Annotated in this window: 53 protein-coding genes (2 of these 53 running past the window's edge); 22 read left to right on the forward strand and 31 right to left on the reverse strand. The window is 32.4% G+C overall.

Annotation, left to right across the window (positions count from 1 at the left end; all coding sequences use genetic code 11):
* The 3 genes in view from ABD730_RS05165 to ABD730_RS05175 are tightly spaced (at most 19 nt apart) and all read right to left on the reverse strand, a layout consistent with a single transcriptional unit that may run on beyond the window.
* Nucleotides 1-353: the start of a GNAT family N-acyltransferase gene (locus tag ABD730_RS05165; RefSeq protein ID WP_215928122.1), read on the reverse strand. 1,477 nt of this gene lie to the left of the window's left edge; the window shows 353 of its 1,830 coding nt (coding positions 1-353); the start codon lies at nucleotides 351-353; the stop codon falls past the left edge of the window.
* Nucleotides 354-372: 19 nt separating this feature from the next.
* On the reverse strand, nucleotides 373-1,623 hold the full coding sequence (locus tag ABD730_RS05170; protein WP_334468211.1) for an aspartate kinase: 1,251 nt from the start codon (nucleotides 1,621-1,623) through the stop codon (nucleotides 373-375).
* The gene (locus ABD730_RS05175) at nucleotides 1,623-2,099 is read right to left on the reverse strand and encodes a GNAT family N-acetyltransferase (protein ID WP_425583500.1); all 477 of its coding nucleotides are present in this window, start codon (nucleotides 2,097-2,099) and stop codon (nucleotides 1,623-1,625) included. Before ABD730_RS05175 ends, ABD730_RS05170 begins: the two co-directional genes overlap by 1 nt.
* Before the next feature lie 127 nt (nucleotides 2,100-2,226).
* Between ABD730_RS05175 and fbp the strand changes: the two genes are divergently transcribed.
* Nucleotides 2,227-3,231, forward strand: a complete 1,005-nt coding sequence (gene fbp, locus ABD730_RS05180) for a class 1 fructose-bisphosphatase (protein ID WP_215928137.1) — start codon at nucleotides 2,227-2,229, stop codon at nucleotides 3,229-3,231.
* 75 nt (nucleotides 3,232-3,306) lie between these two features.
* On the opposite strand, the gene ABD730_RS05185 is transcribed toward fbp, so the two are convergent.
* Nucleotides 3,307-3,738: a tellurite resistance TerB family protein gene (locus ABD730_RS05185; RefSeq protein ID WP_215928138.1), complete on the reverse strand. Its 432-nt coding sequence runs from the start codon at nucleotides 3,736-3,738 to the stop codon at nucleotides 3,307-3,309.
* A 116-nt stretch (nucleotides 3,739-3,854) separates the two neighbouring features.
* Here ABD730_RS05185 and mfd point away from each other — a divergent pair, with 116 nt between their 5' ends.
* From mfd to ABD730_RS05205, 4 genes are all read left to right on the forward strand, one after another.
* Nucleotides 3,855-7,187: a transcription-repair coupling factor gene (mfd, locus tag ABD730_RS05190; protein WP_344713039.1), complete on the forward strand. Its 3,333-nt coding sequence runs from the start codon at nucleotides 3,855-3,857 to the stop codon at nucleotides 7,185-7,187.
* Nucleotides 7,184-8,050: a DMT family transporter gene (locus ABD730_RS05195; RefSeq protein WP_334468218.1), complete on the forward strand. Its 867-nt coding sequence runs from the start codon at nucleotides 7,184-7,186 to the stop codon at nucleotides 8,048-8,050. The genes mfd and ABD730_RS05195 overlap by 4 nt, the downstream gene beginning before the upstream one ends.
* Nucleotides 8,051-8,114: 64 nt before the next feature.
* The gene (locus tag ABD730_RS05200; RefSeq protein ID WP_334468220.1) at nucleotides 8,115-8,828 is read left to right on the forward strand and encodes a class I SAM-dependent methyltransferase; all 714 of its coding nucleotides are present in this window, start codon (nucleotides 8,115-8,117) and stop codon (nucleotides 8,826-8,828) included.
* A 35-nt stretch (nucleotides 8,829-8,863) separates the two neighbouring features.
* Nucleotides 8,864-10,165 carry a TlpA family protein disulfide reductase gene (locus tag ABD730_RS05205; protein ID WP_344713042.1) on the forward strand — a complete coding sequence of 434 codons (1,302 nt, stop codon included), beginning with the start codon at nucleotides 8,864-8,866 and terminating at the stop codon, nucleotides 10,163-10,165.
* A gap of 232 nt (nucleotides 10,166-10,397) precedes the next feature.
* Here the strand turns inward: ABD730_RS05205 and ABD730_RS05210 are convergent, their stop codons facing one another.
* Nucleotides 10,398-11,345, reverse strand: a complete 948-nt coding sequence (locus tag ABD730_RS05210; protein ID WP_344713043.1) for a nicotinic acid mononucleotide adenyltransferase — start codon at nucleotides 11,343-11,345, stop codon at nucleotides 10,398-10,400.
* A 212-nt stretch (nucleotides 11,346-11,557) separates the two neighbouring features.
* Here ABD730_RS05210 and ABD730_RS05215 point away from each other — a divergent pair, with 212 nt between their 5' ends.
* The gene (locus ABD730_RS05215; RefSeq protein ID WP_344713044.1) at nucleotides 11,558-12,559 is read left to right on the forward strand and encodes an NAD(P)H-dependent glycerol-3-phosphate dehydrogenase; all 1,002 of its coding nucleotides are present in this window, start codon (nucleotides 11,558-11,560) and stop codon (nucleotides 12,557-12,559) included.
* A gap of 247 nt (nucleotides 12,560-12,806) precedes the next feature.
* On the opposite strand, the gene ABD730_RS05220 is transcribed toward ABD730_RS05215, so the two are convergent.
* The 9 genes from ABD730_RS05220 to ABD730_RS05260 form a co-directional block, all read right to left on the reverse strand.
* The gene (locus ABD730_RS05220) at nucleotides 12,807-13,202 is read right to left on the reverse strand and encodes a hypothetical protein (RefSeq protein WP_334468229.1); all 396 of its coding nucleotides are present in this window, start codon (nucleotides 13,200-13,202) and stop codon (nucleotides 12,807-12,809) included.
* A 17-nt stretch (nucleotides 13,203-13,219) separates the two neighbouring features.
* On the reverse strand, nucleotides 13,220-13,813 hold the full coding sequence (locus ABD730_RS05225) for a TetR/AcrR family transcriptional regulator (RefSeq protein WP_334468231.1): 594 nt from the start codon (nucleotides 13,811-13,813) through the stop codon (nucleotides 13,220-13,222).
* A 13-nt stretch (nucleotides 13,814-13,826) separates the two neighbouring features.
* Nucleotides 13,827-15,245 (reverse strand): efflux transporter outer membrane subunit, encoded by a 1,419-nt coding sequence (locus tag ABD730_RS05230; protein ID WP_334468233.1) that lies wholly within the window; start codon nucleotides 15,243-15,245, stop codon nucleotides 13,827-13,829.
* A gap of 4 nt (nucleotides 15,246-15,249) precedes the next feature.
* Nucleotides 15,250-18,387, reverse strand: a complete 3,138-nt coding sequence (locus tag ABD730_RS05235) for an efflux RND transporter permease subunit (protein WP_334468235.1) — start codon at nucleotides 18,385-18,387, stop codon at nucleotides 15,250-15,252.
* Nucleotides 18,388-18,409: 22 nt separating this feature from the next.
* The gene (locus ABD730_RS05240; protein WP_334468237.1) at nucleotides 18,410-19,540 is read right to left on the reverse strand and encodes an efflux RND transporter periplasmic adaptor subunit; all 1,131 of its coding nucleotides are present in this window, start codon (nucleotides 19,538-19,540) and stop codon (nucleotides 18,410-18,412) included.
* Nucleotides 19,541-19,553: 13 nt separating this feature from the next.
* Nucleotides 19,554-20,057 (reverse strand): GbsR/MarR family transcriptional regulator, encoded by a 504-nt coding sequence (locus ABD730_RS05245; protein ID WP_334468239.1) that lies wholly within the window; start codon nucleotides 20,055-20,057, stop codon nucleotides 19,554-19,556.
* A 169-nt stretch (nucleotides 20,058-20,226) separates the two neighbouring features.
* Entirely contained in the window at nucleotides 20,227-21,246 is a 1,020-nt protein-coding gene (pheS, locus tag ABD730_RS05250) for a phenylalanine--tRNA ligase subunit alpha (protein ID WP_334468241.1), read from the reverse strand.
* 112 nt (nucleotides 21,247-21,358) lie between these two features.
* Nucleotides 21,359-21,793: a lipocalin-like domain-containing protein gene (locus ABD730_RS05255; RefSeq protein WP_334468243.1), complete on the reverse strand. Its 435-nt coding sequence runs from the start codon at nucleotides 21,791-21,793 to the stop codon at nucleotides 21,359-21,361.
* A 67-nt stretch (nucleotides 21,794-21,860) separates the two neighbouring features.
* Nucleotides 21,861-22,217 carry a hypothetical protein gene (locus tag ABD730_RS05260; RefSeq protein WP_344713048.1) on the reverse strand — a complete coding sequence of 119 codons (357 nt, stop codon included), beginning with the start codon at nucleotides 22,215-22,217 and terminating at the stop codon, nucleotides 21,861-21,863.
* 186 nt (nucleotides 22,218-22,403) lie between these two features.
* Between ABD730_RS05260 and ABD730_RS05265 the strand changes: the two genes are divergently transcribed.
* A complete protein-coding gene (locus ABD730_RS05265) occupies nucleotides 22,404-22,916 on the forward strand; it encodes a CvpA family protein (protein WP_344713050.1) in 513 nt (170 codons plus the stop codon).
* Nucleotides 22,917-22,946: 30 nt separating this feature from the next.
* On the opposite strand, the gene ABD730_RS05270 is transcribed toward ABD730_RS05265, so the two are convergent.
* The 14 genes from ABD730_RS05270 to ABD730_RS05335 form a co-directional block, all read right to left on the reverse strand.
* Entirely contained in the window at nucleotides 22,947-23,573 is a 627-nt protein-coding gene (locus tag ABD730_RS05270; protein ID WP_334468249.1) for a carbonic anhydrase, read from the reverse strand.
* An 11-nt stretch (nucleotides 23,574-23,584) separates the two neighbouring features.
* Nucleotides 23,585-25,447 carry a SulP family inorganic anion transporter gene (locus tag ABD730_RS05275; RefSeq protein WP_344713052.1) on the reverse strand — a complete coding sequence of 621 codons (1,863 nt, stop codon included), beginning with the start codon at nucleotides 25,445-25,447 and terminating at the stop codon, nucleotides 23,585-23,587.
* Between the two features lie 68 nt (nucleotides 25,448-25,515).
* The gene (locus ABD730_RS05280) at nucleotides 25,516-26,184 is read right to left on the reverse strand and encodes a DUF2490 domain-containing protein (protein WP_425583501.1); all 669 of its coding nucleotides are present in this window, start codon (nucleotides 26,182-26,184) and stop codon (nucleotides 25,516-25,518) included.
* 12 nt (nucleotides 26,185-26,196) lie between these two features.
* Complete coding sequence (locus ABD730_RS05285) at nucleotides 26,197-26,850, reverse strand: carbonic anhydrase family protein (protein ID WP_334468401.1); 654 nt, start codon at nucleotides 26,848-26,850, stop codon at nucleotides 26,197-26,199.
* A 10-nt stretch (nucleotides 26,851-26,860) separates the two neighbouring features.
* Nucleotides 26,861-27,661 carry a universal stress protein gene (locus tag ABD730_RS05290; RefSeq protein ID WP_344713054.1) on the reverse strand — a complete coding sequence of 267 codons (801 nt, stop codon included), beginning with the start codon at nucleotides 27,659-27,661 and terminating at the stop codon, nucleotides 26,861-26,863.
* 5 nt (nucleotides 27,662-27,666) lie between these two features.
* The gene (locus tag ABD730_RS05295; protein ID WP_344713056.1) at nucleotides 27,667-29,259 is read right to left on the reverse strand and encodes a SulP family inorganic anion transporter; all 1,593 of its coding nucleotides are present in this window, start codon (nucleotides 29,257-29,259) and stop codon (nucleotides 27,667-27,669) included.
* A gap of 87 nt (nucleotides 29,260-29,346) precedes the next feature.
* A complete protein-coding gene (locus ABD730_RS05300) occupies nucleotides 29,347-29,640 on the reverse strand; it encodes a hypothetical protein (RefSeq protein WP_334468257.1) in 294 nt (97 codons plus the stop codon).
* Nucleotides 29,641-29,688: 48 nt separating this feature from the next.
* Entirely contained in the window at nucleotides 29,689-30,447 is a 759-nt protein-coding gene (locus ABD730_RS05305) for a tetratricopeptide repeat protein (protein WP_215928175.1), read from the reverse strand.
* 1 nt (nucleotide 30,448) lies between these two features.
* Nucleotides 30,449-32,218, reverse strand: a complete 1,770-nt coding sequence (locus tag ABD730_RS05310; protein ID WP_334468261.1) for a BatD family protein — start codon at nucleotides 32,216-32,218, stop codon at nucleotides 30,449-30,451.
* Nucleotides 32,219-32,290: 72 nt separating this feature from the next.
* Nucleotides 32,291-33,115, reverse strand: a complete 825-nt coding sequence (locus tag ABD730_RS05315; RefSeq protein ID WP_334468263.1) for an aerotolerance regulator BatC — start codon at nucleotides 33,113-33,115, stop codon at nucleotides 32,291-32,293.
* Between the two features lie 83 nt (nucleotides 33,116-33,198).
* Nucleotides 33,199-34,239: a VWA domain-containing protein gene (locus ABD730_RS05320; RefSeq protein WP_344713060.1), complete on the reverse strand. Its 1,041-nt coding sequence runs from the start codon at nucleotides 34,237-34,239 to the stop codon at nucleotides 33,199-33,201.
* On the reverse strand, nucleotides 34,232-35,236 hold the full coding sequence (locus tag ABD730_RS05325) for a vWA domain-containing protein (RefSeq protein WP_344713159.1): 1,005 nt from the start codon (nucleotides 35,234-35,236) through the stop codon (nucleotides 34,232-34,234). The genes ABD730_RS05320 and ABD730_RS05325 overlap by 8 nt, the downstream gene beginning before the upstream one ends.
* A gap of 2 nt (nucleotides 35,237-35,238) precedes the next feature.
* A complete protein-coding gene (locus ABD730_RS05330) occupies nucleotides 35,239-36,888 on the reverse strand; it encodes a hypothetical protein (RefSeq protein WP_425583502.1) in 1,650 nt (549 codons plus the stop codon).
* A gap of 92 nt (nucleotides 36,889-36,980) precedes the next feature.
* Complete coding sequence (locus tag ABD730_RS05335) at nucleotides 36,981-37,727, reverse strand: DUF4382 domain-containing protein (protein ID WP_344713064.1); 747 nt, start codon at nucleotides 37,725-37,727, stop codon at nucleotides 36,981-36,983.
* 104 nt (nucleotides 37,728-37,831) lie between these two features.
* Here ABD730_RS05335 and ABD730_RS05340 point away from each other — a divergent pair, with 104 nt between their 5' ends.
* The 4 genes from ABD730_RS05340 to ABD730_RS05355 all read left to right on the forward strand — a co-directional run bounded on the left by ABD730_RS05340 (nucleotide 37,832) and on the right by ABD730_RS05355 (nucleotide 41,328).
* Complete coding sequence (locus ABD730_RS05340; protein ID WP_344713066.1) at nucleotides 37,832-38,695, forward strand: aldo/keto reductase; 864 nt, start codon at nucleotides 37,832-37,834, stop codon at nucleotides 38,693-38,695.
* Between the two features lie 89 nt (nucleotides 38,696-38,784).
* Nucleotides 38,785-39,537 carry an SDR family NAD(P)-dependent oxidoreductase gene (locus ABD730_RS05345; RefSeq protein WP_334468274.1) on the forward strand — a complete coding sequence of 251 codons (753 nt, stop codon included), beginning with the start codon at nucleotides 38,785-38,787 and terminating at the stop codon, nucleotides 39,535-39,537.
* Nucleotides 39,534-40,160 (forward strand): HD domain-containing protein, encoded by a 627-nt coding sequence (locus ABD730_RS05350; RefSeq protein ID WP_334468276.1) that lies wholly within the window; start codon nucleotides 39,534-39,536, stop codon nucleotides 40,158-40,160. Before ABD730_RS05345 ends, ABD730_RS05350 begins: the two co-directional genes overlap by 4 nt.
* Nucleotides 40,161-40,194: 34 nt before the next feature.
* On the forward strand, nucleotides 40,195-41,328 hold the full coding sequence (locus ABD730_RS05355) for an ATP-binding protein (protein WP_215928200.1): 1,134 nt from the start codon (nucleotides 40,195-40,197) through the stop codon (nucleotides 41,326-41,328).
* Nucleotides 41,329-41,543: 215 nt separating this feature from the next.
* Here ABD730_RS05355 and ABD730_RS05360 read toward each other — a convergent pair whose 3' ends face one another.
* From ABD730_RS05360 to amaB, 3 genes are all read right to left on the reverse strand, one after another.
* Entirely contained in the window at nucleotides 41,544-42,731 is a 1,188-nt protein-coding gene (locus tag ABD730_RS05360; protein WP_344713069.1) for a DUF1501 domain-containing protein, read from the reverse strand.
* A 2-nt stretch (nucleotides 42,732-42,733) separates the two neighbouring features.
* The gene (locus tag ABD730_RS05365; protein WP_344713071.1) at nucleotides 42,734-44,095 is read right to left on the reverse strand and encodes a DUF1800 domain-containing protein; all 1,362 of its coding nucleotides are present in this window, start codon (nucleotides 44,093-44,095) and stop codon (nucleotides 42,734-42,736) included.
* A gap of 115 nt (nucleotides 44,096-44,210) precedes the next feature.
* Nucleotides 44,211-45,764: an L-piperidine-6-carboxylate dehydrogenase gene (gene amaB / locus ABD730_RS05370; RefSeq protein ID WP_334468281.1), complete on the reverse strand. Its 1,554-nt coding sequence runs from the start codon at nucleotides 45,762-45,764 to the stop codon at nucleotides 44,211-44,213.
* A 416-nt stretch (nucleotides 45,765-46,180) separates the two neighbouring features.
* Here amaB and ABD730_RS05375 point away from each other — a divergent pair, with 416 nt between their 5' ends.
* From ABD730_RS05375 to ABD730_RS05425, 11 genes are all read left to right on the forward strand, one after another.
* Nucleotides 46,181-46,951, forward strand: a complete 771-nt coding sequence (locus ABD730_RS05375; protein WP_344713073.1) for a DUF6090 family protein — start codon at nucleotides 46,181-46,183, stop codon at nucleotides 46,949-46,951.
* Nucleotides 46,952-46,970: 19 nt separating this feature from the next.
* The gene (locus ABD730_RS05380; RefSeq protein ID WP_334468286.1) at nucleotides 46,971-47,306 is read left to right on the forward strand and encodes a hypothetical protein; all 336 of its coding nucleotides are present in this window, start codon (nucleotides 46,971-46,973) and stop codon (nucleotides 47,304-47,306) included.
* A complete protein-coding gene (locus tag ABD730_RS05385) occupies nucleotides 47,306-48,043 on the forward strand; it encodes a DUF6090 family protein (protein ID WP_334468288.1) in 738 nt (245 codons plus the stop codon). Before ABD730_RS05380 ends, ABD730_RS05385 begins: the two co-directional genes overlap by 1 nt.
* The gene (locus ABD730_RS05390; RefSeq protein ID WP_344713076.1) at nucleotides 48,040-49,080 is read left to right on the forward strand and encodes a DUF6090 family protein; all 1,041 of its coding nucleotides are present in this window, start codon (nucleotides 48,040-48,042) and stop codon (nucleotides 49,078-49,080) included. The genes ABD730_RS05385 and ABD730_RS05390 overlap by 4 nt, the downstream gene beginning before the upstream one ends.
* A gap of 29 nt (nucleotides 49,081-49,109) precedes the next feature.
* Nucleotides 49,110-49,856, forward strand: coding sequence for a DUF6090 family protein (locus ABD730_RS05395; RefSeq protein WP_344713078.1), 747 nt, complete (start codon nucleotides 49,110-49,112; stop codon nucleotides 49,854-49,856).
* On the forward strand, nucleotides 49,849-50,565 hold the full coding sequence (locus ABD730_RS05400; RefSeq protein WP_282031160.1) for a DUF6090 family protein: 717 nt from the start codon (nucleotides 49,849-49,851) through the stop codon (nucleotides 50,563-50,565). The genes ABD730_RS05395 and ABD730_RS05400 overlap by 8 nt, the downstream gene beginning before the upstream one ends.
* Before the next feature lie 28 nt (nucleotides 50,566-50,593).
* Nucleotides 50,594-51,337, forward strand: coding sequence for a DUF6090 family protein (locus ABD730_RS05405; protein WP_418636499.1), 744 nt, complete (start codon nucleotides 50,594-50,596; stop codon nucleotides 51,335-51,337).
* Nucleotides 51,338-51,339: 2 nt separating this feature from the next.
* On the forward strand, nucleotides 51,340-52,047 hold the full coding sequence (locus ABD730_RS05410) for a hypothetical protein (RefSeq protein ID WP_334468296.1): 708 nt from the start codon (nucleotides 51,340-51,342) through the stop codon (nucleotides 52,045-52,047).
* 272 nt (nucleotides 52,048-52,319) lie between these two features.
* Complete coding sequence (locus ABD730_RS05415) at nucleotides 52,320-53,030, forward strand: DUF6090 family protein (RefSeq protein WP_334468298.1); 711 nt, start codon at nucleotides 52,320-52,322, stop codon at nucleotides 53,028-53,030.
* A gap of 29 nt (nucleotides 53,031-53,059) precedes the next feature.
* The gene (locus ABD730_RS05420) at nucleotides 53,060-53,821 is read left to right on the forward strand and encodes a DUF6090 family protein (RefSeq protein ID WP_334468300.1); all 762 of its coding nucleotides are present in this window, start codon (nucleotides 53,060-53,062) and stop codon (nucleotides 53,819-53,821) included.
* Between the two features lie 409 nt (nucleotides 53,822-54,230).
* Nucleotides 54,231-57,671, forward strand: partial view of an alpha-2-macroglobulin family protein gene (locus ABD730_RS05425; RefSeq protein WP_344713085.1) — the 5' portion only. It continues 2,133 nt past the right edge of the window; only the first 3,441 of its 5,574 coding nucleotides appear in the window; its start codon is at nucleotides 54,231-54,233; the stop codon falls past the right edge of the window.

Genomic DNA, 57,671 nt, shown 5'->3' on the forward strand with positions numbered 1-57,671 from the left:
GCAATAATTTTAAAATCGCTTCGCTGTTCTATCATTAATTTTAACAGTAAAATACCATCAATACCACCTAATGGGTGATTAGAAATTGTAATGTAAGGCCCTTCTTTAGGCAGACGCTTCATATCTTCTTCAGGTATTTCAAACTTAATCTGAAATTCATCCAAGATAGCATCAAGAAATTCTACATTACTAAGGTGTTTATTACGGTTATAGATTTTATTTAGAGTAGAAATATTAAGCACTTTCATTAATACCCATCCCAAAAAAGTACCTAAGAATCCATACTTATCAGCATGGATTGCTTTAGCGACTTCCTTAGCGGTTACTAAACCAGTATCAGACGATTTCCCCATAAAACAAATGTAGTAAAGTTTATTTAGTTACAATTTGTACTGTTCCTTGCGTTAATTGCTTCAATAATACCTCTTTATCTTTTTCAAGCTCTTTTATAGCAGCATCATTATAATGCCTAATGGTATATAGACTTACATTTTCGTGACATGTTACATTGAATTTTGCTTTTAAATGCTGAAGCAATTTTTCTAAATTATCGTATAAATTATCTATACAAACAGAAAAACTAATTGCTGAATTCTGAATGACATCAACTTTCATTTTATACAAATGTAATAAACTAAAAATCTCACTAATATTCTCTTCCATAATATATGAAAAATCTAAAGACGATAAAGAAATTAAAGTCTGATTTTTTTTCACAATAAAACACGGAATCTCAGGAACTAGAGCTTCTCCTTTACTAACACATGTACCACTTCCCTCTGGGTTTAAAAAAGATTTTACATATAAAGGGATTTCTTTTCGTTGTAAAGGTTGAAGCGTTTTTGGATGAATTACAGAGGCTCCATAAAATGCTAATTCAATAGCTTCTCTGTATGAAATTTGATGCAATAATTGTGCATTTTCAAAGTAGCGTGGATCTGCATTTAATACACCTGGCACATCTTTCCAAATTGTTACACTATTTGCATTTAAACAATAAGCAAAAATTGCGGCTGTATAATCACTTCCTTCTCTACCTAAAGTTGTTGTAAAGTTATTAGAATCACTCCCTAGAAATCCTTGCGTAATATTTAAAACATTTACATCTAAATTAGATAAAATATTAGCTTGGGTTCTTTCCCAATTTACGTTAGAGTGCCTGTAATAATTATCTGTTTTAATAAACTCTCTTACATCTACCCAATTATTCTTTAAACCAATATCATTGAGGTAATGGCTAATAATTGTCGTTGAAATTAATTCACCAAAACCAATAGTTTGATCATAAACATAATTGTAATCTGGTGATTTATTACTTTTAAAAAATGTATTTAATTCGTCAAAAAGTGCTTTTATATCTGAAAACACTTGGTGATTTTCATTTTTAAACAAATTGACCATAATGTCGTTATGACATTTAACAACCTCATGTATTGCACTTTGCAGTTCAGCTTTATTTTCAAAATAATTTTTGATAACCAATTCCATTCTATTGGTTGTCTTACCCATTGCAGAGATTACAACTAAAGTGTTATTATAACCTGTAGTTTGCAATACTTGTGCTAAATTTTTTACACCGTTTGCATCTTTTACCGATGCTCCTCCAAATTTATAAACGCGCATTATAGTTGGTTTAAATAATTAGTAATTCCATTTTCGTCCAAATGCACCACATCCCAATCTCGCATTACATTTGCTCCTTTACTTTCATAGAATTTTATGGCAGGCTCGTTCCAATCTAAAACGTCCCAACAAATTCGTTTTACACCTAAATCTTTTCCATACTTTACTACAGTATCTAAAAGTTGAGAGCCTAATCCTTTACCTCTACTTTTTTCGCTAATAATAAGGTCTTCTAAATGCAAAACTTCCCCTTTCCATGTAGAATATCTAGGGTAAACTAAAGCAATACCTTCTATAATATGGTCTACTTCTAAAACAAAACAAGTAAATTTTGGCTGAGTACCAAAACCATCTTTTTCTAAATCAGAAACACTAACTTCTACAGCTTCTGGTTCTTTTTCAAAGGTTGCTAATTCTTGAATGAGTTCTAAGACTCTTGGCATATCTTCCTTTATGGCTAATCTTATCTGGGTCATTATATGTCTTAAATGAAAACTCAAATATAAACCAACTCTGTTGACATAACAATTAATTTACAACACGAAAACGTTATAGTTTGTTAAAAAATGCGATATTTGCTTGCTACTAATCAATAATTTACTCATGTCTAAAAGAAATCAAACCTTAGGAGAATTTATAATTGAAAATCAAACGTCTTTTAAATACACTTCTGGGGAACTTTCCCGACTTCTTAACTCTATACGCTTAGCCGCTAAAGTTGTAAACCACGAAGTAAACAAAGCAGGTTTGGTAGATATAATTGGTGCTGCTGGAGACACTAACATTCAAGGTGAAGATCAGCAAAAACTAGATGTATATGCCAATGAAAAATTCATACAAACCTTAACCAAAAGAAATATTGTTTGTGGTATTGCTAGTGAGGAAGAAGATGATTTTATTACGATTAATAGTCAAGATGAAAACCACCAAAATAAATATGTTGTATTAATAGATCCTCTCGATGGCTCTTCTAATATAGATGTTAATGTGTCTGTTGGTACTATTTTTTCAGTTTACAGACGTGTAACTCCATTAGGCACACCTGTTTCTTTAGAAGATTTTCTTCAAAAAGGGAGCGCGCAAGTCGCTGCAGGCTATGTGGTTTATGGAACCTCTACAATGTTAGTTTATACAACTGGTGATGGCGTTAATGGTTTTACATTAAATCCGGCAATTGGTTCGTATTATTTATCACATCCAAACATGCAATTTCCTGAAGATGGAAATATTTACTCTGTAAATGAAGGAAACTATTTAGATTTCCCTTTAGGCATCAAAAAATATATTAAATATTGTCAGGAAGATGAAGGCGAAAGACCTTACACAAGTAGATATATTGGCTCTTTGGTTTCAGATTTTCATAGAAACATGATCAAAGGAGGTATTTATATGTACCCAAAAAGTTCTAAAAACCCTAAAGGAAAATTACGCTTGCTTTATGAATGTAATCCTATGGCATTTATCGCAGAGCAAGCCAATGGAAAAGCTAGCGATGGCTACACACGTATTATGGACATAGAGCCAACAGAGCTTCATGAACGCGTACCTTTTATTTGTGGCAGCAAAAACATGGTAGAAAAAGCAGAAGAGTTTATGCGTAATAATTAAGTCTAGAAAAAAGCAATAAAAAAAAGCAACCTAAATTAGGTTGCTTTTTTTTTTATAATATAAGATCTAAAACGACTATTTATTCATGTTTTTCATTTCTTCAACAAACGCATCCAAATCTAATTTGTCGTGTGCAAGAGCTAAAGCTTTATCTGCAATATATTTTGCATTTTGAGAATGAAACCCTAAGCCAACACATAATTTTTCTAACAACCAATGCTGATTCGGTCCTTCGATATCATCAACCCAAACCATACGCGCCAAATCATATAAACGCTCTAAACGCATATCATAAGATGTTGGTGGATTTATAGAATGTGTATCGTAATCTTTTAAAATTAATTTATAATCGGCTTCTGAGATATCTAATCGTGTTGCTAAACGATCCAAAAAAGCTCTTTCTTTATCAGTGATTACACCATCACTCATTGCAACTCTTACAATAGCTGCAAAATGGTCTTCATTACGTTTTTTAAATCCGCTATCGAATAAATCTGAAAATGACATATATATACTTTATTTATTATCTAATTAATAATTCTGAACAAATATAATTCTATTCAAAGAATTATCATTAGTGAACACTTCAAAAATTTTATATTTGCATCTTCAAACAAAGAAACTTGAGTAAAGTATCTATTGCCCAAACATTCGCACAGACTTTGCAAATGCAAAATCTGCAGACTGCTATTGCCCAAAGCGAAACAAAAACACATTTAAAAGGTCTTGTTGGCTCTTCATTTTCAATTACGGTTTCTGAAGCCTTTAAAACAGCCGACAAACCCTTTTTACTAATCTTTGACGACAAAGAAGAAGCCGCCTATTACCTCAACGATTTAGAACAGCTCATAAACACTAAAGATGTGTTGTTTTATCCAGGAAGTTATAGGAGACCTTATCAAATTGAGGAAACCAATAATGCCAACGTACTCTTACGAGCCGAGGTTTTAAACCGAATTAATTCGCGTAAAAAACCGTGCATTATTGTGACCTATCCTGATGCCCTTTTTGAAAAGGTCGTCACCAAAAAGGAACTTGAAAAGAACACTTTAAAAATTTCTGTTGGCAACGATTTAAGCATCGAATTTGTTAACGAAGTCTTATTTGAATACAAATTTAAACGTGTTGATTTTGTTACCGAACCTGGAGATTTCTCAGTAAGAGGTGGTATTGTTGATGTGTTTTCATTTTCACATGATGAACCTTACCGAATTGAATTTTTTGGTGACGAAGTAGATAGCATTAGAACCTTTGATGTAGAAACACAACTCTCTACAGAGCGCATTAAAAAAGTGAGCATCATTCCTAATGTGGCTAATAAAATGATTGCAGAACAACGCGAAAGTTTTCTTAAGTACATTTCTAATAAAACTGTTATTTTTTCTAAAAATGCAGCTTTAGCGTTTTCACGAATTGATGATTTTTATGAAAAAGCAGAAGACGCTTTCAAAAACTTATCTAGCGAAATTAAGCAGGCTTCACCTGAAGAATTGTTTTGTAATTCAGACTTATTAAAACGTCAGTTTTTAGAATATCCTTTAGTCGAATTTGGAAATGAAGCCTATTTTGCTCAGCAACTTATAGCATTTTACACTAAGCCACAGCCTGCATTTAATAAACAATTCAATCTGTTAATTGAAGATTTAAATGAAAATCACGCTAAGGGCATCACCAATTATATCGCTTGTGTAAGCGAACAGCAAGCGAAACGTTTTCATGATATTTTTGATGACGCAGAACAAACCGTGCATTACAAAACAGTAGTGCTTTCACTTTATCAAGGTTTTATAGATACCGAACACAATCTAGCAATTTATACCGACCACCAAATTTTTGATCGTTATCATAAATTCCATCTTAAAAATGGTTATTCCAAAAAGCAAGCCATCACTTTAAAGGAATTAACAAATCTTGAAATTGGAGATTATGTTACGCACATTGATCATGGTATTGGTAAATTTGGAGGTCTACAAAAAATAGATGTTGAAGGTAAAAAGCAAGAAGCCATAAAATTAGTCTATGGCGAGCGCGATATTTTATACCTAAGTATACATTCACTTCACAAAATCACTAAATTTAACGGTAAAGATGGCAAACCACCAACCGTTTATAAATTAGGAAGTAAAGCGTGGAAAACCTTAAAGCAAAAAACAAAATCAAGAGTTAAGGAAATTGCCTTTAACCTTATTAAGCTTTATGCCAAACGAAAACTAAAAAAAGGCTTTCAGTACGCACCAGATAGCCATATGCAATTGGAGCTCGAAGCTTCATTTGTGTATGAAGATACTCCGGACCAAATCACGTCTACAGCAGATATAAAAGCTGATATGGAAAGTGAACGACCAATGGATCGCCTAATTTGTGGTGATGTTGGTTTTGGTAAAACGGAAGTTGCTATAAGAGCCGCTTTTAAAGCCGTAGATAATGGCAAACAAGTTGCTGTTTTAGTACCAACGACGATATTGGCATATCAACATTCACGTACTTTTAAAGAACGTTTAAAAGATTTTCCGGTAACTGTTGATTATGTTAATCGTTTTAAAACAGCTAAAGAAAAACGCGAAACTTTAGAAGGTTTAGAAAAAGGAAACATTGATATTATTATTGGTACGCATCAATTGGCTAGCAAAAACGTAAAATTTAAAGATTTAGGCTTACTAATTGTTGATGAAGAGCAAAAATTTGGAGTTGCCGTTAAAGAAAAACTGAGAACCATTAAGGAGAATGTTGATGTGTTAACATTAACAGCCACGCCTATTCCTAGAACGCTTCAATTTAGTTTGATGGCTGCTAGAGATTTATCCGTTATTAATACAGCACCACCAAACCGTTATCCTATTGAGAGTCATGTGATTCGTTTTGGTGAAGAAACCATTAGAGATGCGGTGAGTTATGAGATTCAGCGTGGAGGTCAAGTATTTTTTATTCATAATAGAATTGAAAATATAAAAGAAGTCGCTGGTATGATTCAGCGATTAGTGCCTGATGCCAAAATTGGTATTGGCCATGGGCAACTCGATGGTAAAAAATTAGAAAATCTCATGCTCGCCTTTATGAATGGTGAGTTTGATGTCTTGGTGAGTACCACGATTATAGAAAGTGGCTTAGATGTCCCAAATGCAAATACCATTTTTGTTAATAACGCTAACAATTTTGGTTTAAGCGATTTGCACCAAATGCGAGGTCGTGTTGGTCGTAGTAACAAAAAAGCCTTTTGTTATTTTATTACGCCAGAATATTCGGCAATGACAGCCGATGCTAGAAAACGAATTTCAGCTTTAGAACAATTCACAGAATTGGGCAGCGGATTTAACATTGCGATGAAGGATTTAGAAATTCGTGGTGCAGGTGATTTACTAGGAGGAGAACAAAGTGGATTTATTAATGATATTGGTTTTGATACCTATCAGAAAATTTTAAATGAAGCCATAGACGAATTAAAAGAAACGGAGTTTTCAGATTTATATAAAGACGACGGTAAGCCTAAACAATATGTTAAGGACATTACTATTGATACTGATTTCGAATTATTATTTCCAGACGATTACATCAACAATATTACTGAACGTTTAAATCTCTACACCAAACTCAACGCGATTAAAACCGAAGAAGAACTCGCTAAATTTGAAACTGAAATTATTGACCGATTTGGAGAACTACCAACACAGGTTTCAGATTTATTAGATAGTGTACGACTTAAATGGATTGCCACAAAAATGGGCATTGAAAAACTGATTATGAAGCAAGGCAAAATGATTGGTTATTTTATTCAAGATCAACAAAGTGGCTTTTATCAGAGTGAAGCATTTACTAAAGTCTTACAATTTGTACAGATGAATGCAAGTAAATGTAAAATGAAAGAAAAACAAACCCGAAAAGGATTACGCTTAATATTAACTTTCGAAAAAATTAAAAACACAAAACAAGCACTTGCTGCCTTATCCGATATTAAATGAATGAAAAAAGTCATTTAAATCATCTTTTACTGCTCATTTTTGCAACAGTTTGCCTTAGCACTTCTGGTCCTTTGGGTAAATTTATAGACATGCCAACTCCTGTAATTATTTGGTGGCGCTCTATTTTAGCTGTAATTATACTTTTCTTGTTTTGTGTTTATAAAGGCATTAATTTAAAAATAAGCAACAAAAAAGATCGTCTCACCTTTTTTATCGCTGCTTTATTAATGGGTGGCCATTGGATTTTCTATTTCTATGCTCTAAAGCGCTCTAATGTAGCTATTGGCATGATTTCGTTATTTACGTTTCCTGTTATTATAGCCTTATTAGAACCTTTTTTTTCAAAAACAAAATTAGATCCTATACACATTGTACTAGGATTAATGGTACTAGTTGGCATATCTATTTTAGCCCCAGAATTCAATTTAGAAAGCAGTCAATTACAAGGCATTATGTTTGGTTTGCTTTCTGCTATATGTTATGCTTTAAGAATTTTAATGCTAAAGGAGCATATTGCTACCTATAATGGTACCATGCTTATGTTTTATCAAGTTGTAATTTTAACCATTGTATTGGCACCTGTTTTATTTTTTATGGACACCTCTAATATTACAACACAATACCCTTACGTTTTGTTATTAGCTATAGTAACTACAGCTATTGGACATACCATGTTTGTTCAAAGTTTAAAATACTTTAAAGCTAGTACAGCGAGTATTATTGGTAGCACACAACCTATATTTGGAATTATAATTGCATTTTTTTTCTTGAATGAAATACCATCGTTTAATACATTTATTGGTGGCAGTTTGATATTAGCAACCGTAATTATTGAAAGTATTAGATCTAAAAAGATTAAATAGAGTTATAATGGCTTAATTATTGAGGGTATTCAGTGGTTAGCATTTTTGTAAATAAGGCTTAAGCATGAAAGAAATTTACGAACCAAAATTCGTCGAAAATCTGTTTGATAAAATGTCGGGGTCGTATGCTTATATGAATTACATCACTTCATTTGGATTTAGCGAACGTTGGCGAAAACAATGTGTTGAAGAACTACATATTGAAGACAAAAAAGTGATTGTGGATTTAATGACTGGTATGGGCGAATGCTGGAAGCACGTACTCAATAAGAACACTATAAATTCACAGCTTATTGCTTTAGATTTTTCATCTGAAATGATAAAACAAGCAGAGAAAAACAAACTAAAATTTCCACATTCTAAAATTACAATTTTAAAAGAGGATGTTTTTCATAATTCAATAGAAAACGAATCTGCAGATTATATTATTTCAGGGTTTGGACTAAAAACGTTTAATGCAGAACAACTAAATGCTTTAGCAAATGAAATTGACAGGCTATTAAAACCAAATGGAACGTTTTCCTTAATTGATGTGTCTGTTCCAAAAAATAATATTTTGAAGTTTTTTTATCTGTTTTACTTAAAAAATGTCATTCCGCTTTTAGGAAGGCTTTTTTTAGGCAGTCCTGAAACTTATAAAATGTTAGGTATTTATACGGAAGCTTTTGGCAATTCAAACAATGCTTTTCAAATTTTTAAAAGAGATAATTTTGAAGTCGAATATATCAATTATTTTTACGGTTGCGCAAGTGGCATAAAAGGCAAAAAAATAAAATAACAATTAGCAAACAGTTTTACAAAACATACAATATCATGAAAAAATTATTAATCCTATTTTTGGTTTTACCTTTAATATGTCAAGCTCAAAGTGTAAAAGGCACATTTTCACCCGCCGAAGATTTTAGCTATGCCTTTTTATACCAAGCCACGCCAGAAAGTGCTAATTACGTCGACAGAGGACAGCTTGACCGTACAGGTAATTTTGAAATCCAATTAGACTCTACCGCAAAACCTGGTATTTATAAAATTGTATATGCGATTCCGCCAGAAGAAAACAATTTCGATTTTATCTACGATGGAAAAGAAAATATCTCCTTTAATTTTAGTCAAGAAAATGGTGTAAGCTTTACAGAATCGGAAGAAAACAAACTTTGGAACTCTTATCTTAAAAGCATTGATATGGTTAACCAAACCATAAGCAATTACTTCGCTAAAGAAAACTCAGATAAAAAAGGTTTTAAAGCTATTTTTAAAACCTTAAAAGATACACAAACAGGCTATGAAGAATTGGCTCAAGGTAAATTAGTGTCTAGTTTTATTATCGCAAACAGACCTTATATTCCTACGGAATATGAAGACATCTCCACCTATTCAAAAAACTTAAAGCAACACTATTTAAGTCAGATTGATTTTAGCAATTACCTACTACAAAGCTCATCATTTTTAATAGATCGTGTTACGGCCTATGTGTTTAATATGGTAGAAAACCCAAGCAACGCCACTTATAAGGCGCATATTGACGATGTAGCAGCAGCTATAAACACCAATGACTTAATTATTAAAACAAGTTTATTGGAAATGATTTGGAAGCATTTTGTAGATCAAAAAAATCATGAAGTTGCTAACTATATTACTACCAATTATTTGTTAGAACTAGCTAAGGCTACAGAAAATAATGTTTTACTAGACATGGTTATTTCTTTTAAAAACACCTCTATTGGATCTAAAGCTCCTAATTTTGATATTACCTCTAACGGAAAAAACACCAACTTACATCAATTAAAAGGTGCAGAACATTATTTGCTTATTTTTTGGAGTAGCACTTGCAGTCATTGTTTAAGCGAACTACCAAAGGTAAAAGAAATGGTTGCCAACAAACCCAACTTAAAAGTTGTTGCCTTTGGATTGGAAGACGATAAAAAGAGCTGGAATAATGAAATTAAAAACTACCCCGATTTTATTCATCAAATTGGTTTAGGTAAATGGGATAATCCTGTTGTAAAAACCTATGGAGTTTCGGCAACACCAATATATTTTTTATTGGATTCTTCTAAAATTATTACAGAGAAACCTTATGAACTTAAAGATCTAGAAAATTTACTAAAGCAATTATAAAAACATTAAAAAGTAGACTATAATCATATTAGCACTTATTTATAGGATAATTCAATCTTGATTAATTTAAAACTAATTTAAAAAGAAAACGCTCAGAAAAACAAGTGTTTTATCTGAGCGTTTTGAAACTAAATAACCAACCAAATTTAGTTTCATTTCTATGGTTTTATCTTTTTTTGAGGTCACTTAGACCACCTAAATTTAAATTCTATCATATAATTTAAGTGTCTATTTATATGCTTCTTGTGTTTTCTCTAGTATTCTCTACTTTCTTTGTTTTTTGCGTACGTTTTTTAAGTTCTTCAGACTGTTTAGCCCCTTTACCATCTTCTACGTTTGCATTTCTGTAATATTGTATATATCCTCTTCCTGTAAATTCATAAACAGTACCAGAACTCGAATGGTATAACGCAATCTTACTATCATTAATAACGCTGAGTTCAAAGAATTCTTTGTCAAAGAAATCATAATCTAATGTTAATGTTTTTAAGTACATATTTCCTGACACATTACCTACACCATAACTCCCTATAAAATCCCAATAAATGTTATTAATATTGTAAGCGTTTACGTCTTGAGAACTTCTAAATGTATCGTCATTTCCACCAGATAAAAACTGAAGGTAATTCTCATTATCAAAATCATTTAAAACTCCATAATTACTTGTGTATGTTTTTTCCCAAGCTGTATATTCTTGTAAGAAATAATGAATGTTGTCATAAAACACATAGTCATAATCAAAGTTAGCACGCTGGTAACCGTTTAAGAAATACGACGTATCATTAAATGGGTTGTATAATTCAATCGTATTATAATCTACTTGATAAACGTCAAAACTATCATAGCCATCAATAATATGGTAAACGTCTAAAACCCTATCGTAGGCATCATAACTTCCTATTTCAACACCATAGCCATTTCCTTGGCTTCCTATACCAACTAAATTATTGTTTGCATACATACGACCATTATTAAACGACACTGTAAATGCAATTTGCAAAAATGGTGTTTCGCCATAACCTTGTGTTGCATTAATATCTACATACCACAAATCATAAGAACTTAATAATTGATTTAGTGAAACTGGTGGCTCATCTATATAATGCGTTTCCTCTACATAACACGATGTAAATAATGTTGCAACAAATGCAAATCCGAAAAGTAGTTTTATAGTCTTCATAGTCTAACGGTTTTAAGGTTATTAATTGTAGCGTTTCAAAACACGTGCCAAAAAAATATTATGACGCTATTTAAAACCATACAAAAAGCATATTTGTTCTGGTTATTTTCACATCTTCAAGGTCTTAAAACAAGGAAGCGTTAACATGGTTTTAGCTCGAATAATTCTATAAATTTTCCGTAACTTTGGTATACTAAACTGATTTAACCTCTATGAGTGATACAACAAAATATGCTGTTTTTGGTGCCGGAAGTTGGGCAACTGCTATTGTAAAAATGCTTTGCGAAAATTTAGATGAAATAGGTTGGTATATGCGAAGTGTTTACGCTAAAGAGCACATTTTAAAAGAACAACACAATCCTAGTTATTTGAGTTCGGTTGAGTTTAAAACTGAGCAATTAAAACTAAGCAACGATATTAACGAAATAGCAGAATGGGCAGATGTGCTTGTTTTTGTTATTCCATCCGCTTTTATTCATGCCGAATTAGAGAAATTAACCGTTGATATTAGCAAAAAAACTATCGTTTCTGCTGTAAAAGGTATTATGCCAGAAACAGGAAAGCTTGTTGGTGAACAATTTCATGATGCTTATAATATTCCGTTTGAAAATATTGCTGTTATTGCTGGTCCTTGTCATGCAGAGGAAGTAGCATTAGAGCGTTTATCGTACTTAACAATTGCTTGTGACGACTCTAAAAAAGCACAAGCTATTGCCGATAATTTATCAAGCGATTATATTAAAACAAAAATTAGTGATGATATCATTGGAATTGAATATGCAGTAATGTTAAAAAACATCTACGCTATTGCTGCCGGAATTGCACATGGACTAGGTTATGGCGATAATTTCCAGAGTGTACTAATGAGTAATTCTATTCGCGAAATGAAACGCTTCATTAAAAAGATGCACAAGATGAAACGCAACATTAATAATTCGGCTTATTTAGGCGATTTATTAGTAACGGGATATTCTATTTTTTCTCGAAACCGTATGTTTGGCAATATGATTGGTAAAGGTTACACTGTAAAATCTGCTCAAATGGAAATGAACATGGTTGCAGAAGGTTATTACGCCACAAAAAGTGCATTTGATTTAAATAAAAAGAATAAGAAAAAAACACAACTTCCTATTATAAATGCCGTTTACGATATTTTATATGAAGGAAAAGATGCTAAGAAGGTGTTTCAGAAATTGACTGATAAGCTGGATTAAACAATTCCAGCGAAAGCAGGAATCTCATCAACTATAAATCAATTAATTTAAAATTTTAACAGAATCTCGAAGTTTTCCGTCATTTCAAAGCTAACTTTTTTATTAGCTATGGCTATCTGATTTTTTTTATTCGTTCATTTTTACCTTGATGCAAAACGAACCAAAAAATCGTTGCTTCCAACTTTGTCGGAATTTGGTTTAAGACAATGATTATTTAGTTTCTAATTGAATCATCATTATAATTCTATTACTTTACCAAAACACCTCGCAACTGCATCAAAGGAATGGTCTGCAAAGCCTTTTCGTTAATGGTGTTTTTTCTAAAAAGATATGTTTTATCAAACATTTGATTGCCTTCAAAAAACGTGATTTTAAACTCATTATTCAGTTCTAAAACCTTTTCTTGTAGGTATTCAATTTTAGCGTAACTTCTTGCTGGCAGTTTAGCAATGGTGTGACGCATTACAGGTGTTATTTTTTTATCATTATAACCTCTGGTCACAATAAGAACGGTCTCTAAATCATCATCACTATTGTTAATGATATAGGCATTCCAGTCTTGTGTCTTATATTCTATATGTTGCTCTCGTACAACAGCAACGTGTACGTCTTTTACTTCTGGAATTGTGATATCTTTTTTCATAGCGCAAAAATAGTAAACTATTCAAAATAAGAATTAGAATAGTAAGGTGTAATTATACCTTTAAGATTATTAATGACCATGTGCTTAAAGAGCTCTGACTCCGAATAAGATTCAAATAAATTCTTCTTTTTAAATATTAGATTATCAATTCTAAAAAAATAGATTTTCACCACTAATTCTATATTAATATCTTTTCTAATATCACCTAATTCTTGAGCTTTATTTAATAAATCTAAAACAATGTCATTTGCTAATTCTTCAATAAAATCATTATACAGCTTGTTTGCTTTTGGGTAATATTTTTCTATGCCATAAAGAAAAGAGGGCTTAAAGTATTTTAAATACTCAAACCCTCTCTGGTAAATTAATATAACACTCAAAATAGGATCTTTACCATTGCTATTAACCACCCTATTTATATCTTCCTTATATTCATTTATTAAACTTTCTAAACTAGAGCTTACTAGATCTTCTTTGTTTTCAAAAAATGAATAAATGGTTTTTTTAGAAATCCCAAGCGAGCCTGCTAAATCATCTAAAGTGACATGTTTACTGCCACATTGTGTAAACTTTGCGATAGAATGCTTTAACAATTCTGCTTTAGTAATCATCTCCTAATTTATATTATCTCCATCCACCACCAAGTGCTTCATATAAATCTACTATAGATACCAATTGTTGTAATTTGCTATCTATAATATTAAGTTCTGCACTTAAGGCGCTTTGTCTTGCTGTTAATAAATCTAAATAGTTAGCGTAACCATTTTTAAGTAATTCTTCTGAGTTTGCTTCTGCTGTTCTTAGGGCTTCAACTTCGTTTTTTCTAAACTCGAATTTTTTGGTCTCAGCTTCATAAGAGAACAAGGCATTAGACACTTCATTACCTGCTACTAACAAGGTCTTTTTAAACTGAAGTAAAGCCTGTTCTTGTTGCGCAATAGCAACTTCTCTTTGCGTTTTTAATTTCCTTTGATTAAAAAGAGGTTGCGTTAATCCGCCAACCACAGTCGCAAATAATGAATTGGCATCCAGCAATTTATCCAATTCTAAACTTTGAAATCCGCCTGAAGCTGTTAATTTTAAAGATGGATAAAAGTTACTCTTAGCAACATTGGTTAGCTCAAAAGATTGAATTAATCCATACTCCGCAGACATAACATCTGGTCTATTACTTAACAAGGTTGCTGGTACACCCAATACAATCTCTTGTTCAATATTTTGAGTATCTAAACTACTTCTTTCAAAATTTTGCGCTGTTTTACCAAGTAAAATGCTCAGTGTGTTTTCTGTTTTAAAAATAGCCGTTTCAATATCTACTTGTAGAGCTCTTGCACTATTGTATTGCGCAATATTTTGGTCTACTGCAACCTGCGTTACTTGTCCTGCCTCCTTTAAAGCTTTTATAGTTTCAACACCACTTTTTCTTGTAGCAATAGTTTGCTTTGTTATTTCTAATTGAGCATCTAAAGCTAGTAAATTGTAATAGGTATTAGCAATACTAGAAACCAACTGTGTTTTCACAAGTTGATGCCCAGCCACACTCTGTAAATAAGCCGCTTGTGTTGCTCTTTTATTACTTCTTATTTTACCCCAAATATCGGCCTCCCAAGATAGGTTTGCTGTTATATCATAGGTATCAATTCCGCCACTAAACAACGCCCCAAACTGACTATTTTCTGACAATTCTTGATGTGTTGCATTTGCCCCCACACTAACGCTTGGTAAATACCCTGCCTTACCTTGCTTTGCATAAGCTTCGGCTGCTATGATTTGTTGTAACGCTATACGAACATCCATATTATTTTGCAGACCTTCTTCTATGTATTGTTGAAGATATTGATCTGTAAATAAATTTTTCCAAGATATATCTGCAATAGATAGACTATCTGTTGATAAATTTTCTGTTCTGTAAAGCGCTTCGGTTTCCGTTTCTAAATCTGGTCTCACATAATCTTGAGCCACAAAACAACTTTGTAATGTTAATGCAACGATTAATAACAAAGTAACTTTACTGAAATTTCTATGTTTTATAATTGATTTCATCTTCTTATTCTTCAATAGTTTGTACTGCTGGTTTACTAGAAACTTTTTCTTGTAACCACTGAAATAATATAAATAGGATTGGAATTACAAAGACTCCTAAAATAGTTCCTATAAGCATCCCTCCTGCTGCTCCTGTACCTATAGAATTGTTTCCTTCTGCACCAACTCCATTTGCTAATACTAATGGCATTAGTCCTAAAATAAAGGCAAATGAGGTCATTAAAATTGGACGCAAACGCGCTTTTGCTCCATTGATGGCTGCTTCTACTATACTCTCACCATTTTTTCGTCTCTGTAATGCAAACTCAACAATAAGAATGGCATTTTTGGCGAGTAATCCAATAAGCATAATTAAAGCGATTTGGAAATAAATATTGTTTTCTAAGCCTAAGAACTTTGTGCTTATATAAGCACCAAATACACCAAACGGCAAGGATAATACCACTGCAAATGGTAACAAATAACTTTCATACTGTGCACTTAACAAGAAATACACAAACAGAATACTTAGTATAAATATAAATGTCGTTTGGTTTCCTGCGTTCACCTCTTCTCGTGTTAAACCTGAATAAGACACGGTATAGTTGCTTGGTAGTTTTGCAACTTCTTCTTCAATAACTCTAATAGCATCACCAGTACTAAATCCGTCGTTAGTTGCTCCTGTTATTGATGTAGAGTTAAATAAATTGAATCGTGTTACCGATTGTGGGCCATAAACACGTTTTAGGTTTACAAATTGTGTAATTGGCGTCATTTCACCAGAATCTGTTCTCACATACATACTATTTAAGGCACTCTCATCTGCTCTGTCTTCTGGTAAAGCCTGTATATATACTCTAAATTGTTTTCCGAATTTAGAAAAATCTGACGCATAAATTCCACCAATATAACCTTGTAAAGTTGAAAAAATACTTGTTACAGAAACACCTTTCTCTTTAGCTAAAGGTACATTAACATCCATTTCATATTGTGGATAATTAGTGTTAAATGATGACGTCGCATATTTAATTTCTGGACGCTGCATTAAAGCCATTGTAAAGTCATTCTTAGCTTTATCTAAGTCTGAGAATTCACCACCAAATTTATCTAATAAATTAATTTCAAATCCAGCTGAGTTACCAAAACCACGAATACTTGGAGGTGAGAAGAAAATGATATTTGCATCAGGAATAGTCGCTGCGATACCAAATAATCTTCCTGTAATGGCTTGTGCAGAGAGTGCATCGTCTTTACGTTCACTCCAGTCTTTAAGTTTTATAATTCCAAAACCAAAGTTACTACCTGCACCACTAATTAAACTTCGACCTTTAATAAAGTTAATACCAACAATGCCGTCAATACCTTCAACTTTTTCGTATAATTTTCTTGCAACTGCATCTGTTCTATCTAACGATGCTCCTGGTGGTAATTCGATATTGGCAAAAATAATACCTCTATCTTCATTAGGCACAAATCCTGTAGGCGTTGTATTAGATGCCCAGTAAATTCCGATACCTGTAATTACTAAAAGTAGCACAGAAACAAATTTTCTTTTATATAAAAATTGAAGTGATCTTCCGTATCGTTCTACAGTAGCATTAAATCCACGATTAAATAAGGTGTAAAAACGTTTTAATGGGCTCTTCCCTTTTAATTCTTCATCGTCTTTATGCTCTTTTAATAACAAGGCACATAATGCTGGACTTAATGTTAAGGCGTTTACTGCCGAAATAAGAATTGCAATAATTAAGGTCACACCAAATTGCTCATAAAACACACCTGTTGGTCCTGTTACAAAGGTTACAGGAATAAATACGGCTGCCATTACCAAAGTAATTGAGATAATTGCACCAGAAATTTCGTTCATCGCAGTTAAGGTCGCTTTTTTAGGATTGTGTTCACCTTCATCCATTTTAGCATGGACCGCTTCTACAACTACAATGGCATCATCTACTACAATACCAATGGCGAGGACTAATGCAAATAGCGTTAATAAGTTAATAGAATACCCAAATACATTTAAGAAAAAGAAGGTACCAATAATAGAAACTGGTACTGCAATAGCAGGAATTAAAGTAGATCTAAAATCTTGTAAAAAGATAAATACAACTAAAAACACAAGTAAAAAGGCTTCTAACAACGTGGTAACCACCTTATCTATAGATGCATTTAAAAACAAACTGGTATCGTATGGTACAAAAATATTTAAGCCTTCTGGAAGATCTGCTTTTACATCCTCTAGAGTCGTTTTGATGTTTTCTATAATTTCTTGTGCATTTGATCCTTTAGTTTGGAAAATACCCATAAAAACTGCTGGATGTCCTAAACTCATGGCATTAGATGAATACGACTGTGCATCTAATTCAATAGTTGCAACATCTTTTAATCTTAAAAATTCGCCATTACCTAAAGCTTTTATTACAATATCGCTGTATTGCGCCTCATCTTTAAAACGACCACTATAAGTTAGTGTATAAGAAAAAGATTCTCCGTTATTCTGACCTAATGATCCTGCTGCTGCTTCTAAATTTTGTTCTGCTAAAGCTGCAGAAATATCTGAAGGAATTAAATTATATGATGCTAATTTTTCAGGATTTAACCAAATACGCATGGCGTAATCTTGTTGTGAGAATACACTAACATCACCTACACCACTAATACGTTGCATAGCAGGAATAACATTAATTTTTAAGTAATTCTGAATGAACGTAGCGTCATAATTTTCACTTTCAGAATACATAGAAATAAACATTAATGCACTCGTTTCTTGCTTCTGTGTAGTAACACCTGTTTGTATTACCTCTTGAGGTAATAATGGGTTGGCTCTAGCCACACGGTTTTGCACGTTTACAGCGGCAATATCTGCATCAATTTCCTGGTTGAAATACACTGTAATTTCTGCAGCTCCGGTATTTGATGCTGTAGAGGTAATATACGTCATACCCTCTACTCCGTTAATTTGTTCTTCTATAGGTATAATTACACTCTCTAGAACGGTTTCTGCATTTGCTCCTGTATAATTTGCCGTAACCTTAATTGTTGGTGGTGCAATATCTGGATACTCTTCAATAGGTAAGCTTGTGATACTAATAACCCCAAGCAAAACTATAATAATAGAGATTACTGTTGAAAGCACTGGTCTTTCAATAAATGTTTTTAACATGACTACTATTTTTTGAGGTTAATTAGTTTTTAAATAAAGTTGCTACGGGTTTAATAGCCTCTTCAAAAGGTATGTCTTGAGGTGATATTTTCATACCATTTCTTAATTTTCCAACACCTGATACTACAATTTTATCATTTGCATCAATACCAGACTCTACCACATACAAGTTATCTACAGATCCTTTTATTTTTATGATAGTCGTTTCAATTTTGTTGTCTTTACCTAGTTTAAAAATCATAACGTTTCCTTGCTGCTCAAAAGTGGCTGTTTGTGGCACAACTATAGCATCTTTATATTCAATAGGAAATCTTATTTTTCCACTATTTCCATTGGTTAAAATTTCGTTAGGGTTATCAAAAGCTGCTCTAATTTTTATAGTTCCTGTATTTTGATTAATTTGACCTGTACTGGTTTGAATACGTCCTTTTTCGGAATATTCTTTTCCGTTAGCTAAAATCAAACTTAAATCTGGCGAATTTTTAATTCGTTCTTCTTTTGTTTTCCCTTCTGATCGTTGCAAATGATCAATATATTGTGCTTCGTTAAAACTAAAAAAAGCATATACTTGGTCAATCTCGCTTACTGTAGTTAATGGAGTTACATCATTTGGACTAATTAATGCCCCTTCTCTAAAATTAATAGAACCTACATAACCATCTATAGGACTTTTTATAGTTGCGTATCCAATATTTGCCGTAACACCACTATAATTAGCCTTTGCTTGTGCTAAATTAGCTTTTGCTGTTTCTAATTGTACAGGACTAATAATGTTCTTTTCTACCAAAGGAATCAATTTATTAACCTCTACTTGTGCCACATTAACACGAGCTTTTGCTGCTCCTGCATCTTGACTTAAAGACTGTGTTTCTAATTTAAATAATGCTTGTCCTTTTCGTACTTTCTGTCCTTCATCAACGTATACTTTCTCAATATATCCAGATGTCTTAGCTCTTACATCACTATTTACAACACCTTCAATAGTTGCAGGATAATCTGTGTACCCTATGACCGTTTTATTCTGTATTTGTGTTACAGGAAAAGGTGCTGGAGGTGCTTCTGCAACAGGCTTGTTTTCTTCGCTGTTACCACAACTTAAAACAACTAAAACTAAACTCAATGTTAGTAATGTATATAATCTATTCTTTCTCATTTTTTGGTTTTGTTTAAATATGGAATTGGTTATTTGTCAATTTTTCTCTTAATTCTTTAACTGATAAGGTGGCTTCATCTATAAACTTTATATAGTCATTATGAAAAGTTAAATCGAATTTTTCATCTTCGTTTTTAATGTTTTTATTGTTTTCAGATTCTTTATACGCTTTAATTTCTAAATGAATTTCACGCTCCTGATCCCAATGACTTATCATACTATCTACATGTTGAATAATTGTATTTTTATTTATAATAAAATACTTTTTACGATCACCAGTCTTAGTGAAATATTCAATTTTATTTAAATCTTGTAAATGGTTAAGATGTGTTGAAATTGTACTTTTACTTGCACAAAGTACACTAACCATGTCTTCAAAAGTAGACCCTCTTTTACCCGTAAGTATTATGTAGGACAAAATACGCGCAGCAACAGGTGCTAATTGCTCTCTAGCCTCTAAATGAACACCTAGTTTTTCAACTAAATTCATTTTTTTTTGACATATATTTTCTTTCATTATGCATGCTTTTATTACTGCTTTATAACCATAAAATAATCATGTACAGTAAAATTCTATGCAAATATATATCATCAGTTCGGAACAAACCGAACTAAACGAAGTTAAATTGTTGTTAAATAAAAAAGCCGACTGTTAACAGTCGGCTTAAAAATATATTTAGAGACGCTTATAAAGCAGATTTAAACTGCTCTAAGAAACGCACATCGTTTTCACTTAACAAACGAATATCACTAATTTGGTTAAGTAACATTGCTATTCTGTCTATTCCCATTCCGAAGGCAAAACCTGAATACACTTTAGAGTCGATGCCACAATTATCTAAAACATTAGGATCTACCATACCACAACCCATAATTTCTAACCAACCTGTACCTTTAGTAATTTTATAATCGGTTTCGGTTTCAAGTCCCCAATACACATCAACTTCTGCACTTGGCTCTGTAAATGGAAAGTATGATGGACGTAATCTAATCTTAGATTTTCCGAACATTTCAGTTGTAAAATATTGTAAGGTTTGCTTTAAATCTGCAAAACTCACATCTTTATCAATGTACAAGCCTTCTACTTGGTGGAAAAAACAATGTGAGCGTGCCGAAATTGCTTCATTTCTATAAACTCTACCAGGAGAAATAGTCCTAATTGGTGGTTGGTTATTTTCCATATAACGTACTTGTACAGAACTGGTATGTGTACGTAATAAAATATCGGGATCGGTTTGAATAAAGAAGGTATCCTGCATATCTCTTGCTGGATGGTATTCTGGTAAATTTAAAGCCGTAAAGTTATGCCAATCGTCTTCAATTTCAGGGCCTTCACTAACGTTAAAACCTATACGCGAAAAGATATCAATAATCTCATTTTTAACAATAGAAATAGGATGACGCGCACCAATAGCAATTGGTTCACCTGGTCTTGACAAATCTCCGTAAATACCTATGTCCTCTTCTTGACTTTCTAAAGCTTCTTTTAGGTTATTTACTTTGGCTTCTGCTGTATTTTTAAGCTCATTTATGATTTGGCCGAATTCTCTTTTCTGGTCATTCGCCACATTTTTTAATTCGCCATAAAATGCCTTTAAGTGTCCTTTTGAGCCTAAATATTTAATTCTAAAAGCTTCAACTTCTTCTTTAGATTGCGCTTTAAAAGCTTCTGCTTCTGCTATAAGTTCTTTTATCTTGTCTATCATTTTATGCTGAATTTAATTCAGTATCTCATATTGAGAGCGCAAATTTAACGATTTTATACAAAAAAAACGCCTTCAAATTGAAGGCGTTTTTTATCTATTTTATAAAAAACACTTATTGTCTGATAAAAACGTCTTTATACGTTATATCATCTGACGTATCATCAGGGGTTCCATTATCGTAAAAATCTTCGAAATAGAACGTATTGTCCTCAAAAATCAATTCTTGTGTAGCTACATCACCTTCTATATATTGCGTATAAAATCCATCTCCATCGTTTGACCAAGTTGATGAAATAAATTCTTCTAATTCGCAATTACCATCTGTATCTTCTTCAAAATAGCTGTATTCAAATGTTCCATCTGAATTAAAAACAAAAGTTTCTTCGCTCTCACAATCAGATACAGTTTGTTCAACTCCATTTTCGAAAAACTTATAATATTTCCATGTCCCAACTAACGGGTCTATAGGAGCATCATCATCATTATCACTACTACAAGATGTAAACACAAGTGCAAAAACACTTAAAAATAAAATCATTTTTTTCATAAGTAAATTTAGATTAAAAGGTTAAATGCTAAAATGAACAATTTATTAACAAGAACCTAGTGGAGACTTATTTTATATATTCAGTTTCTAAAAAATAATTCACAATCGCTTCTTTCATCAATATACTTTGCTCACCGGCTTTTAAATGAGGTAACTGTGCTAATACCTTGTAATGAGGCCAACCATCATCATCTACATAATCGAATTCATAAAAACCATAAGGCTCTAAAACCTTACAAATAGCGATATGCATTAAATCGAGTTTTTGGTCCTTTTTATACTCTCTGTGTAATTGTCCTAATTCTTGTATACCAATAAGGTATATTATAGAATCGAGATCCAATCTATCTCCATCGGCAAATTGGTTAGAGAGTTTTTCTACCACCAAATCCCATCGTTCCTTTAATTGTTCGTCTCTTGCCATGCTCACTTCCCATGAAAAAGGGAATCTTATTAATTATTAAAATTCTTTTTTTATTTCAAAATTTCGAATTCCTCTTTCGAGTTCAAATTCTTTAAGTTTTCAAAGTTAAGAAACTAAAGCATCTTCATTTGCGTTATTATATTAAAATGGCAAAATTCATGTACTTTTGTTTAAACCGCTAGTTGTATGAGTATTATTGATATTATTTTGGCTGCCCTTTTACTATTTGGATTTGTACGTGGCTTATTTAAAGGGCTTTTTGTAGAAGTCGCCTCTTTAGTTGCTCTAGTTTTGGGTGTTTATGGCGCCATTCACTTTAGCTATTTTACTTCTGGTTTTTTAGAAGCTAAGGTAGATTGGAATGAGAAAACCATTAACATTGTAGCCTTTGCTATTACTTTTGTTGTAATTGTCTTAGCAATAGGATTAGCAGGAAAAGCATTAACAAAACTGGCAGATTTTGCCGCTTTAGGTATTATTAATAAATTGGCAGGAGCCGTTTTTGGTGCACTTAAAATTGGATTAATCCTTAGTGTACTCTTGGGTGTCTTTCATAAAATGAATAATACATTGCCGTTTATGGAAAAAGAAGATTTAGAAAAAAGTATGCTTTACGAACCTGTAAAATCGTTAGCACCCATGATTTTTCCAGCTATTATTAAAAGCGAATCAGAAGAAAACACTGAAGAAGACGTATAAAAAACTACGCTTTCAAGTGGCTTTATTGTATTAATCTAAATGATAGATTTCCATAATATCCTTGAGATACTTTTCAAAGTCTATTTTTAAATCAATGAGTTTTCCTGTATGCACATCAAACACCCATCCGTGAACTTTTAAACCTCTATCTCTATACGCTTTTTGTACGGCTGCTGTTTTAATTAAATTGACGCACTGTTCTTTCACATTGAGCTCTACCAAACGATCGTATTTTTTTTCTTCAGATGCAATCGCATTTAGTTCATCATGATGCATTCTATAGACGTCTCTTATATTTCTTAGCCATCCATTTAAAACACCTAAATCTGCCGATTGCATAGCTGCTTTAACTCCACCACAAGCATAATGCCCACAAACCACCACATGATTTACCTTTAAATGTGTAACCGCATAGTTAACCACAGACATAGCATTGGCATCTGTACCAACAACCATATTTGCGATATTTCTATGCACAAAAACATCACCAGGACCTAATCCCATTAAATCTTCGGCGGTGACTCTACTATCTGAACAACCGATATATAATAATTCTGGATTTTGTCCTTTACCTAAGTCTTCAAAATAATTAGAGTTAACGGCAAGTTTATCTTTAATCCACTTTTCGTTATTTTTAAATACATTATTTAAGTCCATACGTACACCTATTAAAATTCATCTTTTACATTACTTTTTATCCAATTTAAACAACTATCAAACTCCTTAAATATATGGTCTTTAGAAATTAAATTTGGAATGATATCAATACGCTCCATCATATATCTTGGCTGCTTTAAAAGCCCTACAAACAACACTTGAATATTCCTTTTTGATAAATCTTGAAGCATATCTTCCATAGCATACAGACCAGATTGATCCATATATTGCATACGACCTAACCTTAAAATAACGGTTTTTGCCGTGTTGGGAATTTGCTCAGTTAAAGCCTGAAAATCACTTGTAGACCCAAAGAATAAAGGACCTTTAAGATGCTTAATAAAAACCTCTTCTTTTAATGCTGAAGGGAAATTACCTTCGTCATCCCAAGCTTCTTCTTTTAGTGATTTAACATCGCTGCGTTCTGCTGTTAGATCTCCTATTTTTTTCATAAACATAAGCGATGCAATAACCAAACCAATACCTACAGCATAAATTAAATCCCAAAATGTAGATAAAAGTAATACGACTAGCATAATTAAGACTTCAGAACTTAATCTTACAGGTCCTAATTTGATATCTCTTGGTAAACTTGGAATTGCTTTAAGACCTCTATAGTCCATAACACCAATACCTACTGTTATTAATATTCCGGCTAAAACAGCAGCAGGAATTTTTGATGCCACATCACTCAATGCCAACATTATTAATAATAACATTATACCTGCAATCATACCAGATAACTTGGTTTTTCCTCCTGCATTAATATTAACAACCGTTCTAATGGTTGCACCTGCTCCTGGAATTCCTCCAAAAACAGCCGCGATACTATTACCAATACCCTGACCAACTAACTCTTTATTAGGTTTGTGTTTGGTTTTGGTCATATTATCAGCAACGACACTAGTTAATAGAGAATCTATAGCACCCAATAAGGATAAGGTAAGCGCTGTAAAAATGTATGGAGTAATGCTTCCTAAGCTAAAATTAGTGAACATTTCTAATCTAGGAATTGGAATACCTCCTGGGATTTCTGAAATAGGACGATAACCTAAATTAAATCCATAAGCAATTCCCGAAACCACAACTAAAGCTACCAGAGTACTTGGTATGGCTGTTGTAATACGTTTAAAACCATAGATTATAATAATTGTTCCTAAAGCCAACATAAGTTCTAACCAATTAATATGCTTTAATGCTCTAGGCAATACTTTAATAGCTCCAACAGTACCAGACGCTTCTTTAGCAGCTAATGTTTGTGATTCATTTAAAATTTGTTCTGGTGTAATCTGCTGTGCACGGTCAATAGTTTCTTTAAAATTTTCAAGTACCAAAATACCTTCACCAGCTTCTTCTTTTAAAATATTTTCTAGTATAACCTCTTCGGCTTGAGGCTTAAATTGTGCTACAAACTCTGCATCTTCTTTTGGGTAATACCCAATTGAAGGCAGTATTTGGGTCAATAAAATAATGACTCCGATGGCCGTCATAAATCCAGAAACTACAGGATAAGGAATGTATCTTATATATTTTCCTAAGCCTAAAAATCCCAGTCCAATTTGTATAAGACCTGCCAAGAGAAATACCGTTAATATTGCAGGTAATGCTTTTTCTACACTACCATCATTGGCTGCTACAATACCAGCAATAATGACCATACTCACAGCCGTCATTGGTGCTGTTGGACCGGAAATTTGCGTTGCAGTACCACCGAAAAGAGCGGCAAAGAAACTTATAAATATGGCTCCGTATAAACCTGCTTCTGGACCTAAACCTGAAGACACTCCAAATGCTAAAGCCAATGGCAAAGCAACAATTCCTGCTGTAATGCCACCAAATGCATCACCCTTAATATTTGAAAATAGTTTCTTCATAGTTAATTAATTATTGGATTAAAATAGTCTAATTTTTACTTAAACCGAAACCCTTGCACAAAGTTTTGTTAGAAATTAACAAAAGCAATAATATTTATTTGATCCCTTCCAAAGGCTTCAAAAAACTGATTCATATACCCTAGTTCTAGTCTTAAATTATCCGAAAATGTATAACCAATACCACCAAATACGCGGTTTCTATCAAAAACAGAAGACTTTGTATTTAAAAAGATTTCATTATACAAGGATACGTATAAAGGGGTCTTAGCTTCTTCTTTATATTGAAGCGGTATTTTTACACCTAAAAAATATCTAAAACGCAATTTAAAATCATCTTCAACAAATCGCTGCTCAAATCTATAACGATGACTTAAACCTACTTTACCAACCTTTTGTTTCGTTGTAAATTGCTGAAAAATTCGATGCTCATTTACAGAGGTTTTGTCACCAGTATCATCTATGTAATTTTCTGACAAGATATAACCATATCCTAATAAAATATTATCATTATTATCAGATAAATTATAGCCAACACCTGTTCTTATAAGTAATTGCTCTAAATCATCAATAATATTATAGCTTCTGTATTGCACTTCATTATGGATATTCCATTTGGAATCTAATTTCTTATTTCCAATATAAATAAGCCAATTCCCAAAATTACTGTCTTGTGCAAACGTAAAAAATGGTAGCGCCAACAAAAACGTTAGAGCTACCATATTCATTTTCTTTAACATATTATGCGTTTCCTATTCATCAAACTTTACTTCTCCTGTATTGACATCATACATTGCTCCAATGATTTTAATCTCTCCGTTTTTCTCCATTTCTGTAAGAATTGGGCTTTCGGCATGAATTCTATCAATCATTAACTGTACATTCATGTGCGATACATTATCTACAAAATCTAAGTTTTTAGACGTTCTTAAACTTTCGTCTTTAGGCTCTGTAACGGCATTTACTGCTGGTGTTATTTTCTGAACTAACTTGGTTAAATTTCCCATTTCAGCATGGTCACAAGCTCCTTTTACAGCACCACAACTTGTATGTCCTAAAACAACAATAAGCTCTGTTCCTGCTAACTTACATGCAAATTCCATACTCCCTAAAATGTCTTCATTTACAATATTACCTGCAATTCTTACACTAAAAATATCACCTAATCCTTGGTCAAATACTAACTCAGCTGACACTCTAGAATCGATACAACTTAAAATTGTAGCGAACGGAAATTGCCCTTCGCTTGTATCGTTAACTTGTTCTAAAAGATTTCGGTTAGCTTTTAGATTATTTTGAAATCTTTGGTTGCCTTCTTTTAAATATTGCAATGACTTTTCAGGTGTCATTGTTGCTTGGGTTTCTTTTGTATGTGCTTTCATAATGCTTTTTTCGTTTAATTTTATTGTTATTTAACTATGCTTCAGAAACTAATAATGAAACATTTAACTTACTCACCACTTCTCGTAATGAGGCTTCACTTCTATTTTTTGTTTTCTCTTCTGCTCTATCAACACACAATAAATTAATATTGTTTTTTAATAAATATGAAGACAGTGTGTTCATAACTTCTGCATTTTGCTCAAATACATACTCTATGATTTTTTCTTCCTTTACAGTAGCTGATTTTTCAGTTTCTTTTTGGCTATTTATAATTTTGAAGGATTTTAATGGTGCCTTTGTGTGTGTTATTAAATCTTTTGAGAATTCAGTATTAAAAATTTTATTAGAATCATTAAAAACTCCTAATGCCATTTTTTCATTAGGCACTAATGCGTTTTCATTAGATGAAATCATAATTACACCTTTAAACGTTTTTAAAATAAAACGTGTAATACTATCTCTAATTAGTTGAAGCGGATTAGAATCGCGCTGCCCTAAAACAATAATATCTGGCTTAGAATTTTCAATATGATTACTGATTTCTTCTTTAATATTTCCAAATGCATAATTGTAATTGATGCTTACATTATACGCTTTTGATATAGGATCAATTAAAGCTTCAATTTTCTTTTTTGTCGTAATCTGCTCGTCATTTAGAGTTCTAATTGCAGAGAGTTGGTTTTCTCTATTTACAATATCGATATATTTTTTAACATGAAATAATTCGATATCTGCATCAATCATTTGTGCTAAACTCACACTACTCTTTAACGTTGTACTCGCCGTTTTGTTTAAATCTGAAAGCACTAGTATTTTATATTTACTATGTTTCATAATTTCTAACTTAAACTTATTTTAGACTTAGGTCTTAATTGAAAGAACTCAATAAAACTCGGTGGATTTTCAACAACTCCACGTTTAGAAATCAATTTGATATCTATATTTCTCTCTTTTGCTTTAAAGGCAAAGTCTTCAAGAATTTCAATAATATCATAATCTAGATATCTTGTCTTTGTAACATCAAATTCTAAATAGGTGTCTCTTGGTAAGCTATCTAATTCTTTTAAAATCGCACCTTTATTAAAGAAGGTTACTTCTTCGGCAAGTGCCATCTTAATTTTATGTTTTCCGTTACTATTATCTTCGATATGTAAGAAGTGAGAGTTTTGGTAACTTTTTAATAGGATTACAACAATACCAACAGCTAAACCTAGACCAATACCAACTAATAAATCTGTAAAAACAATTCCTACTACAGTTACAAAGAATGGGATAGATTGCTTCCAACCTAAACTGTACATTTTCTTAAATAATGATGGTTTTGCCAGTTTATAACCTACAATCAATAAAATTGCTGCTAACACTGATAAAGGAATCTTATTCAATAATGTTGGAATTAAAATCACAGAAATTAAAAGTAAGAATCCATGTAAAATGGTAGACATTTTACTTTTTCCACCCGATTGGATATTTGCAGAACTTCTTACAATAACTTGAGTAATAGGTAAACCTCCTATTAAACCAGAAATGATATTACCTGTTCCTTGTGCTAATAACTCTCTATTTGTAGGTGTAACGTTTTTGTCTGGATCTATTTTATCGGATGCCTCAACACACAGTAAGGTCTCTAAACTGGCTACCAAAGCAATAGTAAAGGCAACAATCCAAACTTCTGGATTTGTAATTGCAGAAAAGTTAGGAAAACTAAACTGTCCAAGAAATGAACTTAAATCTTCAGGAATTGGAACACTTACCATGTGAGTATCGCCAATAGACAATACTCCTGTACCTTGTGTAAAGGTATAGAATAGTATACCTAAAACTACAACAACAAAAGGGCCTTGAATAATTTCGAATATTTTCCCTTTTTTGCTTAATACTTTATCCCAAAGTATTAAAAGCAATAAGCTAATAATACCTATTAAAGCCGCTCCTGGATGTATGTTACTTAACATTGTTATTAACTCCGAGAATGTGTTACCACCATCAATTTCAAAAAACTCTAAATCCCAAGCAGATTCTTCATCATAGCCAAAAAAGTTAGGGATTTGTTTTAAAATAATGATGATTCCGATACCAGTAAGCATCCCTTTAATAACAGACGACGGGAAATAATATCCAATAATTCCGGCTTTTAAAACGCCAAAAATCAATTGAATTATTCCTCCTAAAACAACGGCTACTAAAAAATTTTCATAACCACCTAAAGTACCTATGGCTGTTAACACAATAGCTGCCAAACCAGCTGCTGGCCCACTAACTCCAATCTTAGAACCACTTAAGGCTCCTACTACAACTCCTCCAATAATTCCGGCAATTAAACCAGAGAAAAGAGGTGCTCCACTGGCTAAAGCAATACCTAAACATAGAGGTAATGCCACAAAAAATACAACGACACTTGCAGGCAAGTCGTTTTTTAATGTTTTAAACATTTGATATAATGATTTTGTCTATTGAAGAGATTTCAATAGTTATTTTAATACTTTTTTTAGGGACAAAAAATGTCGAACGAAAAAATATTAAACAAAATCTGGTGGTGGAGAAATAAGGTTAAGGTGAGGTTTAGGATAGTTTTTAAATGTATATCCTACTAGATTAGTGCTTGTATAATCTTCAAACACACTATCAGAATCTTGATTTGTGCTTCCGAAAACCAATTTTGCGCCATGATTTTCTTCCTCTTCAGTAATGCTATAGAAACACGTTACATCAACAGAGTCGTCAAAAGATACAATTATAGTGGGTGCAGAAATAAGCGCCATTAATACAATGGTAAAAAATACAGCCGATCTATATTTATATTTTTGAAACATAAGCCGCAAATATAATAGCTTAGATTTTAACAGAGTGTTAAATAAGTTCTAAAAAAACTTCAATAACTTAATGTCATTTGATGGAATCCAGCCTGTAGAATTATCAGAAAGTTGAATTTTTTTCCAATCTTCATAGGTTTCTAACACTTGTACTTTGGTGCCTTCATGTAGCCTAAACACTTCTTCACTTGAGGGATTAGGATCTGTTTTTACTCTACTTTCTTGAGCAAATACAATGGCAGGATTGTCTTTTTTATCTAAACCTGCTTTCTGAAAAGCCATTGCTACAGAAAAGCAAGCAATACCTAAACTTATAATACTCGTTACAAAAGCAATTCTTTTTTTAGACGTCGTATAAGAAAAATGATAAGCTAAAAATATAACTACAAATAAAAGGACACCACCAACGGTAATTTTTGCCCAAGTATCTGTTTTAAATGTATTCACAACATTATTTATAATTCTTGAAAACCCTACGACAGGCACGTTATCAATGGCGTCAATCGTCATGTTTTGTGCAAAGGCTAAATTATTCTGTATGTCCTTATCATTAGGGTTTAATAATAATGCTTTTTCAAAATAATAAATGCTTGGAGCAATATTATTAAGTTTATAATTGGCATTTCCTAAGTTAAAATACAATGCTGCAGAATGCTGTTTTGAATCTAAAATAGATTCATACTTATCAATGGCTTCGGCATATTTACCATTATTATACAAGGCATTGGCTTCACTAAAACTTTGATCGTTTTGCGAAAAAACAATGGTGTTAAAACAACATAAAAGTAAGATTATTAGAGCTCTCATATTATCTCAGTTGCTTATCGATTAATGAAATGGTTTTTGCTGCTTTGTCATAATCATTCTGCATGGTGACCTGTGTAATTGGTGTGTAACGTGCCAACTCACAATTTTCTAAGATGGAAATAAAATCTGAAACGACACCACTTTCTACTTGCCGCTCTGCTAATAGGTTTTCAATTTTTTCTTTATTGAAATCACTCGTTTCAATATTTAATTTTGCTTTTAAATAATTATGAAGTGCTTTTTCTAAGGCTAAGTAAAAGGCTTCTTTTTGTCCAAGTGTTTTTTTAGCGGCGCTTAAGTATTTTTTAGCCAATCGGTCTGCTTTTCTTATACGATTACCTTGCACGTCTGCATCGCGTTCGTCTTTCTTTCGTCTTACAACAATAGCTAGAGGAATCGCTAAAAAAGGTAACAATACCAATGACCAAAATCCTTTAGATTTAAAAAATGGTTCTGTTTTTATACTGGACCAATCAGATGTTGTTTTTATAAAGGCAAACGTATTAGTGTTTGGATTTATCGTTTGTTTTATACCTTCTGTTGAACTTTCGGTGTTGCTAATTGCGGCCGTTGGTCCTTCTAAAACATCAATAACAATCTCATCTGATGTAATGCGTTTGTAACTTTCTGTATCTGGATCAAAATATGAAAATGAAATACTTGGTATAGGATATTTTCCTCTGTACTGTGGCACAATGGTGTACGTATCGGAAATACGACCTTGCATTCCGCTTAAATTGGTTCGCACATTTTCTTGGTGTTCTGGCTCATAAACTTCTAAAGAACTTGGGACGGTTAATTTTGGTAATTCAAATAAATTTAAATTGCCTTTTCCTGCAACTTCTATTTTAGCTTGAAGTGATTCTGTTGCATTTAACTGTGTTTTAGAAGTTGATACTTTAAATGAATAATCTCCAACAGCTCCTTTAAAATCTGATGGTTTCCCTTGTTCTGGCAATGGTTTTACATTAATTGTTCTACTGCCAGCAGTTACAATTTTAGGAACTTTACTCATCATTGGTCGTCCAAAGATGTCCCGTCTATTTGTTGGTACTTCTACTGTTATGTCTAAGACTAAAGGTTCTAACTTTAATTCTCCTGTTTTTTGAGGATAAAGCACAGTTTTTTTGAGAACTACATAACGATATTCTTCTCCTTTGTATTCACCTTTTTCAATATTAAGTCCTTTGATTTCTATGTTCTGACTCCAAAAATCGTTATATCTAGGATTGTCTTTTTCACGCCAATTACTTACACCTGTTTCTAACGAAACATATAGCTTGTAAACAACTGTAATGGCTTCATTTAAATACGGGTTCGTTTTAGAAACCTCAGCAACTAAATGAATATTCTCTGAGGCAATATCTGATGCCGTTGTATTTCCGTTTGGTTTATCAACTGCAGCAGTTACATTAATAGTTATAGGAAACGTTTTATAGATTTCTCCATCAATTTCAATAGTAGCTTGTTTAATTGTGAATTTTCCTCGTTTTTTTGGTGCTAAAAAGTAACTGTAAGTTTTAGAATAAGATCGTTTTCCGTTTCTTGAATAATTACTCATAGATGTGTTAGGTCCACCAACCACATCGAAATCTGCAAAACTTGGTGGCACAAAATTATCTCCATCCTTATTCATTTCAAAATCGATACGCAAGCGTTCGTTAACACCCAATTTCTTCTTACTAACTTTAGCTTCAAATTTTACTTGTGCTGAAGCGATACTTGTTGCAAGTATTAATAATATTATTGATATATAATTTTTGATATTCATAATTTTGACGATTTTAGATTTACGTTTCTTTACATTAAATAAAAATTCGTAGTTCAACAATCGTAATTCGTTTTACCAATCTTTTTCAGTTTTAACTTTAGCTCCCTTTTGCTTTTCGGCATTCATCTTTTCTTGAACTTTTTGTTCTTGATTTTGCATGGCATCTAAAATATTTTTCACCTGCTGAGGAGACATTTGTCCTGGTTGTGGTTTAGGCTTTTGATCTTTTTTATCCTTATCTCCTTTACCATCATCCTTTTTATCATCTTTTGGTTTACCTTCATCATCCTTATCCTTGTCACCATCTTTTTTATCCTGGTCTCCTTCGTCCTTTTTATCTTTTTCGTCTTTCTGTTCGTCTTCTTTCTTTTGCTCGTCTTCTTTATCCTGCTCGTTCTCCTTGTTTTCGTCTTTTTTATCATCTTCGCCTCCACCATCATTTTGTTGGTCGGCACATTCTTTTGCTAAAGCATAATTATAGCGTGTCTCCTCATCATTTGGGTTGTTTCTAAGGGCATTTTTAAAAGCTTCAACAGCATTTTTACACTGTTTATTCTGCATTAAAATATTACCAATATTATGGAATGCTCTGTGTTTTTCGTCTTTAGTTATTGCGTTTTTAGCTGCTTCTTGACTTCTAAATAAAGCTTCATCAAAACTGCCTTTTCTAAAATATGTATGTGCTAAATTATACGACCCAACAGCTTTGTTTGGCGCTTCTGAAATGGCTTTTCTATATTCCATTTCGGCTTCAACATAATTATCTTCTCCAACTAACTCATTAGCTTTATAAACCAAATTAGTGGCTTCTTTTTCTGCTTTTAATTGCGCTTCAATATCTTGGGCAAACCCAAAACTACCAATTAAAAGTATAATAAGTACCAAATAAAATCTCATGTGTATGTTTTAATTATTGTACTAATAATGACTAAATTACTAAAGCCTTTGAATACTTAGCGTTAAAATAATTCTAAAAAATTTTAGATTGACGCTTCATTAAATAAATTCAACTTCTTTAACCATGCTGTCTTTCGTTCTAAAAAGAAGATATCAATGAATAACAATAGTATTCCGAAAGCCAAAAACCACTGAAATTGATCTTTAAAATCTGCAATTTGCTTAGATTCAAACTCTTGTCTATCCATTTTATCTAATTGCTCTTTAATGGTTTTTACAACTTCGGCTGTATTGCTTCCATTTATATAAACACCATTAGCTTCTGTGGCGATATCTTTTAAGGTGGTTTCGTTTAAGCGTGTAATTACCGTCTCACCATTATTGTCTTTCTTATAATTTAAAATGACTCCATTTCGTTTTATAGGAATTGGACCTCCTTTAGTGTTACCAACACCAACCGTTAATATTCTTATCCCTTGCTCACTAGCTTCTTCTGCAACGTCCAACGCTTCTCCATCGTGATCTTCTCCATCTGAAATAATAATGAGTACACGATTAGATTGTTCTTCGTTATCGTAATATGTTTTTGCCAATTGAATTGCTTCACTGATTGCTGTACCTTGTGAAGACAACATATCTGTATTCATGTTTTGTAAAAACATTTTTGCTGAAGCATAATCTGTTGTGATTGGTAATTGCGGAAATGCTTTGCCTGCATAAGCAATAATACCAACACGATCGCTTGCTAGACTATTAATAATTTGCGTGACCAATTGCTTAGATTTTTCTAAACGATTTGGTGCAATATCTTCTGCAAGCATACTTTTAGACACATCTACTGCAAACACAATATCTACACCTTGACTACGCACAGTTTCTAGTTTTGTTCCTATTTTAGGATTAACTAATGCTAAAGATAAACAAGCAAAAGCACCACAAAGTACAAACACTTTTAAAACACTTTTAAACAAAGATTGATTAGGACTTAAGCGGCTTAACAAATTAGAATCTGCAAATTTTTTCTGCGCAGAACGCCTCCAAATTTGAAGTAATACAAACAGCAGAATAATTACCGGAATAACCAGTAATGTCCAAAACCATATTTTTTCATCGAGTTTAAACAAAGCTTCTAAATATTGTATTTCTTAATAATAATTCTATCAATAATAATAATCCTGCAAATAAGACTAAAGGTCTATATTTTTCTTCGTAATTGTAATATTTCTTTTCTTCGACTTCTGTTTTTTCTAGCTTATTAATCTCCTTATAGATTTCAGCTAATTTCTTATTATTTGTAGCTCTAAAGTACTTTCCTCCTGTAACTTCTGCGATTTCTTTTAGTAAGGGTTCGTCAATTTCTACTTGTTGACGGCCATATCTAAACGAACCATTTGGATTTATAGCAACAGGCGATAAAGCCATGCCATTTGTTCCTAATCCAATAGCGTAAACTTTAATACCATATTCTAAGGCCAAAACACTAGCTGTTTTTGGATCTACTGCACCAGTCGTATTAACACCATCTGTAAGCAATATAATGACTTTACTTTTAGCCCTACTATCCTTTAAACGATTAACAGAAGTTCCTAATCCCATACCAATTGCCGTTCCTCCTTCTATAATAGTATTGTACTTAATATCTCTAAGCGAACGTTGTACAATAGATTTATCGCTAGTAATTGGTGTTTTTGTATAAGCTTCTCCTGCGTACTCTACTAAACCTATTCGATCATTAGGACGTCCATCAATAAAATCTGCAGCCACTTCTTTTAAGGCTTCTAAGCGGTTAGGTCGTAAATCTTTTGCTAGCATACTTGCCGAGACATCAATTGCCATAACGATATCTATACCACGAGTAGTCTTCGTTTTTGTGGAAACATCTACAGTTCTTGGTCTTGCTAAAGCTGTAATTAACAATGCAAGCGCAATTAAACGCAAAGCAAAAAGTAGGTGTTTAAATTTTGACCAAAATGTAGACGATCCTTTAAATCCTTTTATACTGGACATTTTTAGCTCAGCGGTTTGTTGTCTATGTTTTAAAACATACCAAACTACAGCTATTGGCAAAAGCAATAACAGCCAGAATAATTCTTTATTTAAAAATTCTATATTATCAAACATCATTATTTCTCTTCTTCTGTCTCTTCCGCTTTAAGTTCTATGGAATCAATAATACGCTCAGCCATTTCATCTGCATAAACATCTTCTTTTGGCCAAGTAATAATAATTTGTTGCAATACGTTTTCATTTGAAAAGCACAATAACATATATTCTGCTTCTACAATATTGTTAGTATTAAGAACATTGATACTCATTGTACCAAATGTTTTTAACCCTTCTGCTCCGTTAGGTGTTACATATTGATCTTGCTTAACTGTAATATTAGTTGCTCCTTTGGCTTCAAAACCTTTAATGCTTTGCTCTGCAACTTTTAACAAATCAAATGTTGGGTTTTCTGTATCTTTTGTTTGTGGTGTTTGTTTTGGCACTTTAAGTGTTGTTGTATTTACAGCAACACTAAACACATCTAACATTGTTCCATAAACAAAAGTGGTCATTGTTAACTTATCCTTGGCCTCATCTGGAATAGGTGAATCTACACGCTTTAAGACCTTAGGTGTCTCTATAAAAACAGGAGGAAAACCATAAGCACTCTCAACCCAATTACCTTCTAATAACTCTTTGCTTTCATGGCCAATAATAGTGTCTTTAACATAGCCAAAGCCATATTTTATACCAAAACCAATAAAAGTAGCAATGATTAGGAATACTGAAATACCAACGGTTATCCAGATTTTTCGGCGTTTCTTTTTACGCTCCTGTGCTTCTTTATATTTCTGATCTAATAGTTTTTCTTCTTCCGAAGGTTCTGGTAAACTTTCTTTTACATGATCTATAGCCTTGTCTATGGTTATTTTATCCATTTCGGCAAGTGCTGTATCTGGTGCAGATTTTGCAAATTTCACTAAATCGGCACGTTTTAAAATGGACTCTATATGTAAAATAGTTTCTTTTGAAAGCGGAATTTGGTTTCCATCTTTCAATAAGTTTAATCTATTAATAAGCTCTGCCGTTGTACTCTCCAAAGCTCTATCATAAACTTTTTCATCTAAATATTTTCTAATGATAAAAGTTAATTCTGAATAATATTCTTTGACTTCAGAACGCATTAAATATTGACTTTCATCGAGTTTAGACAATGCCAATTTTGCACGATCGTAAGGTGGTAATAAAGCTATTTCTTCTGCTTCGGTTAATGGCTTTTTTCTCCAAATAAACCAATATAACAAAAATGCAATTAGAGCAATTGCCACCAATATTCCTAAGATTAATTGCCAACGATTACTTCCGCTTTCCTCAACTTCTATAATTGGTTTTATATCGTAGAGTTTTTGCTTAGTGGTATCTACCTCTATAGTATTAACATCTATCTTTAAAGAATCTGTAAAGAACGGTTTTTCATCAATAATTATTTTTTGTCTAGGAATGGTATAAACTCCAGAATCAAACTGTGTAAGCTTATAAATTCTAGACAGTAAAAACTTAGCGTCTCTTTTAATTGTATCTATTTTTAAGGCTTCAACATTTTCTAAAGGCATAAATGTTTGTCCTTCAGGAAACACAACCAGTGCTAATGAATCTGCCTCAACCTTAATTTTATAATTAATTTGTTCTCCTATTCTGATTTTTGTAGTGTCAATTTCAGAAGTAACTTGTGCTGAAGAGAAAAAAGAACATAGAAAAAATAACATAAAACACAACGCTTGAAACATAAAGCTTGTGGTCTTGTTACCTAAATCTACTATTATTTTATTTCTGTTTTTCATGTTTAATATAACTTCCAACTTCTTAAGCCTTACACTCATTATCCTCTTCGTTTGAAATAACCTAATAATTTCTTAACGTAGCTTTCATCAACTCGACAATCAATAACACCTGCTCCAGATTTTGCAAACGCATCTTTAAAATAGTTTACTTTTTCGTTATAGAACTCACCATAATTAAGTCTTACTTTTTTTGAAGCGGTATTGACCAACATTAATTCACCAGTTTCTTCATCTTCCATTTGCACCATTCCTATATTAGGATTGAGAATCATCATGTTTTCGTCTTCATTGAATTGAATAGAGTTATCAACATCTATATCTATAACAACTTGGTAAATATGATTTTTTTCAAATTCTCTTTCTATTAAATTTGAAGCTGTAGCATTTTCTGCAATGTCTAAACTTATTAAAGTTTCGTTGCTGTTTATAAAATTATTATTACCAAGAACCAATCTTATTTCATGAATAAATGTTGATTTAATTTCAAAATGATCTACTAGTAATAATTCAGATTCTGTTTTTAAGTCTGAAACATTATGTGTTCCTGCGTTTATTGCATTTAAACTTATCCAAGCATTTGGCAAACTGCCATCCTCCTTTACCCTTACTTGCACATCTTCAATCTCAAGAAAAACATTATTTTGCGCATTAGAATTACTTATAAGACTTACTGTAATTGCTGCCTTTTGTCCATCTATACCCATATCATCTTTAGTACAGCTTGTAAAATTAACTAAGATAACAAGTGATAAAACGATTAATTTAATAGATTGTGAATACTTCATAATTTGGGATATTGAATAATTACACTTCAATAATATCGTATTCTTTATGTTTTCAGTATTTTTATACACCAATTACACAAAAACCACTATAAACTGAAAACTAAGTGACATATTCTCGATTAATTGCAGGAACCATGACATGGGGAAGTTGGGGAAAACAACTCTCTAAAAAAGAAATGGCAGTCTTAATGAATTTCTGTGTTTCTAACCATATTACAACCTTTGACCATGCCGATATTTATGGCGCTTACACTACTGAAGCAGATTTTGGAAAAGCTTTTGCCGATTCTGGATTACAACGTGAAGCTATTCAGCTGATTTCTAAATGCGGCATTCAATATATGAGTGACAACCGAAACAATAAGGTTAAACACTACAACTACAGCAAAAAATATATTATTTCCTCGGTTGAAGAGTCCCTTAAACATCTTAAGACTGACTATTTAGATCTATTACTTTTACACAGACCTAGTCCTTTAATGGTTGCTGAAGAAATAGCAGAAGCAATTAGCCTATTAAAAAAAGACGGAAAAATTAGAGACTTTGGCGTGTCTAATTTTACTCCATCTCAAATGGACTTGATTGGTTTACGTATGGATATAGACGTCAATCAAATTGAATTCTCGCTAACTGAACACACAGCAATGCATGACGGAACTTTAGATTTTATGATGACTAATGGCATAAAACCAATGGCATGGTCTCCTTTAGGCGCTGTGTTTAAAGAAGATAATGAACAAACCAGACGCATCCATAAACAATTAGGCGCATTATTAGACAAATACAATGCAACAGAAGACCAATTATTATTGGCTTGGCTAATGAGACACCCTTCAGGAATTCATCCAGTTATTGGGACTACCACTAAAGAGCGTATAAAATTAGCTGTTGAAGCTACTAAAATCGAATTAGAATTAGAAGATTGGTTTTTAATATTAGTGGCTGCTCAAGGACATAAAGTTCCCTAATTAGTTCTCAGTCGTAATAGACAGTAGCCAACTCAAAACGATAACACTAAAACTAATAAATATTGCTGCTTTTGCAGGAATAACGGACTATGAAAAAAACAGCATTAATAACAGGAGCAACAAGCGGAATTGGCAGAGCAACAGCGCACGAATTTGCTAAACACGGCATTAATTTAGTGCTTTGTGGCCGTAGACAAGATCGCTTAGACAGTGTACAAAAAGCCTTATCTAAACAAACTATTGTACACACATTAAACTTTGATGTACGTGATAAAACACAAACATTTGAAGCCATTGCATCCTTACCTAAAGCATTTCAAAACATAGATATTCTTATTAATAATGCAGGAAATGCCCATGGATTAGACCCCATTCAGACAGGAAATATAGACGATTGGGATGCTATGATGGATATTAATGTAAAAGGACTGCTCTATGTGAGTAAAGCAATCATTCCCGGAATGACCGAACGTAAATCTGGACATATTATTAATATAGGCTCTTCTGCTGGCAAAGAAGTTTATCCAAACGGAAATGTATATTGTGGTAGCAAACATGCTGTATTAGCCATCACAGAAGGTATGAGAATTGATTTAAATCCTTTCGGAATTAAAGTTGGAGCCATTAATCCTGGTTTGGTGGAAACAGAATTTTCTAAAGTTCGCTTTAAAGGTGGTGCAGCAGCAGATAATGTCTATAAAGGCTATAAAGCTCTACAGCCAGAAGATGTTGCTGATGTCATTTATTTCGCCGTTTCTAGACCTGCTCATGTAAATATTGCAGACGTCCTAATGTTTTGCACTGCGCAAGCGAGTTCTACTATTGTGAAAAAGGAATTATGATAAAGTGGCTAGAAGATAACTGGCAAAATTTATCTTCAGACTATGCTAATGACAGCATAACAAATGCTCTTTGGCAAACTATTAAATTGCAATACACTTCCAAAAACAGATATTACCACAATCTTGCGCACCTCCACAATATGTTTCTTCAATTAGAAGATATTGCAACAGCAATTAACGATTTAGACAGTCTTAAATTTGCTATTTGGTATCACGATATTGTATACAAATCTACCAACAAAGACAACGAAGAACAAAGCGCTCTTTTTGCTGAAAAAGCTTTAAAAGCTCTAAATTATGACGTTTTTAAAGTAGAAAAAGTTAGAAACTTTATTATTTCAACTAAAAATCACGAATTACTACTAGCTAAAAGTAACGATAATGCTTATCTTTTGGATTTAGATTTATCAATCTTAGGGACTAATTGGGAAACTTATAAAATATACATTCAAAATATTAGAAAGGAATACAAAATCTATCCAAACATGCTATACAAGCCTGGTAGAAAAAAAGTACTCAAACACTTTCTCGAAAGAGACTCACTATTCTTTACAGAAGAATTCAAAACTAAATTTGAAAACCAAGCTCGAGAGAATTTAAAAAAAGAAATAAAAATGCTTTAACTCATAAAATTTTCAAAATTCGTTTTAAGTAATCATGATTAATAAACGTCTTCTCATAAAAAATTTACTTGCTCATAATGACGAGAACAGTTTCTATGACAAAAAGCTTAAAATCAATATTGGTCATAAAGAAGGAAAGGCTAAATTTTTAAAACATGTTTGTGCACTGTCTAATAGCAATCCAAAAAACAACTCTTATATAGTAATTGGCGTTAAAGACGAAGACAACAAAATTGTAGGTGTCGATTTTTTTGATGATAGTAAAATTCAGAATCTCATTAATGCCTATCTCACAAATCCACCCATTGTACAATATGAAAACATTCCGTTTCCACATCTACCAGACGACAAAGTAATTGGCTTAGTTACTATTAGACCCATTGACTCGATCACCTCACTAAAAAAAAATATTTGGAAATATTATGGTGGCTCTGTGTTTTTTAGAGACGGAAGCATAAGTATGCCTAAAGTTTTTGATATAGAAATTAAAGATGTTAATTCTAAAATTGTGGCTGCCATAGAAAACCATGCACAAAATAATATTGAATTAACCCTAGAAGGTGTTTTTGATTTTATGAACAAACGACAAGATTACAATCCACAATACAAAGTGTTTAAAGAATACTTTGTATTATGCTGGTCTGGCGCCAAAAAAGTAGTAAAAAACGAAATCTTCTATTCTAGAGTTGATATTGAAATGATAAACGAACAAGTGCGTTTGTTTTATTCTACTTTAGACGAAGTATCCATTTCTTATTCTGAAAACTCGTTTAAAATAGTTGAATATGTAAGATTAGGCTTAAACAAATCTTATAAATACTATAAGCTTGAAGAAAAAACAATTCAGTTTAATGACAATGCTAATTATTCCATTGATGCAAATCTTATTTTTGAACCACCTCAATTTGACAAAAAAGTTTTGCACCATATTTATAATGCTAATAATGCCATTTTAGAAAAGCTTGAAAAAAAACAAGAATTGTCTCAAAATGAAACCGAAGATTTAAAAAATTTAGCGGCAAGCTATCTCATCTGTTACCTCAATGGATTTGAAAATGCCTTATCAAAATTAGAAATTATAAAGCCACACATAAAGAACTATAATTCAAAACTCTATAGTTCTTACAAAGATACCATGCGTATTTTAAGAAAAGTAAGATATAGCTAATTCATCGGAAATAATGGATTTTTCATCCTTGTTTTTTGCGTCTTGTCGGAATAAGATTATAAACACGACAGATTATACATTTTTTTTAACCATTCATCAAAAAATTTGCTAACCATTCAATATATTACACATCTTTGTATTGCTATTAATCAATTACTAAACCTTGTTTCTATAAAGCCAAAAGCTCTAATTGAAACAAGGTTTTTTTTATGCGCTTAAATAAAGTTCAATTGTTTTTGTTGACTCGGAATAATTCCTTCTACAGAAACATCCATCCACTTCGAAAGTATTGTAGCGTAAACGGATCTAAAATCTACATTGTATTTTAAATCGCCATTAGTATCCAAATCATTTAAACTCGCCAAATCATTATAAAACCCAGCCTGCTTTAAACCCTTACCAATTACAAATACATTATTAGCAGCTCCATGATCAGTACCATTAGCTGCATTTTGTTTGACACGTCTTCCAAACTCAGAAAAGGTTAAAATCAGCGTATCTTTAAACGTATCATTTCGTTTTAAATCGCTTACAAATGCCGCTACACTTTCTGCATATTGTGACAACAATTTTGTTTGCTTATTATTTTGATTGGCATGGGTATCAAATCCTCCAAGAGACGTATAAAACACCTTCGTATCTAAATCTGAATTAATAAATTGGGCAACATTTTTGAGTTGTTTTGCAAATGCATTTTGAGGATAGGTTTCTTGAGATGTTTTTACATCTGTATGTTCAAAAATATAATTGGCAGAGGACTTGGCTTCAATCATGGTTTGATACAAATATCCTAAGTTATGTTCACTTAAATGGGTATCGTTATAATGACTTAATACATTTTTGAAATAAGGATCTTTTGCCGAATTATACAATACCCTAAAATCATTAGTGGCAATGCCATTAAAGTGTTCTCCTTTCATAGCCAAACTAAGCTGCTCATCAATTTCTATGGCATTGTAGGGTTGTTTTCCATGCTGATCTAAATAACGACCTAACCAACCACTTTGCAGGTATTCATCTGAGCCACTTGCTGTTTGCCAAATATCCATAGACCTAAAATGTGATCGCACAGGATTTGGATAACCGACATTATTAATGATAGATAATTCACCGTTATCAAACAATGCACGTAATGGACTTAAACTTGGATGAAACCCTAAATCGTCGTTTAGTTTTATAATATCTTTAGTGATTGCTAATTTTGGCCTGGCATTATAATACAAATCATTATTATGTGGAATTATGGTATTTAGCCCATCATTTCCTCCTGCCAATTGCACAATAACCAAACGCTTATATCCCAAACGTTCTGAAGCTACAAATTCGAATGCTTTTACAAAATTAGGAACAAAAAATAAGCTGCTCGCTAGTGCGGAATTCTTAAGAAATTTTCGTCTATCCATAATTAACACATTTGATATTCTGGTAATGACATGAGCTGAACACAATACTCTTGTTTAGACACTTTACTTAGTGTTTTTAAATAGTCAGAAGTCCCTTTATTAATAGTGCCTTGCAACATATAACCTTGAAGATCTTTGGTTTCAACAGCTTCAAAATTCTCTAAAAAAGTAGTCCAATTGGGTTGGGTTTTAAACGGTAATTTACCCTTATGCTTTTTCATGAATTTCTTTTTAAATTCATCATGTTCTCCTGAAGCAATTACAGCGTTATTCAAAATTACAGAAGGTAATTTTAAACGCACCATAATGGTATTTGCATCAATCCAAGCTTTATCACCTTTCCAACCCGCCACATTTGGTGGATCTAACAGGGTTTGTCCTAGTAATTTTTGAATCTTAATAAGATCTCTTTCTTTTTCAAATGTAACAGGAACTGTATTAGTTAGGCCTACTAAATACTCTATAGGAGATTTAATTTTTGAACCCATGTTTTCGTCGTCATATAACCAATCAGACAGAAACACAAAACGCATTAGATTTTCAATATTATAATCTTTATAAAACACCTCAACCATAGCCTGGATATGCTTTTTATTCGGCTTTGGATTTACAAAATAACGGTAGATTTTATCTGAAATAAACACGGCACATTGTTTATTTTCGAGAATTATATCGATAATATCGTCGCCTGAAAAATTCCCCGTTTTCCCAAAAAAGGTTTTTAGACCTTCATCGTGTCGTCGTTTAGCTAATACAAAGTTTCCATCAAAATCATGATTATATCCTGTAAAGGCACGAGCACTTTCTTTAATATCTGTTTCAGAATAGTGTCCTTCACCTAATGTAAACAACTCCATTAATTCGCGGGCAAAATTCTCATTTGGTTTTGCTTTTCTATTTTGATTACCATTTAAGTATTTAAGCATGGCTGCCTCTTTTGAAATGGCTTTCACAAACGCTTTAAAATCACCGAGAGCGTGTACTCTTAATGTATTATTAAACTGCTGAGCATAAACCACATTATTAGACTTACATACAAAATGATTCGCCCAAAACAAGGTCATTTTCTCTCTTAAAAGTTCTTTAGGTTGTGCTAATTGATGTATCCAAGCGTAATTAAGATCTCTAAGTTTTTTTCTGCTTTTGTCTCTTATATCTTTAGCAAATTCAGGATTGTCTTTTATTTTTTTTATCGTCACACCTTCCATAAAAGATAAATCTAATTGTAGTGGTGTTGATGATTTGGAGTCGGTAAAAAGTTGCTCTACGACATCGTTTCTTCTTTTAGGCAAAGCATGCATGGTTTCAGGATGAATTCCAAAGCCTGCTCGCCAATATAAATGCTGTAATTCTTTTAGTGCCATATTACTTAGACTCTTATAATTATAAAACGTTTAAAACTAAAATTGATTGTTATTTTAAATAAAAAAAAGCCATATCTCACGATACGGCTCTCTTTTAACAATTATAAATTTAATTTTATAAATCAAACTTAATGCCTTGTGCTAATGGTAATTCATCTGAGTAGTTAACCGTATTGGTTTGTCTTCTCATATATACTTTCCATGCATCAGAACCAGACTCACGTCCACCCCCTGTTTCTTTTTCACCACCGAATGCGCCTCCAATCTCAGCACCCGACGTTCCGATGTTGACATTAGCAATACCACAGTCAGAACCAGCATAAGATAAGAACTTCTCCGCTTCTTTCATCTCGTTAGTCATAATGGCTGATGATAAACCTTGAGCCACACCATTTTGCATCTCTATCGCATTTTCAACCTCACCAGAATACTTCATTAAGTATAATATTGGAGCAAATGTTTCGTGTTGTACAATTTCAAAATGATTTTCAGCTTCGATGATTGCTGGTTTAACGTAACAACCACTTTCATAACCTTCACCTTCTAAAACACCACCTTCAACTAATACATTTCCGCCTTCAGCTTTTGCTTTTTCAATCGCCGCTAAATAGGTATTAACTGACTCTTTATCGATTAATGGTCCAACGTGATTGTTTTCATCCAATGGATTTCCAATTTTAATCTGTCCGTAAGCCCCAACAATAGCGTCTCTTACTTTATCGTAAACCGATTCGTGAATAATTAATCGGCGTGTCGATGTACAACGCTGACCACAAGTACCCACAGCACCAAACACAGCACCAGGAACCACCACTTTTAAATCGGCAGTTGGTGTAATAATAATAGCATTGTTTCCACCTAATTCTAATAACGACTTACCAAAACGTTCTGCTACTGTTTTACCAACAATACGTCCCATTCTTGTAGAACCTGTAGCAGATACTAAAGGAATTCTATGGTCTGTAGTCATCATTTCACCTACTTTGTAGTCTCCATTAATGATACAAGAAATACCTTCTGGTAAGTTATTTTCTTTTAGAATATCCGCAATAATATTCTGACAAGCTATTGAGCATAACAATGATTTTTCAGAGGCCTTCCAAACACAAACATCACCACAAATCCAAGCTAAAGCGGTATTCCAAGCCCAAACAGCCACTGGAAAGTTAAATGCCGAAATAATACCAACCACACCAATTGGGTGCCATTGTTCTCTCATCACGTGACCAGGACGTTCTGAAGGAATGGTTTGTCCGTTTAATTGACGTGATAAACCAACAGCAAAATCACAGATATCAATCATTTCTTGAACCTCACCGTAACCTTCTTGCAAGGATTTACCCATTTCATAAGACACTAATTTCCCTAAAGGTTCTTTTAAGTCTCTTAATTTATTACCAAACTGACGTACAATTTCGCCACGTTGTGGTGCTGGTACATCTCTCCACGTTTTAAATGCGCTAGTGGCAGCATCCATAACTTTGTCGTAGTCTGCTCTTGTGGTTGTTTTTACTTTTCCTATTAATTTGCCATCTACAGGAGAGTAAGATTCTATAATTTCTCCATTAGAAAAATTATTTGAACCTGTAGAAGATCCTTCATTTATATCTTTTACGCCTAATTGTTTTAAGGCTTCTTTAATTCCGAAATCGGTAGCTACTGCTTCCATATTTGCTTATTTTTTATGAATTATTAAAATTTTATGCGAAGTTACTAATAAAATATCAGCTTTTCTCATAGCAACCATGTCAAAAAAGAGAACACTAAAGCGCTTTAAAATTTTATCTCTTAAAAGTGTACGCTACTTTAAATAAAGCCAAGAAATCCTATTTTTTTAAAGATTAAAATCAAATGTAAAGGCATTATTTGTAACAATTTAATATATTTATACACAAATAGTTAACCAACCTCAACTACAACCATTGACCTAATTTACTTTCAACCTAAAGAAAGTAAATGAATACACTATTGCGCCAATTTAGGCATTATCGCAACACAATTTTGATTTTTTCAAAATCAAATGTCCTGTGGGCATTTGGTGACGATAGTCGTTTACGGACTTTTTATGAATCTAACGTATAGTTTATGATTACGATTTTTAGAAAAATCCGTCAAAATTTAGTATCCGATAACAAATTTTCGAAATACCTCATCTATGCTATTGGCGAAATTATCCTTGTGGTTGTCGGTATTCTTATTGCCTTACAGATTAACAACACTAGTAATTTCAATGAACAAAGAAAACTAGAACAAGAATATCTAACTTCTCTTCAATCAGAATTTAAAACAAATTTGACTAAAATAAACACGGCTATTCAAGAAAATGAACATCGCGTACAAACTCTAGAAAAGCTTTTGACCTTATTTGACAAAAAGGTGCTAGACACAGTCAGTGAACAGACAGTTTCTCATTTGCTGGCACCAATCTTTGGAAGTCATATAAATTATGCTCCTTCAACAGGAGTATTAAGTGATATTATAAGTTCTGGCAAGCTCAGCCTTATTTTGAATAAAGATTTACGACAACACTTAGCCTCCTTTGAAAGTTCATTAGACATATTAAGTACTCAGTTAAATGATGCAGATTTTACCGATAAAAAATTACAAAGTCTTTTTTTTAAATCAGGAAGCGCTCGCACTATTGTTACCGATATACAAATGATTGATTTCGAGTTTCATTCTATTTCTGAAAAAACTAATAACAAATTAATATTCAGTTCTGTTGAATTTGAAAATTATCTATTGGATTATTATCTGTTGGCTAAAACCACAAATGGACCTCGTTTATTTGGCGGCATAAAGGAACAAATAGAAACCATTCTAGATGTAATTGAACAAGAATTGAAAACGCATTAACGCTATTAAATAAAACATCGTGAAAAAGAGAAAGCCAGACTGGACCAAAACCGAATTACAGATTTACATTATGCTACTCTGTGCCAATGCAGATAAAAAAGAAACTGAGGAAGAATTAGAAATGATACAAAACAGTACATCCAAAATCACCTTTCTTAAAATGTATAAAAAATTCCATAAGCACTCTAAAGGTAAACGCTTAGACAAAATTGAAAAAGTGATTCATAATCATGATTACAGCCAAATGGAACTTGCCGCTTTTAGAAGAGAGATGTATAAAATTTTCTTTTCGGACAGTAAGTTTAGTATGCTAGAAGAGCGATTGGACATGACTTTAGATAATATTTTATACTAATGATTAAATTTTTTAGAAAAATAAGATTCAATCTCTTAAAATCAGGCAAAACATCTAAATATTTAAAATACGCCATTGGCGAAATTGTGCTTGTGGTTATTGGGATTCTTATCGCACTACAGATTAACAATTGGAATCAAGAAAGACAGCTGCAAAATGAAGAAAAAATTATCCTAAAAAATATACACACTGAATTTTTAGAAAATAAAGTTGCTTTAAAATTAGGTGTTGAAGAAAACAATCAAGGTTGCAAAGCTTCCATAGCGTTAATGAATCTTGTTGGACAAAAAAGAGAACATATCCTACAACACAATTTGGATAGTTTGATGTATGTAATGCTAGAAACCGGTTCATTCAGACCTTCAGAAAATACAATTTCAGACTTATTACAGTCAGGTAAATTACAGTTATTACAAAATGAAGATTTAAAAAATTTACTTTATAAATGGACAAGAACCCTAAAGAAAACTGATGTCAGTTATAGTAGAGTTGAATTAAAAATTGATAATGAATTAATTCCTTATTTATCAAAACATTATTCCATGAAAGATATCGATACGCATGGCGTGTTACAATGGAAAAGCAAAACCTTACTAAACATAGACAAGCTTTATATATTCGAAGACATACAATTTGAAAACATTATGGATGATTATTTATACAGGGTAAAATCGGCTAGCAATAACCTGAAGCAGTTAGAAATAATTATTGATGCCATAATTAAAGAAACAGAATGATAAAATTCTTTAGAAAAATTAGACAAAATTTACTCGCAGAAGATAAAACTGACAAATACTTTAAATACGCCATTGGCGAAATATTCCTTGTAGTTATTGGAATTCTCATTGCGGTAGGTATTAACAGTTTTTATAATGCGTCCCAAAATGAAGCAAAGATAAAAACCATCCTTACTCAGGTTCAGCAAGATTTAAAAACAGACATTATAGATGCCAAACGTATTTATAATGTTTATATCGGAAAAGATTCACTGTTTCAAAAAATAATGAATGATTCCATCACTTTTGAGATGTATAAAAAGAACCCGTACCCTTTGCCAATTACTGGAAATTATGTCTCTTTTAGTAATAAAAAAAGCGGTTACAATCGATTATTAAATAACCTGGAAAATTTACCCGAAAAATATAATTATCTCATTCCTTATTTGAATAATCTACACGTTGAAATTCAAAACGAGATCGACGATTACAACACCTTTATTAAAAACACAGTGATGATAGATGGTCGTAAAGACCTAATGGTAAACCCAAAAATTGCCGACTACAGTATGGGAAGATATCTTGATGAGGCGATGGCCTATTATTTTAACGACCCATTTCTAAAAAACAAATCGTCAATATACATGAACGATTTAGGAAACATCTCTAATGCCGCTAACGAATATAGAGTTGAGAGTATCATACTCTATAAAAAAATAGATTCCTTATTGGATAAAACATCTACTGAATATAATGAACCGTTTATGCTATGCCCTAAAAAAGAAAGCATAAAAGATTTTTTAGGCGATTACAAAGGTGCTTCAGCAGTACTTGGTGTAACAGTATCTGTTAGTATGGAAAATGAACGATTAGTATTGAAATCACCAGTTATGCCAGACGTAAAGCTATACTGGCATGAGGGCGATTATTATTTTATTAAAGAAGCTAGTGTTATTGTTAAATTGTATAAAAACAAGCAAAACCAGGCTATTATTGAATTTAGTGGCTTTGGAGGGAATGATAGATTTATAAAAAACAAACAAGAGACTTCTAACTAAAAAGATTCCTGGTTACTCGGGAAATAACTATGATAAAATTCTTCCGCAAAATCCGCCAAAACCTTTTAAACGAAGGTAAAACCAGCAAATACTTTAAATACGCCATTGGCGAAATTGTGCTTGTGGTTATTGGTATTCTCATTGCGTTACAAATTAGTAATTGGAATGAAAATCGAAAAATAAATAATCAAGAAACTGTTTATTTACAAGACCTAAAAAATGATTTCACTTTTGATATAGAAACGCTTAATGCAAGAGTTGCAATAAATAATGTAATAGTACATAATATTGATACGATCATAACACTTATTTCCTCAAAAAAAACATTTACCCAACAAGATGAATTGCTACTTGCAAACATGACGTCAAAACTATTTGGTGAATCTTATTTTATTCCCGAAAAAGGAACTATCAATCAAATACAAGCTAGTAGTTCTGGTAGCTTTATAAAAAACAAAAAATTACGAGATCTTATATTTAGATATTATTCTAATGCTGAAAGAATTGAGAAAAACATGGAACAAAGTATTCAAATTTATCAGCATCAAATTATTACTCCCACATTATTACATCCTGCGATAGCGAAAAAGAGCATGAATATAAATGCAGTAGTGTCTTCATTAGATATGTCTCAGTTGATAAAAGATAATGATTACTTAAATGCATTAACGCTAAAATCTATCGGCACTCAAAACCAAAATAGAGAGTACTTAAAAATTGTAAAAAAGGCACAACAAATCTTAACCATTATTAATACCGAGCTGAGTAATGATTAAATTCTTCCGAAAAATTCGTCAAAACCTTTTAAACGAAGGTAAAACCAGCAAATACTTTAAATACGCCATTGGCGAAATATTCCTCGTGGTTATTGGAATTTTAATTGCACTGCAACTTAATGATTGGAATGATGCACGAAAGAATCAAAACTACGAACAAGAAATTTTACTATTAATTAATCAAAATTTAGAAAATGACTCCATTGTTTTAACCGATAGATTAAAAAAGTCAAAGCAAGCCAATATATTAACAGATCAACTACTAGAGCAAGTGGCTTTGGGAAATTATGGTGACAGCTTAAATTATTGGATGGGGAAAATCATATGTTTTGAAAGGTTTAAATCTCAATCTAGTGCCTTTGAAGTCTTAAAATCAAAAGGAATAGAAACCATTTCCAATAATGAACTTCAATTAGCATTAATTTCATATTACGACGAAGTATTATACAATGTTTATCAAGCATTTAATGATGTAGAAACCTCATTTAAAGCAGATTGGCATCCCGTAATAAAACAAGAATTTTCAGATTTTAAGTGGCGCGAGTATTGTAAACCTACGGATTCAAAAGCCTTTTTTGAGACTCCATCTAACCTTACATTTTTTAAACTTTATAAAGATAATAGACTTGGTAACGTGACTAATATAGAGCTGGCATTAGAAAAAATATCAGAAATAAAAAAGCTTTCTAAAACAACTAAAAATGATTAAAATTTTTAGAAACATCCGCAAAAACCTCATTATGGAAAACAAAACATCCAAATACTTCAAATACGCCATAGGCGAAATTGTGCTTGTGGTTATTGGAATTCTCATAGCATTGCAAATTAATAATTGGAATGAAAACAGAAAGAATAGTCAATACGAACAAAACTATCTGCAAAGAATTCTAAAGGATTTACACAAAGACCAAACTGAACTAGAGATGCATTTGAATAAAGACACGCTAAAACTGGATGCATTTACTCAGATGATGCGTATGATAAGAACAAATTCAATTACATCAAATCAACAAGCTTTCTTAGGAGCTTTAAACAGCGTTCAGGGGGCCAACTGGTTTGAAGGAAATGACGTAGTATTCAGCGAAATGAAATTTTCTGGTAAGCTAGCACTAATAACTTCAGAGGAATTAAGAGAAAGCATACAAAACTATTATAAGCATGTCGAAGAAGTTATAAAACAAGAAAACACCTACATTTCCTTACAAACAAGTGCATATTACAGGCTGAATGATTATACGGATAATGCCTTTTTAAGGGAGGCTTCTATGGCACCTAGATGGAATTCAAATACTAACGCGATTACTTATGAAGATATCATTCACTTTTTTGATAATCTAAATGAAGATCAAAAAAAAGAAGCACTTAAAGATTTTACAATACTAAAAGAGAATATTTTGTTTTCTAACAAAGTTAGAGTTACCCATTACGAAAAAGGTAAAGCAACAATTAAACTCATAAATGATTATTTAGAAAAGATTTAAACATGATTAAATTCTTTAGAAAAATACGACAGCAATTACTCTCTGAAAACAAATTCAGTAAATATCTAATTTATGCCATTGGAGAAATAGTACTAGTCATAATAGGAATTCTAATTGCATTAGCTATTAACGAAAATGCAAAAGACAAAAACAACTTAGAATTACGCGATTTATATATCATTCAGTTAGAAGATGAAGCCAACCGCAACATAGAACGATTAAATGCGCTTAAAGATTTTACAATAGAAATGCTTAAAGAAGTTGATACTTTAAGTTACATATTATACACCCAAGACTACGATAACCCAAAATTACCACCAAAAGCATTTCGACTAATGGATACAGACTACTTTAACCCATCAACAATAACCTATGAAAATTTGAAATTTTCTGGCGACCTAAAATTGTTTAATGATTTAAACTTGCGTAACTCTATATCTAAACCTTATGAAACATTTAATGATATAAAAGTCAGTGAAAATTTAGATTTTGAAGGATTTAATAATTATTACACTGATTTTTTAGTTAAAAAAGTTAGCTTTTTTGAAATGCAGTTAACCGCAAAAAGTTATGCCAAAGAAATCCATTTTCAGAATTATATTTTAGCAAGACGAACCTCTTTAAATCTAAATAAAGAAGCCTATGAACGTTCCATAGAATCCTTAAAAAAACTAAAGTCCATTTTTGCAGAATTAAAAGATGATAATTAGATAACAAAAGCACAACAATGTAAATCATATTCATGCTGTAAGGCTTAACACCAATTACTAACCAATGATAAAATTTTATAGACGCATGAAAAAAAAACTCACTAATGAAAAACAAAACACTTTGTCATTCCTGCGAAGACAGACAAACCATTAGGTTCAGCGCAGCTAATCCACAAGTAAGTCTAAACTTTAAAATGGATTCCGCATTAAGTGCGGAATGACAAGCGGAATATATTATGATTAAGTTTTTTAGAAAAATACGATACGACCTTATGGAAAAAAACAAAATAGGCAAATACCTTAAATATGCCATTGGTGAGATTGTGCTTGTAGTTCTAGGTATTTTAATTGCCTTACAACTAAACAATCTCAATGATGAACGGAAAACTGAAAATGTAAGACAAGTTTATTATAAACAATTACTACAAGATTTTGAGAATGACAAAGCATATATAGAGAAGACATCTTTAGCCATAGATTCAAATATGGTAAAAATTAGAGCCTTTAAAGACATCTATAATCAACCAAACTTACCAATAATTGAAATAGTTTCTGCAACTGGAAATTTAGATTGGCAACTTTATACTGTTCAATTCAAATCTAATACAGTAAATACGTTACAGAATACTGGTGACATCAAATTAATACCACCAACCATTAGAGAACAATTAATCCGTTTAGATAAATATAAAGAAGAAACAGAAGAGGCTTCTGAATACAATAATGGTGAAGCTGGCAAAGCGGGCTCAATGGCAGCTAATAGATATGGGAGTCCAGAATTTGCCTATAAAAACATACAAAATCAACCCAAACTACGGGAACGGGTATTTGAAGAAAAAAACTTAATTGAGCTTCTTATTACATTAGAAAGGTGCCATTATATGAAGGCTGAATCGGAAAAAGGAAGTCTTAAAAGGTTTAAGAAAATTCTATCTGATATGGAAGAAATTGAAATTCTTATTAATAAGGAATTGAAAAAATAACATACTTTATTATTAAAAATCGCTATTCAATGATAAAATTCTTTAGACGCATACGACAGCAATTACTCTCAGAAAATAAGTTTAGTAAATATTTACTTTATGCCATTGGAGAAATTATCCTCGTCGTTATTGGTATTCTTATTGCGCTTCAAATTAATAATTGGAATGAAAATAGAAAACAACAAAGACAAGAGCAAAAATTATTAGTATCATTAAAAACCGACTTATTAGAATCTAAAAATCGTTTACTAAAAACGATGTACATGCAAAAAAATGTGATTAGAAAAAGTAGCGAACTTATTAAAATGTATGAAGGTAAAATACCTCGTGCAAGTAACGACTCTATAAAGGATTTCATCATTTATGGTGCCCAAGGTTGGTATCGCGCTGAATTTTTAACAGGAGCTTACGATGCCTATATTAGTACAGGAAACGCTGAGTTATTAAGCAATAACCAACTTAGAAAAATGCTTGCCGAGTATTTTTCAATTGTAAAATTAGGATTTGAAGATCAAGACAACAGCATGAGTCTTTTAAGTAATATGCAAAATATAAGTGCTCCGGTAAATGCGCATCTAGAATTACCTTCTGCTCGAAAACAAGTGGGTTTAGACACCATTAAAAGCCCTAAAGAAAATATGGCCATTGACTTTATTTTTAAACAAGACGCCTATTTTGGCTATTTAATGAATAGAATTGCCGTTGAGCATCTTAGATATACGATCCAAGAAGAAGTGTTAAACAAAATATCACAAATAGTAGTGCTACTAAATGAAGAAATAGAAGTGTAAAATGATTAAGAATTTTTGATAAATCAGATACAATCTCTTCTAAACAGGAAAAACTGGCAAATAACTAAAATACGTCATCAGTAAAATTATCTCCCTCGTTAATGGGTTTCTCATTGCTTTATAGGTTGGCGGTTAGAAAAAAATCGTGAGCCGAATTACCTCCACATTCTTACCGTTAAAAACAGTACTCATTTTAGTATTTCTCTATGAGCAGGATTGACAAAACAATCCAATTTCACATAAACAATCTATCCCAATTTCATTAACTCATTTGAGTATAATTCTTAACTTTAAGACCAATTTAACAATTCACCTACGTCTAAAACTAAAAATTTAAGCGTACTTATTTAACAAGAAAGCACTTACCTTTGCTTGATAATCGAATCTTTTACTTAAATCCATCAACAACATGAACATCAAAAAGCACCTCGTCCTACTCCTAATTCTAGCATTTGTAAGTTCTTGTAAAAAGAAACCTGTTGAAACGGATAACATTTTTAAATTCAGAGACTATATTAGTTACACCACTTCAGGATTAGTATCTGTTGCAGATCCTATAAAAATTACGCTTTCAGATACAGTAAGCGGATGGGAAATAGATAAAACACTACCAACTGACCTTATCAAATTAACACCTCACGTTCAAGGACAATTAAAAGCCATGAACAATCATACGCTTTTGTTTACACCAGATGAATCTTTAGAACCTGCTACAGAATATACCGTAAACGTTAAATTGGGTGAAATTTATAATACCATACCAAAGGATTTTGAAGATTATACGTTTCAATTTAAAACCATTACACCAAGTTTCAATATTACCACTCAAAACCTACAATCGTATAGTAAAGAATGGCAGTATATGTTTGCGCAATTACGATCGGCTGACGTGATTTCACTTAATGAAGCTAAAAAATTAGTCGCTGCTTCCCAAAACTCAAAATCTTTAAACTTAGTATGGAATGAAGCTAATGAAACTTCAAAATTCTTCGAGTTTAAAATAGACAGTATCAACCGTTTAGTTGAAGACAGTAAAATTGATATCGCATGGGATGGCTCTGCCATAAAAGCGGACAATAAAGGCGAAAACTTTATTACTATTCCTGGAAAAAATAATTTTACGATTGTAACGACAGAAGTTGTTCAGAGTCCAGAACAATTCTTATCACTTAACTTTTCAGATCCTTTAGTAAAGCAGCAAAATTTTGCCGGATTGGTATCGCTTCAAGGTGTTAAAAACCCAAAATATATTGTTGATGGTAATGTACTAAGAGTGTATCCAGACACTAAATTGGTTGGAGATATCCAAGTCGATGTCTTTAAAGGCATTAAAAACACCGATGGTTTCAAATTAAAAAAACCGTTTTCAGAACTGGTAACTTTTGAAGAATTAAAACCTGAAGTCCGACTTATTAGCAACGGAAGTATTCTTCCAAATTCAAAAGAATTGAAATTCAATTTTGAAGCCGTTAACTTGAGTAAAGTCGATGTCAGAATCATTAAAATATTTGAAGATAACGTTCTTCAATTTTTACAAGATTACAACCTTAATAGTGGCGACCAATATGCTATTAAAAAAGTAGGTAGACGTATTGCAAAGGAGACCATCACTTTAATTCAAGAAGAAAATCAAAACACCGGAAAATGGAAAGCTTACAGTATTGATTTATCAAAATACCTTAAAGCAGATCCTGGTGCCATTTACAGAGTAGAATTAAGCTTCAAAAAAGACTATTCCCTCTATGATTGTTCATCAAACGCCGAAACGACCAGCATTGATGAAGATGATTACTACGACGATTATTACGAGGAAGATTACTACGCTTCTGAGGACCTTTCTGAGGAAGAAGAAGAGTTACGAGAAGAACGCTATTGGGACAATTTAACCTATAGCTACAGAAACACCAATTACCGTTGGAGAGATAGAGACAATCCTTGTACGGACTCTTATTTTAATTACGGCAATCGCGTGGTGTCTCAGAATTTAATCAGTTCAAATCTTGGAATTATTGCGAAACAAGGTGCGGATAACACTTATCTATTTGCGATAACAAATATTCTATCAACTAGCCCAGAAAGTGGTGCAAAAGTCACACTATACAATTACCAACAACAAGAATTAGCAAATGGCATTACCAATAAAGATGGTATTATAAAAATTGATGCTAAACACAGGGCTGCTTTTGCGATTGCGACTAAAGGTAGTAATGTGAGTTATATTAAATTACACGATGGCATGTCCTTATCACTGAGTAAATTTGATGTGTCTGGTAACCGATTACAACGTGGACTTAAAGGCTACATCTACGCAGAACGCGGTGTTTGGCGACCAGGAGATAGTTTGTTTTTAACGTTTATGTTGAATGATGTTGCAAACAAACTACCAAAACGTCATCCTGTAAAATTAGAAATCACAGATCCTGTTGGAAAATTAGTGTACAGAAAAATCTCTATAGATAACCTTAATAATTTCTATGATTTCACAGTACCAACCTCAACAGACTATAAAACCGGAAATTATAATGCGAAGGTTTCTGTTGGAGGGGCAACATTTTCTAAAGGTTTAAAAATTGAAACTGTAAAACCAAACCGATTAAAAATTAAAATCGATTTTGAAAATGATATTTTAACCAACGACAAGCCACTTCAAGGAGATTTAAATGTGACGTGGTTACACGGCGCACCGGCAAAAAATTTAAAAGCTGAAATAAAAGCAAAATTCACATCAACTTATACAAGTTTTAAAGGCTATAAAGATTACGTTTTTAACGATCCTACACGAACATTCAATTCTGAAGAAACCAATGTTTTTGAAGGTAATTTAGATGAAGAAGGTCATGCTACAATTGACTCGAAATTAAATATCGGTAAAAATGCTCCTGGTATGTTAACGGCTCAATTTTTAGTGCGAGCGTTTGAAAACGGAGGTGATTTTTCACTAGATGCTTTTACCATGCCGTATGCACCTTACGAAAGTTTTGTTGGGTTACAATCACCAAAAGGCAACAATTATGGTTCATTCTTTACAGATGAAAATCACACATTTGATGTGGCTACAGTTACAGCTGAAGGACAACCTATTCAACGTAAAAATCTAGAAGTAAAGGTTTATAAAGTCGAATGGCGTTGGTGGTGGAATTCCTCTTACGATAACTTATCGAGTTACGTATCGAGCAATTATCACAGACCTGTGCAATCCTTTTCTGTGAATACAGATGCTAATGGAAAAGCAAATTTCAAACTAAAAATCCCAGAAGACGAACGCGGACGCTACTTAATTAGAGTGGTAGATCCTGTAAGCGGACATGCCACAGGAAGAACGGCTTATTTCTATAAAAACTGGTGGTCATCAAATCCTTCGAACGATAAGGAAGCGGCTAAAATGTTAGTGTTTTCAACCGATAAAGAAAATTATAATGTTGGTGACACGGCAAAATTAACCGTCCCTTCAGGATCTGAAGGTCGGGCTTTAGTAAGTATAGAAAATGGTTCTGAAGTGCTACAACACCAATGGGTAAAAACCAAGCCAGGCGAAACTACCATTGATATTCCTGTAACTTCAGCAATGGCACCAAATGTGTTTATTAATATTTCGTTATTGCAACCGCATGCTATTACCTCTAACGATTTACCAATTCGTTTGTATGGTGTGATTCCTATGATGGTTGAGGATCCTTCGACAAAATTAGAGCCACAAATTAAAATGCCAGATGTGATTCAGCCGGAGCAATCTTACGAGATAAAAGTATCTGAAAAGCATAACAAATCTATGACCTATACTATTGCCGTTGTAGAAGAAGGCTTGTTAGATTTAACGCGTTTTAAAACACCAAATGCTTGGGATAGTTTC

Origin of the sequence: Winogradskyella damuponensis (assembly GCF_039538385.1) — a bacterium.
Classification (GTDB): Bacteria; Bacteroidota; Bacteroidia; order Flavobacteriales; family Flavobacteriaceae; genus Winogradskyella; species Winogradskyella damuponensis.

Excerpts from the sequence above, each read along its gene's own strand:
- ABD730_RS05200 (WP_334468220.1), top strand. The coding sequence starts at position 8,115 with ATGAAAGAAATTTACGAACCAAAATTCGTCGAAAATCTGTTTGATAAA.
- ABD730_RS05170 (WP_334468211.1), bottom strand. The coding sequence starts at position 1,623 with ATGCGCGTTTATAAATTTGGAGGAGCATCGGTAAAAGATGCAAACGGT.
- ABD730_RS05355 (WP_215928200.1), top strand. The coding sequence starts at position 40,195 with ATGATTAATAAACGTCTTCTCATAAAAAATTTACTTGCTCATAATGAC.
- amaB (WP_334468281.1), bottom strand. The coding sequence starts at position 45,764 with ATGGAAGCAGTAGCTACCGATTTCGGAATTAAAGAAGCCTTAAAACAA.
- fbp (WP_215928137.1), top strand. The coding sequence starts at position 2,227 with ATGTCTAAAAGAAATCAAACCTTAGGAGAATTTATAATTGAAAATCAA.
- ABD730_RS05415 (WP_334468298.1), top strand. The coding sequence starts at position 52,320 with ATGGAAAAAAACAAAATAGGCAAATACCTTAAATATGCCATTGGTGAG.
- ABD730_RS05240 (WP_334468237.1), bottom strand. The coding sequence starts at position 19,540 with ATGAGAAAGAATAGATTATATACATTACTAACATTGAGTTTAGTTTTA.
- ABD730_RS05235 (WP_334468235.1), bottom strand. The coding sequence starts at position 18,387 with ATGTTAAAAACATTTATTGAAAGACCAGTGCTTTCAACAGTAATCTCT.
- ABD730_RS05270 (WP_334468249.1), bottom strand. The coding sequence starts at position 23,573 with ATGGACTTAAATAATGTATTTAAAAATAACGAAAAGTGGATTAAAGAT.
- ABD730_RS05220 (WP_334468229.1), bottom strand. The coding sequence starts at position 13,202 with ATGAAAAAAGATATCACAATTCCAGAAGTAAAAGACGTACACGTTGCT.
- ABD730_RS05330 (WP_425583502.1), bottom strand. The coding sequence starts at position 36,888 with ATGTTTCAAGCGTTGTGTTTTATGTTATTTTTTCTATGTTCTTTTTTC.
- ABD730_RS05315 (WP_334468263.1), bottom strand. The coding sequence starts at position 33,115 with ATGAGATTTTATTTGGTACTTATTATACTTTTAATTGGTAGTTTTGGG.
- ABD730_RS05305 (WP_215928175.1), bottom strand. The coding sequence starts at position 30,447 with ATGAGAGCTCTAATAATCTTACTTTTATGTTGTTTTAACACCATTGTT.
- ABD730_RS05395 (WP_344713078.1), top strand. The coding sequence starts at position 49,110 with ATGATAAAATTCTTCCGCAAAATCCGCCAAAACCTTTTAAACGAAGGT.
- ABD730_RS05420 (WP_334468300.1), top strand. The coding sequence starts at position 53,060 with ATGATAAAATTCTTTAGACGCATACGACAGCAATTACTCTCAGAAAAT.
- ABD730_RS05275 (WP_344713052.1), bottom strand. The coding sequence starts at position 25,447 with ATGAAGAAACTATTTTCAAATATTAAGGGTGATGCATTTGGTGGCATT.
- ABD730_RS05290 (WP_344713054.1), bottom strand. The coding sequence starts at position 27,661 with ATGAAACATAGTAAATATAAAATACTAGTGCTTTCAGATTTAAACAAA.
- ABD730_RS05210 (WP_344713043.1), bottom strand. The coding sequence starts at position 11,345 with ATGAAGACTATAAAACTACTTTTCGGATTTGCATTTGTTGCAACATTA.
- ABD730_RS05225 (WP_334468231.1), bottom strand. The coding sequence starts at position 13,813 with ATGATTACTAAAGCAGAATTGTTAAAGCATTCTATCGCAAAGTTTACA.
- ABD730_RS05295 (WP_344713056.1), bottom strand. The coding sequence starts at position 29,259 with ATGTTTAAAACATTAAAAAACGACTTGCCTGCAAGTGTCGTTGTATTT.
- ABD730_RS05345 (WP_334468274.1), top strand. The coding sequence starts at position 38,785 with ATGAAAAAAACAGCATTAATAACAGGAGCAACAAGCGGAATTGGCAGA.
- ABD730_RS05410 (WP_334468296.1), top strand. The coding sequence starts at position 51,340 with ATGATTAAATTCTTTAGAAAAATACGACAGCAATTACTCTCTGAAAAC.
- ABD730_RS05360 (WP_344713069.1), bottom strand. The coding sequence starts at position 42,731 with ATGGATAGACGAAAATTTCTTAAGAATTCCGCACTAGCGAGCAGCTTA.
- ABD730_RS05300 (WP_334468257.1), bottom strand. The coding sequence starts at position 29,640 with ATGTTTCAAAAATATAAATATAGATCGGCTGTATTTTTTACCATTGTA.
- ABD730_RS05230 (WP_334468233.1), bottom strand. The coding sequence starts at position 15,245 with ATGAAATCAATTATAAAACATAGAAATTTCAGTAAAGTTACTTTGTTA.
- ABD730_RS05310 (WP_334468261.1), bottom strand. The coding sequence starts at position 32,218 with ATGAATATCAAAAATTATATATCAATAATATTATTAATACTTGCAACA.
- ABD730_RS05265 (WP_344713050.1), top strand. The coding sequence starts at position 22,404 with ATGAGTATTATTGATATTATTTTGGCTGCCCTTTTACTATTTGGATTT.
- ABD730_RS05205 (WP_344713042.1), top strand. The coding sequence starts at position 8,864 with ATGAAAAAATTATTAATCCTATTTTTGGTTTTACCTTTAATATGTCAA.
- ABD730_RS05175 (WP_425583500.1), bottom strand. The coding sequence starts at position 2,099 with ATGACCCAGATAAGATTAGCCATAAAGGAAGATATGCCAAGAGTCTTA.
- ABD730_RS05260 (WP_344713048.1), bottom strand. The coding sequence starts at position 22,217 with ATGGCAAGAGACGAACAATTAAAGGAACGATGGGATTTGGTGGTAGAA.
- ABD730_RS05390 (WP_344713076.1), top strand. The coding sequence starts at position 48,040 with ATGATAAAATTCTTTAGAAAAATTAGACAAAATTTACTCGCAGAAGAT.
- ABD730_RS05255 (WP_334468243.1), bottom strand. The coding sequence starts at position 21,793 with ATGAAAAAAATGATTTTATTTTTAAGTGTTTTTGCACTTGTGTTTACA.
- ABD730_RS05335 (WP_344713064.1), bottom strand. The coding sequence starts at position 37,727 with ATGAAGTATTCACAATCTATTAAATTAATCGTTTTATCACTTGTTATC.
- ABD730_RS05350 (WP_334468276.1), top strand. The coding sequence starts at position 39,534 with ATGATAAAGTGGCTAGAAGATAACTGGCAAAATTTATCTTCAGACTAT.
- ABD730_RS05375 (WP_344713073.1), top strand. The coding sequence starts at position 46,181 with ATGATTACGATTTTTAGAAAAATCCGTCAAAATTTAGTATCCGATAAC.
- ABD730_RS05385 (WP_334468288.1), top strand. The coding sequence starts at position 47,306 with ATGATTAAATTTTTTAGAAAAATAAGATTCAATCTCTTAAAATCAGGC.
- ABD730_RS05280 (WP_425583501.1), bottom strand. The coding sequence starts at position 26,184 with ATGTTAAAGAAAATGAATATGGTAGCTCTAACGTTTTTGTTGGCGCTA.
- ABD730_RS05365 (WP_344713071.1), bottom strand. The coding sequence starts at position 44,095 with ATGGCACTAAAAGAATTACAGCATTTATATTGGCGAGCAGGCTTTGGA.
- ABD730_RS05245 (WP_334468239.1), bottom strand. The coding sequence starts at position 20,057 with ATGAAAGAAAATATATGTCAAAAAAAAATGAATTTAGTTGAAAAACTA.
- ABD730_RS05325 (WP_344713159.1), bottom strand. The coding sequence starts at position 35,236 with ATGTTTGATAATATAGAATTTTTAAATAAAGAATTATTCTGGCTGTTA.
- ABD730_RS05185 (WP_215928138.1), bottom strand. The coding sequence starts at position 3,738 with ATGTCATTTTCAGATTTATTCGATAGCGGATTTAAAAAACGTAATGAA.
- ABD730_RS05215 (WP_344713044.1), top strand. The coding sequence starts at position 11,558 with ATGAGTGATACAACAAAATATGCTGTTTTTGGTGCCGGAAGTTGGGCA.
- pheS (WP_334468241.1), bottom strand. The coding sequence starts at position 21,246 with ATGATAGACAAGATAAAAGAACTTATAGCAGAAGCAGAAGCTTTTAAA.
- ABD730_RS05195 (WP_334468218.1), top strand. The coding sequence starts at position 7,184 with ATGAATGAAAAAAGTCATTTAAATCATCTTTTACTGCTCATTTTTGCA.
- ABD730_RS05400 (WP_282031160.1), top strand. The coding sequence starts at position 49,849 with ATGATTAAATTCTTCCGAAAAATTCGTCAAAACCTTTTAAACGAAGGT.